This is a genomic window from Paenibacillus sp. FSL H8-0537 (genome assembly GCF_038051995.1).
GTDB lineage: Bacteria > Bacillota > Bacilli > Paenibacillales > Paenibacillaceae > Pristimantibacillus.
The window spans coordinates 989,555-1,047,225 of record NZ_CP150290.1 but is presented as its reverse complement, the minus strand read 5'-3'; the positions used below and the strand labels follow the sequence as shown (position 1 = coordinate 1,047,225).

Genomic DNA, 57,671 nt, shown 5'->3' with positions numbered 1-57,671 from the left:
AGCGCATTCAGCACATCCATGCCAAGCCATGCATGCAGCAAAATCAAATACCCTGCCGTTATGCCCGCCAAAGCCAGCCCTAGCTGGCGCAGCCAAATTAAAGCCTGCAGCGCGGGCACGAGCAGCGCAAAGCCGGTAAACAGCAGCAGCGCCTGCAGCTCTGTTGACATGCCCCATGCTGCTCCCATCCCGAAAAGTCCACCCACTTCCTCAGCAAAGCGGCTGGCAAAACCGGATGCCCACTCCAGCGGACCCACATCCGGGCCTTTATACAGACGCATCATGCTTGTAATGCCAATGACCGCATAAACGACAAGCATGATATACCAGGGCGCGCGCAGCAAGCCCGCTATAGCAATACAGCCTACAAATAGAATTAGAGGCTGAGCCACATCAATATAATAACGGCTGCCAGCCTCCGACCATGGAAGCATCCACTCGGCAAGCAGGCCAAACAGCAGCAAGCTCGTCCAAATGCGGTAGCCGAATGCCGGCTCCCCCTGCGCATTAAATATCGCCATAACGAATCCTTCCCTTCGTTAACTGCGGCTGTTCGTTCATCCGCTCCGGATATGTCAGCCAATAGGTGCGGACACCGAAGCTCTCCAGCCATTTCTGCTGCTCACGCATTGCAAAGGTAGGCGTGCTTTGCTTGATCAGCATATACAGCAGCACTTGGCAGCCCTGCTCCGCTGCTCGGGAGGCCAGCTGCCCCCAGCTTGCGCTATTGCGCCAATCGGCGGTGAAGCAGCGCAATATGCCGCCTCTAGGCATTTGGTCCAGCTCGCCGCTTACCCTTGCAACAAACCGGCCATTTTGCACCAGCTTCAGCCGTGCAAGCTGCTCCAGCACCGCTTGCATACTTTCAGTTGTGCTGCTGTTCCCATGTGCATCCGTTTCCAGCCATGCATTTAGCTCCGCGTTCGCTGAGCTTCCGGCCTCCCTCTCCTGCTGCTTATCCACTTCCGCTCCCGAAAGCATTCCAGCACCGCTATCTGGCTGTGCCGATGCTGATGGCTGTATCGATGCCACTTTCATGCCCGCCCCTGCTCCCGCTGCGCCATCGTCTATGACCGCCTGACCAGCAATGAGCTGCACCCGGTTTCCCGCCCTATGATCCTGCTCCAGCACACCGGCAGCCCAACCGGCGCAGGCATCAAAAAACCTTTCGTCGCTGTCATAAGCGCTTTCCGTGTTGTCGATCGCCATGAGCACCGATGGGCGATGAAGCGCTGTGCCATGCTCCTTCGTATGCAGCCCGCGTCCACGCGCAGCTACCCTCCAATTGACATGGCGCAGCGAATCCCCTTCCCGGTATGGCCGCATCTCTGGGCCAATTCCTGCCTGTTTGCCCGCATGCTGATGTTCAGACGGCTCACGCCCTGAGCCCGCCTCCTGAGCATCCATTTTGCCCGGGTCCAGCCTAATAACAGCCGCCAAACGGCTGCCCCGAAGCGCCGCCGCACCCGGAGCCGCTACAGCCTCTGGCAGCGCAGGAACCGCAAGCAGCCCGCTGCGGCAAGCAAACGTTCGGCTCACAGCCGTTAATCCTAAATAATCGCTCACCGTAACGGTAACCGCCTCAAAGCTGTGCTCCCCGCGCCGAATAAGCTGCGCCCTATAACTAAGCGCCAGTCCCGTTTCAAAATGAAGCTGAGCCGCATAGCGGTAGGAGACTCGTTCCTGCTTTGCCGTACTCCTATTGACCATCGTATCTTCAAGCGCCAGCCAAACGAAGGGAATAGGATAAGCTCGGTCCAGCATGAGCTGCACCCCTGCCTCTCCCCCATCGCGAATCTTGTCTTCGTCAAGCTGGCGGCTCACCTTTAGGCCCTGTACAGCAAGCCAAGGCAATCCGGCGCTAAGCAGCATGAGGCAGCCAAGCACGGCGAGCATAAACCACTCCACTGCCAATCCCCGCTGAAAAACAGCCGCAAGGGCCGCACACCATCCCGCTAGCAGGACCACCCATACTCCCCACCGCGTCCGGCCCAGCCTCTGCGATCCGAGCTCATTCTCCTCTTCTGCCGCTTGCTCATAACTCGCCGCTTTCGCTTGCCCTTCCCCAGCATCTCCTTGCCCGATCTGCACTGCCTCGTGATCCGCACTGGAAACCGCCATTAGCGCCGCCCTCCAGCAGCCTGCGGCAGCACGGCAGCTGGAAGCGGTGTAGTGTGCAGCAGTTGCCGTGCAAGCTTCGCTGCTGTCATCCGCCCCGGTGCTCCTGGATAAACCTCCAGCCGATGCGTCAGCACCGCTTCGCCTGTCGCCAGCAAATCATCTGGAAGCACATAACCTCTGCCTTCCAAATAAGCTGAGGCCTGCGCCGCTCTCAGCCAGTCCCTGCCGGCACGCGGGCTCATCGCAAGCGACAGCTCAGGCATTTTCCGCGAAGCGTCTGCCACTTGCACCATATATTCAATCAGGCCAGGATGCACATGGGCCAAGCGCACTTCCCGCTGCATCCGCAGCCATTCCTCCGGCATAAGCACGGGCCTGATTTTATGAGGCTCCTGCCGCTGCCCATCAGCATATTGCTCCAGCAATTGCTTCTCAAACTGCGGCTCGGGATACCCAATAGACAGCCGCATCATAAAACGGTCCAGCTGTGCCTCCGGCAGCCTGCTCGTCCCTTCAAAACGCAGCGGATTTTGCGTAGCAATCAGCATAAACGGCGACGGTAGCGGCCTTGTCTCTCCATCCACCGTAATCCGCCGCTCCTCCATCGCTTCAAGCAATGCAGACTGGGTACGGGGAGAAGCACGGTTGATTTCATCCGCCAGCACGACATTGCCCATGATCGGGCCTGTTACATACTTCAGCTCGCCTCGAGCCGCATCCCATACCGCTCCGCCGAGCACATCCGACGGCAGCATGTCCGATGTGAATTGAATGCGCTTGAACTCCCCGCCGATCACACGGGCACAGGCTTCTGCAAGCACGGTTTTGCCGACTCCCGGCTTATCCTCGAGCAGCACATGCCCACCCGCCAGCAGCGCGGTGAACATTTGCCTGACCAATTTTCTCTTGCCTAGCAGAACGCCTTCCACACGCTGAAGCATGCGATGAATAAGCACCTGCGGCAGCTCCTGACATACATCCGTCTCCTCTTGCCGAGCGGTAGATTGATATTTTGAATGAATCATCATTAGACAACCTGCCTTCCTCTCAAGCGTAAACGGCTGAAGCCGTCCTCTGGCGGCTAAGCTACCGTTTCGCGGGTGAAATATAAGCCATTATAAGCGTGTAACTTATAAATGCTTTTATTTTTAAAAATAAAGTCTTCTCTAGCATTTATTCTCGCCATGCTTCTCTCCATTTAGACCTGTTTCAAAGGGGAAAGATTGAATTTTTCGCTTCCTATCCCTTGCGCGGCAGCGATTCTAGCTTTTTCAGCTGCCATTTAGATGACACTAAACCTCTTGAATTTTCCCATAAATGCAAAAGGAAATCCCTCGCTTATAGAGAAATAATAGAATAGTCTCTAAACGGCTGAACAGGATAACAAGACGGCAGTAGACGTGCAGCGGTTTAGGAAAGTGTAAGCGTTTCACGTACCATTTTTGCTAGAAATATAGGAAAGATATGATTTGTTCATACCTTCTCTGTATTTCTACGCGAAACGGAACCTTTGCCGCCATAGGATGGCGACAGACGTTTACGCTCGAATGGCAAATAGTCCAGCACAGGAGGGATTAGAATGAACGTTTTGAAGGAGGTAGTTCTTACAGAGCGCGAAGCTTTTCACGTCGTAGGACTACAATGGGAAGGTACCTTTGCCGAAGCAGCAGCAGGCAGAATCAAAGACATTCAGAAGCAATTGCAGCAGCGTGTAACGGAAATCAACCATGTGCGGGAGCGCAATAAGCTGCTCGGGCTTTCTTTTCACACGACAAATACAGGCTTTACTCATTATGCGGCCGTTCAGGCAGAGGCAGTAGGCTGTGTGCCCGAAGGCATGTACAGTCTCTCTATTCCTCATCTGACGTATGCCACATACGATCATCACGCGAACGAAAACATAGAAGCTTCCTACAAATACGTGTATAACTGGATCAAACAAAACGGACATAGGCCGCTTTCGGATGGCTTGACGCATTTGGAATTTTATCCGATGGGCCGTGATCCTTATGCTCCTAACCCAAAATTTACCATCCTCATTCCGCTTGCAGAATAAGCTATATTACATCCATATTCCAAAAAAAGAGAAGGAACCGACCTGCGCAGCGCCGCAGTGTCCGGTTCCTTCTTTTGGCATGCTGGAAGAGGCTCCAGCTAGCAAGCTGATAGCCTTCCTAACGCAAGGAGGCTTGTTACTTCTGCTCAGCAAGCTGAACATACTGATAAAGACGGGAGCTATGAAGAAGCAATTGCTGCTCCTCCCCGCCTCCCAGCACCATTTTGCGCCCTTCACTGGCTACTTGCTTGAGCAGCGTAGACAGAAAGTCCATTTGCAAGCGGGCAGCTTCCTCCGCCTCCCGCTCCAGCCATTCGATATCCTTCAAGGCAAGCTGCGCGGTCCCACGAAGCAGCAGCTCCTCAAACCAGCTGCGCAGCCGCTGCAATCCATCGTAAACCTGCTCTAAAGCCATTCCCGCCGCTCCTTTTTCCAATTGCTTATTTGCCCTACATATCCAGCTTTAAGCTGATCAACTTCGTGTTATGCAAGAAACTGATCGGATAAGTCTGACCGCCCTCTATGCGCACAAATGCATAAAACTGTTCCAGCGATGCAGCTCCGTAACCAGCTTCCAAACGTTTGACGGTTTTTTCCCAATCCGCTTGATAAGGAAGAACCAGCTCCAACTGCTCGCCTGCTTCATCCTCTACTTCGAGAAAGAGGCTCTGCGAGCTTTTATCGAACCGATTCCCTGTGATTCGCGCCAGCTTAATTAAGACAAGCTGTTCCTTTACGTCTGAAAATAATGTCGGCTGCCCCACTCCAGCCTGCCGTAAAGCTGGCAAATCTGAGGTGAGCTGCCCCACATTAATTTCGTTAATGGATTGCCTTGCAACAAGCGTAAGGCTCGCTCCCTCGCCTGAGGATATTCTGCGCTCCTCGTTCACTTTAATGTGCTCGAACACCAGCTCTTCTCCCGCAAACTGGCGCATCGTCAAGCTCGCAAGCCAAGGCGAGTAGCCGGCATAATGCTTCGCAAATGAAAAATCACTGCCTTCATAATACACCGCGCGTGCGTCACTATAGGTGTATACCTGCTGATCATCGAGCCCGTACATATAATAGGTGATGCCCCGATAGCCTGAACGCGTCTCCCACGGATCGGCGCCGAGACCATACAGGCGCAGCTTGGGCAGCGCATAATATTTGCTGCGAAAAGCCCCGATAAGCTGCTCCTTCTGAGCAGCAGGAAGCGTCTCCCGTTCAAGCAGCTCCAAAGCAAGGTACAGCTTGGTGACGCGATCCAGCAGCTCTTGCATGGAAAATCGCACATGCCGGTTGAAAAACAGCGCAAGCTCCCCCTGAATGCCGCGCAAGCCGCGCTCCACGTCCGGCAGCTGGCCACTGCGTGCTGTGACAGCGAGCGTTTCCAGCTGTGCCATATACGACTGGGGCAGACGGGCAAGTCCCGTCCGCAGCATCGCAGTAAGCAGCTCTTTGCATTCCTTTACGGTATCTAGCGAAAAAGAGACCTTATACACTTTGCCGCGCAGTGCTTCCTGATCATCCAGCCCTTTTAAAGCGCGGTAACGCAACAAGGCTTCCAGCTTTAACAGCTCGCCTTCCCTCTCCTTTATTTTGCAAAGCGCCTTAGCCGGATTTGCTTCCTCGGTGAATGAAACCTCAGCTCCTTGAAGCTTGAGACAGACCGTAAGAAGCGCATTTTCTTCCACTTCCAGCTCTTCCGGGTAGCGCAGCCGAAACAGCACTTCCTCCACAAGGGAAACATTAAACGGTTTAATGAGTGGAGAAAGCTCGGCCGCCAGCAGCCAATTGAAGCGATCAGCATCTCCATCCGGCTGAGCTTCGCTGCCTTCTCCCTCTTTTTTCTCTTCGGAAGAAGGAGACGGCTGCTGCTGTTCGTAAAACATTATGGCAATCAGCACATGCTTGCATAAGCTTTCTGATGGACATGTACATTTCCAATTTGTCAGCGTATTTTCGAGTGTGCAGATCGTTCCATCATTTAACTCACAGCTGACGGATGCTTCTCCCCAAGCATATTTGACATCAATGCCTTTGCCGATATCCTTTAACGCCCGATTATATAAGCCTTTATTCGAATGCCGAACCAAATAATCCTCAGTACACAGCTTGGCAAACTGCTTAAAGCTCGTTTCAAATGCGGCGGCTGACATGCTAGCGTCCTGATGCCCGCAAAATATCATAGATCGTTTCACTGAATACACGACCTGGAATTTTGCCCAAAGCTAGAGCCGGAATATCACTGTAATAGCTATATTGGCCTTTTCCATTCGCATGGAATTGCAGCTGCTCCAGTGTAATGTCTTCCAATCCTTCGTAATAGGTGATGCTAGTCCCGCTAAAACGCAGCTCCGCAAGCCAATCGCCATAGTCCTTGTACAGCTCAGTATAATAGCCGCCATCCTGAGCATGGCCCTTGTACCAGCCAAATTTCTCAAGCGCCTTAGGGAACGCTGTAGGCGAAAACTCAGATCCTGGCAAATCCTCGTATACCGTGCTTTGCTGACTTTCTTCTGCCACCAAATGGATTTGGCGATTCAACTGTTCAAATGGCTGCTTAATCTCATAATCGTCCAGCTGTGATTTCCAGCCCTCAAGCGTTTCCTGATCCAGTTCAAGCGGATGAATCAAGCCGACTTTCACACCCTCAGCGAGCTCGTATTCGTCTTCATCTACCGTGTTAAAGGTGCCGTCCTCCATATAACGGAACGTATCCGTGAGTTCACCTTGCTCATATACGCCCCAGATGAGGCCAACAGCAAACTTCTGCATGACGATATTGCCCACGAACAGGGCCGTCCATTCTTCGGCGGTCCATAATCGCTGCTTGGACAGCGACTCTTCCAGCCGCTGCGCTTGGATTGCCACCATCGTTTTCAAATCTTTTTTAAGTAAATTGAAGTTGGCCTTCGCTTTCGCAGCCAGCTCCGCATCATCCTTTTGCCCAGGCGCAGGTAGGCTTTTGAGCGGTTTGCCCGTTTCTTCATTGATGACGATAACCTCCAGACTCCGGTTCACCTTCACCTGGAAGGTACGCTCGCCATAGCTGAATGGCTGAGCGCCCTTATCATCAAAGCCAAGCGACGTGACCAAGCGGTCTTCGAGCTGCTCTGGTGTAAGTCCTTGATTTTCCGCTGCCAACTGCAGCGCCTCTTCAGCCGCACCCTTCACCTGGCGGTTTTTGACGGTTCGCTTGATCTTGTCAATGGCCATTAATGCGGCAGGCTCGCTTAAATAAGATAAAGCCTTGACCGCTTCCGCCGCCATTGCGCCGCGGCTATTTTCCGTCCATTCCTTAATTTGCGGAACTAAAATTTGTATAAGCCTCCGGTCACCGAACAATGCGCCTACATACAGCACCCATTTTTCCTTCGCAGGCGCTTCGCTTTGAATCCACAGCTGAATGAGCTCCGCTGCGAAATTTGAAAGTGAATCGCTGTTTACATAAGAACGCAGCTCGTTCAAGCGCTCATTCGGAGCCGTCGTATGATCTATCGATTGAAGCAGCAAATACGACTTGATTCGGTCATCTACCTGCTGCCCCTCCAAATCCATTAATGCAGGCAAATCGTTCACAGACAGCCAGCTGAGGCGGGCTGTTTTTTTGGCATCCGCTTGCTCTGCAAGCGCTGCGTGCGCATGAGCAGGGCTTAAATCGGCCGTATCCAGCAAAATTTGAATGAGCGTGCGCCAGTCTTCTCCTTTTTCCGTTGACAGCAATTGCTCGTAAGCGTCCTTGCACCCCTGAACGCTGCGCAGGGCGTCCAGCACCAGCTCTTTAATCGCTGCTTTTTTCTCGGTGCGGTAAAGGGTTAAATACAACGTTTTATCTGGCACTCGGCTGAATTCAGCCAGCGCAGCTCCGCTTGCCTTCTTCGATGAATCCAGCAGCCCCGCACGGATCGCTTCCGTCAGCTGTTCAAGGGTCAAAGCATCGCGATCCTCAAAAGCAATTTCGAGCACTGTCAATCGGGAATCTGTAGGTAAATTTTTATACTGCTTCAATGAGTCCGTCAAATTATTCCTAATAATGGACCGATATTCGGATTGCGGCATCGAACGGTAGTAATAATCTCTCATGCCATTAAGCATCAGCAAGCCCGAAAGCAGGCGCTCACGGCTCACCTCAGCATCTTCCCCATAAAGCTCCAGCAGCTTTTGTCCGCTAAACGAATTGGAATGGTACATTTCCGACACGAGAGTCAGCGCATCGCATTCCGGTCGAGAAATCAAAATGGCCAGCCGCCTTATATAAGGCGAATCGGGAGGCAAGAAGCTAACGGCTACAAGCAGGCTTTGGCGTTTGCTGTCCCGGTTCCTTGGGTCAAACAACGAACGATTCGTTTCATCCTTCCAGTAATCCTCGAAGGAGGTTTCCCCTTCCAAATAACGGGCGAGAAACAGGCCATGACGTCCTCCCTCCGATTGTCCCCTTAATACGGCGAATACGGCCTGCGTAAGTGTGCCAGCTTCATCCGGCAATGCGATCCCGCCATCTGTGAGAACCTTATGCAAATAAGCTTTGTAATACGCCGAACGTAAAATTTCATAAGCACGCAAAGCTTGATTCGGCACACTAAGCACATAGCTTTGCAACGCGCTCCACGGCACCGTATAGCTATTCAGCTCTCCGCTTAGCCGTTCAATTAACTCATAAGGCTCCTGGAAAGGAACGATGCCCTCCAGCAGCTCGTCCGGCTTTTTGGCACGTCTGTCAAGGGCAAGCAAATGCTGGCGGACTTCAAGGGGATATACTTCATGCAGCGTTCTGACTGCATCAAGCAGCGCTAAGCCTACATCCCCCGGCTCGTCCAGAAACAGCTGCTTGCCGCCTTTAACGTTAATGACATATAACAAAGCGCTATGAATCTGGGTCAATGTCCGATTAAATTGGAGGCGGGAAACTTCTCCGTTCTCCTGTGCTTGGAGATCAGGATAGTGAGCCGCAAGCGCTTTTTCGCGTTGGCCTGTTATAAAATCTACACTCAGCTCCCGAACGGAATGGTTTTCCTTTGCTTTGAACGAATACGCAATGATCGGCTTCACTGCAGCATTCAGCAGCTCGCGAAGCTGCTCCGTATTTTCAGCCAATACCGCTTGCAATATTTCCGGAAACTCGCTCGCGAGTCTTTGGCTGTTAAATTGATGGGTAGATGTATCATCAAGCAGGGAATACAGCTTCAGCAACAGCAGCGTATTAATAATAACGCCTGTATCTCCAGCATCCTTTTTGCCAAAATTGCATTTGCCAACCCTGCTTTTCAGCTCATCCATAATCGCCTTATCCCCGGCAAATTTATGTATTTTCTCCATTCGTGGCAGCAACGACTGCAAGCGCTGGCTTCCCGCTTTGCTTTTTCCCGCCAGCCCTATAGCATAATGCCCGTCGCCCAAGCAGATCGCGAGGCTGTATCCCTGCCAATAATAGCTTCGGCTAGCATTGAGTCCCATTCGCAGCATGAGTGCACCTGCACGAAAAAACACATCGCTGTCATCCTTCTTCGCAAGCTTCTCAAACAGATCCATCGAACGGTAGGCATATTGCATGGAATCAGGCAGCAAATCCGGGAATTGCTCTGCTTTGCCCATCACATAATCGATAATGATTGCGCTGCGGTCCGTGTTCTTCGAATACTCCTGCGAGAGTGCTTCTCCAAACTTTTCAACTAAGGCTTCAACTTCACGGTTTTCCGTTATCATTTTCCGAATCCTCCCAAAAATTAAGTTATAATATCGCCGATCCAGTCGGCCAGCTCATTTGGTGTAATCGCCGCGACTTGCGCCCCCATATTGGTGAGCGTCTGCGCCGCATGTTTGTTATAAACAGAATCCCCGTTAAAATCGAGTGCGGTCAGCACCAGCAGCTTGCAGCCTGCGTCCAAAATATCTTTGCAAGCCTTATACATATGTTGAATCGGATAACCTTCCTCCAGATCGCTGACCAAAATGTAAATCGTTTTGCCAGGGTTTTCAATCAATGTCTCGCCATAGCGCAGCGCTTTGGCAATATGCGTGCCGCCGCCCAACTGAACATTCATCAGCAGATCAACGGGGTCCTCCAGCCTGCTCGTTAGATCAACGACCTGGGTATCAAAAATAAATAAGTGCGTACGTAGTGCATTCAGCTTGTAAAAAATACTCGCCATAACCGAGCTGTAAATGACCGAGTCCAGCATGCTCCCGCTCTCATCCACGCCAATAATAATGTTCCATTTGTTATGCGGCTGCACATTGCCGTCAAAATATAGGCGGTCGATCACAAACCTGCCATTTTTGCGGTCATAATTTTTCAAATTTCTAGAAATGGTTTTCTTAAAATTCAAATTGCGCAGTGACTTCACAGAGCTGCTCGCGTAACGGCTGCGTTTGCCAAGTATGCTCGCTTTCGCCTGTGATTCGAGCTTCTGACGCAGATCCTCCACTACCGCACGAACGATTTCCTTAGCGCTTCTTAACACATCGCCCTTCATCCGACCTTTGAATTGCAAGATGTTCTTGAGCAGATTCATGTTAGGCTCAAGCGATTGAAGCAGCTTCTTATCCGTCAGCAGCTCGGTCAGCCCATAACGGTCGAGCGCCTGCTTCTCCAATATTTCGACCGTCTGCTTCGGAAACAGCTCCCGCACCTTATGCAGCCACTTGGGAACAGTAAGCTCTGAGGCACCCCGCCCGCCTGTTTTCCTGTAGCCCTGCTCCTCGCCATATTCGCGATCATACAAATAGGCAAGCAGTTCATCCATTTCCGTATATGAAAAATGTTCAGGCGAGTAGCCTTCGGCTTCGCATAAGCCTTCCTCAGCAGCCTCTCCGAGGATGAGCCGCCACCGATTCAAAGCCTCAGCCGACGTGCGGCCGCTTGAAGCGGCGGGAGCATTCGTGACTTGCGCCATATCCTCATGCTCATGCTCATGCTCATGCTCATGCTCATGCTCATGCTCATGCTCATGCTCATGCTTGTGTTCACTTTGTTCATCCTGCCGGTTCATATCAGCTTCCATGCGGCAAACTCCTTCCGAATGGCTTCATCCAGCGCCTTGGCCTGCACTAGCGTCTGCTCATCGATAGGCGGACGCTCCAGCTCTCCCGGCTCTGCTTGATGCAGTGCAGCGACTCGCTCTGCGATCAAGGATGTCTCCATTGGCGTAAAATAGGTGAACGCGAGCCGCAGCTCCGGCACCATCGCAATAAAATCATCAGGAGGAAGCTCTTCGATTAAATAATTTAATTCGCCGAGCAGTTGATCATCATATAAAAAAGCATCGCGCGCGATTGCAAACATCCCTTGCAAATATTTCGCCGTCTGCTTGGCCTGATCAGGCGTTCCGCGAACGTAGCTTCTAGCACGCTCGACCATCTCTTCACGCGTTCTGTCTCCAAGCCCTGCTAATATAGCGATCACCACGCCCTCCAGTTGCGGGGAGAGCTTCCGGTCCGACAGCAGCTCGCTCAAATGTCCTCTGAATGTAGCATTCTGAAAATGCGGTTCAGACGACTCCGCCAGCAGCTTAAGCCCTTGTATAATCGCTGGATGCTCATCCGAATGGATGGCTGCAAGCCCCAGCAGCTTATCTACCGCGTTGTTATAAGCCTCTGCTACGAGCAGCGGCAGCTGTTCATCTGCTGCAAGTCCCAGCAGTCTGCCATGCTGGCGCAAACGATTTAATACCGTAAGCGTTTGGCACAACGACAGAAAATTACCGTCTTTGCGCAAAGCAGCCTGCACCTGCTCATATAATCGCCTCGCTGTATCCTGCAAGCCCATAAGTAGAGCCTGCAGCAGCGCATTTGCGATTTCGCCGCTATGATGATCGGGAAGCTCCTGTATCCGTTCCCCGATTTTGCGTGCTGCCGCCTCCTTGATCGTTCCTCCATACAGCGAGTTTTCGATTAATCTCGCCTCAATGCGGGACGAATACGCGTAGACCCAAGTTTCACGAACGAGATTCATATGCCGATAGGCGACCCAATCCGGCCCAGACTCCCGGACTGCAAAATCAGGAACGAGGAAGCTCGCGCATTGCAGCAATTGGCTAAGCAGACGATGCTCTGCCTTGGCGTACAAATCAAGCACCTTCTTGTGCTTGCCGGTCGTCTTAATGTGAAGCCCTGACGCGGAGCAGCGATTTTTAAAATCCTCCACAATCGGCACCGTAAACGAATTGGGAGCTACAATGCCGATTTTGTCCCCAGTCAGAAGCAAGCCCAGCTCTTCAAGCGGCTTGTCCGTTGCCAGCGTCCGCTCCCCTTTCACGAAGGAGGAGAGCGCGGCATCTAGAAGCTCGTATACTCCGCCTTCTCTTTTGCCACGTAGCACGGCGAGCCCTTGAATCATGCTGTACGCCTCAATAGCGTCACTCGTCGATACCTCTTCATGACCTTTGCGAAGCTTGCCCATCAGCTCCGATAACAAGGCAAGCGCTGTTTGGTTATAGGGCTCTGCTTTATTGTGCAGGAGCTTATTCCATATAAGCTCATAATAGTTCACATAAGGCATCCCGCTCGCATATCCATTCAAGCGATCCGCTTCTTCGAACGTGTAGACCATCGGATACAGCTGCTGATGAATAGCTTCGCCGCTTTTCCGCTGCTGATCCTGCTGCTGCACCTTGAGCGCTGACCCGTCTGATTGAGCAGCTTCAAGCAGCCCATACGTGTGAAATCCGCCTGTAATGACAAGGACACGATCATGCTCAGACGCAGCCTGCTTAATACGTTCCTTCATATAGGCCTCTCTCGCCAAATCGCCAGAAACGCGAAGCTGTTCCTTCGAATAGCACATGCGGGATAATGCACAATAAGTAAAAACATTTTGCACAAAAGCTTCTGTCGTTGCTGCTTGTCCTTCGATTTCGAACAGCTTTTCCCACAGCTCATCAAAGCTGCGGCAGTTCATTTTACGGCATAAACGATTAATAAAATCGGAGCCGGCTAGCAGCGTTTCATCCTGTATGGACTTCTCCTGCTTCTCGGCTTCCGCTCTAGCTTCGTGACTGTAGTCCAGATCGATAAACGCCGCCGGTATGCCGAGACGTGCCGCTTCTTTCATGCCCACATACTCCGGGGAGTAGCTCAGAAGCGGATAATAGCAAGCCGATCTTCCGCCTTGCTCGTCCTCATAAGTACAATACAGACTGACGGGCGTCTCCGTCGCCTCATCTGCAAGCACCGGAATGAGCGGAGTTCCGCTCGCTGGCCCTTCGATCAAAATAATACTAGGCTTATATTGCTTAATCACCTTAAGCAGATGAAAGGAGCAAGCTGGACTATGATGGCGAATGGGAAAATAAACGGTGCCGCTGTTCAGATTAAACACCTGCTGATCAAATAGGGACGGCAGATTCTTGTCAGCCTCGCCCGTTAACCAATCCATTTTCTTTCCTCATAGTAGTCCTTCCATATCACATCTTCCTTGGAGCGTTCTTTGACGACCTTGGAGAAGTAGGTTTTCAGGATGGACAAATCCTTCTCATTTTCCTTGGCAATCGTTCCGAGCATATTTTGCACGAGCCGATCAAGCGAAATCGATTTATTTTCATAATAATAGGAGGTCATCGCGCTTTGAACATAGACAGAAACCGCTTCTGCCGTGCTCATGGAGGCTGCGGGAATGTCGATTTTGTAGCCTTCGCGCGTAATGCCGGAGCGCAGCTCCATAAATGTCGTCGCCAGCAGCTCGACCACATTCAGGTCAATTTCGGCGTCAACGCCGCTATGCATAAGCAGGCTGCGGGCCCCATTTTCAATAATTTTCGCTTCCATCTTCATGCTGCTGACAGGCTTGATCGTCTCGAAGTTGAACCGGCGCTTCAAGGCGCCGCTCATTTCGTTGACGCCTTTGTCGCGAATATTCGCCGTTGCAATGACGTTGAAGCCGGGCTTTGCAAACAATACGCCGCCGTCCAGTTCAGGGATATTCATCACCTTGTCGCTCAAAATGCTAATCAGGCTGTCCTGCGCTTCCGCTGGGCAGCGGGTAATCTCTTCAAAGCGGGTCATAATGCCCTGCTTCATTCCGTTATATAAAGGTGCTGGCACAAGCGCAGCCTCGGATGGACCTTTGTCCAGCAGCATGGCGTAATTCCAAGAGTATTTGATCATATCCTCCGTCGTCCCAGCTGTTCCCTGAATCGTATTCAGGCTCGTCCCCGATATGGCCGCTGACAACAGCTCGCTGAGCATCGTCTTCGCTGTACCTGGATCTCCAACAAGCATTAAGCCCCGATTCCCTGCCAAAGTGACAACGGCCCGTTCAATCAGCACATCGTTTCCGTAAAATTTGCGGGTAATTGCGACTTCTTTGCCATCTAATATAGCTGGCTTATCCCGGCCAATTATAAAGTCGCGCACATAGGCCGGAGACAGCAGCCACTCGGGTGGACGTTTTCCAGTATCCTCTTCACGCAGCGCCCGCAGCTCTGCTTCAAATAACATCTCAGCTGGCGGCTTAATCATATCCATCATTGTGGTCTCCCTTTCGCAAAAACAGATCATATGTTCTTATTTTCTTATATAATACCATAGCACACGCCGTTCATTCAAAATATTGGACAAAAATGGTTGTTTTGAACCATTCAATTAGCACCATCGGGCTAGGTTTTTCGCTATGAAATAGGTAACATCATTGAGAGTTAGTTTGGGATTATATGTATTCATACTCGAGGGAATAAGCCTATCTTTTCATTTTATGCCTAGGGGAAATTAGCGCGGTATCAAAATTTTCATGACTCAATGAGATTGGATGGCCGTCCTCGCTAAGCAGACAATGCTTCAGCAAGCAGCGACCATCCAAATATTCAAATTATTGTTCAGAAGCCAGCTTATGCACCTGCTGCAGCAGCTTTGTCATATCCATGCCCGCATGATTGCCGAGCAAAATAACCGTCATTCCGCTATCCAAATTACGCAGCATGCCCGTTGCATAGCCGCTGCCGCTGCCATTATGGAAGACAACCTTCTCACCGTTCAGGCTCAGCGCAATCCAGCCGTAGCCGTAATTTTTATCCGAATGCGGCGTATACATCGCTTCAAGCGACTGCTCGCTTACAACCTTGCCTGCCCGAAGCCCCGCATCCCATTTGAGCAAATCATCGACGGTCGAATAAAGCGTTCCCGTACCCGACTGCGACACATAATAAGGAGCTGCGGCCCACTCCTTATTTTTTTGCAAAATATAGCCCTGAATGGTCGGGGCTCCTGGCGCAGCCGTCCCTGAATTTTTCATGCCCAGCGGAGTGAGAAGATGCTTGCTTACATAGTCGGCATAGCTTTCGCCAGACAATTGCTCCAGTACATAAGCCAGCAGCACATAGCCGTTATTGCTATATAAATAAGTCGTGCCCGGCTCATATTTCAACTGCTTCGTTCGAAGCTCCGCAATCGTCTGCTCAATGGCGACGTCGCCGCTTCGCGTAAACTCGGATGGAAGCCCTGACGTATGCGAAAGCAGCATATGAATGGTTATGTCATCACCGCGCGGGATACCCGTCACGAATTTGGACACTGGATCGTTTAGGCTCAGCTTCCCTTGCTCGACCAATTGCATGATAGATGCCGCTGTAAATGATTTTGTAATGGAAGCGATACGCGACTTCGCGTCTGGACGATTCAATTTATTAGTTCCAGAAAAACCATAGCCTTTGCGAAGCAGCACCTCGCCGTCTTTCGCTACAAGCGCCATGCCCGAGAAGGCCTCGCCCTTCAAATAGGCGTCAATAGCAGCATCCGCTTTGCCATACTTCGTTACTGCATCCGTCTGAATCCGGATCGTCAGCAGCTCCTTCGTCTGTGACAGCTGCAGCGATGCTTTGAGCGCATCGGTTACGGACCGCAGCGGAAGCATGAGCGTTCCTTTTATATTCAGGGAAGGAGCGGACATGTTCATAACCAGCCCGTCCACCGTTACTACCGACGTTCCCGCCTTATGCACAATTACGTCTCCGTTCACTTTTATCGTTGCCGTTTGCGTCTTCCCATCCCATTCGATATTGCCCGCAGCTGCCTTGCCTGCTTCACGAAGCGGCACGAATGTGGTGCCGTCCTTAATAAGCGGCTGCACGTTCCATGCCACCGCCTTGCCATTCACCTCGACTGCAATCGCCTTGCTGCTTGCTGGCTGTACTGCCTCCACCTTGCTGCCTGTTTGAGCCGCCGCCGCTGCACCGCCAGCACCAGCAAACGCTGTTACGGCAGCGATTCCGATCAGTGCACTACGCGCCACTGTATGCCGATTCAACCAACCTGCTATCTTCTTTCCTTTTATGCCTGTCATGCCATGCCAACTCCTTTTTCTCATTCGCCTACGCTTACACCTAAATCTGCACGTTAGCCAAGCCTGCAATCCGTTCAGCAAACCTTCCTCTATTATAGACGCAGCAAATGGGAAAATGTAGCGGCGCCATGAACGAACAATGGCGCGCAAACAGGACAAAGCTCCTGCTGCGCGCCACTTACTCTAGCACTGCTATATGATTGTTATTCATAATAATAAGCCGAATTTGTTAAATTTCTTTAAGAGCCTCTATCACCTGCTCCACATGCCCTTTCACCTTCACCTTGCGCCATTCGCGCGCAAGCTTGCCTTCGGCATCAATAAGGAAGGTCGAGCGTACAACGCCCATATATTCCCTGCCATACAGCTTCTTAAGCTGCCACACACCGAACAGCTCGCACACCTTATGCTCCTCATCCGCGAGCAGCAGAAACGGCAGCTCCTTCTTCGCAATAAACTTCTCATGCGACTTCACGCTGTCAGGACTAATCCCAATGACAACCGCATCACGGTCTACCATCCCTGGATAAGCATCGCGAAAATCACAAGCCTGATCGGTACAGGTCGGCGTATTATCCTTCGGGTAAAAATAAAGCACAAGCTTTTTGCCTAAATAATCGCTCAGACTCATCTGCGTACCATCCGATGCTGGAAGCTTAAAATCCGGCACCGCTTGTCCCACTTCTATCGTAGACATGTATTGAACCTCCGATTCCCATTTTTATATGTATGTAAAACTTTAAACATTACCTCTTGTATTGGACGCTCCCCGCTTACATTGAAACGGCGAGGAATAGTTCCTCGCCGCATGGAAACAACTATTCGTTACGAGCCTGCACCGCGATAACGCTTCACACCATGGTTCCACAGCAGCAGACCGAGCGTGAAGAACACAAGGCCTACGATTGGGGTCAGCAATGCGAGCTGCGACAGGTCATCCGCTTTCTTTTCGAGAAAATATGAAGCGGGAATGACGCCGACAAAAGCAAAGGGCAGCAGCCAGGTAAGCACGAAACGAATCATTTTATTGTAAATGTTAACTGGGTAACGTCCGTAGTTTTGAATATTGTACATGAGCGGCACAATGCCGGTCGGAGCATCCGAGTAGAAGGATATCGCCGACAAGGCCGTGTAAATTCCCGCATACACCAGTACGGCTCCAATAACGAATACCGCCAGCAGCACAATATCCATGATGTGGAAAGGCAATCCCAACTCTCCCCAGCATACGAACATAATAATCGCTCCGACGACGGAGCCGATCAGGGAAGGCGGATCGACATTTTCGAGCAGCACCTGAAACAAATTATGTGCCGGACGCGTCAAAATCCGGTCCATTTCTCCTTTGACAATATACCGCTCGCTGAAATTCCAGATGCTGAAAAAGGTGCTGAAGATGCCATATGGAATCATAAAGAAGCCATATACGAACACGACCTCTGCCTCGGACCAGCCACCAAGCGATGGGGTGTGGCGAAAAACTATTAATATGAAGATCAGATTCATGAACTGGAACATCATATCGGACAAAATCTCGATCCAAAAATCCATTCGGTAGGTCAGCCGCGTCTTCGCGTAGTTTTTAATATATTCCCAAAATAATTGTGCGTACAGCATGCCTGCCTTAACCTCCTTGCACGAACAGACGCTTGCGCGCCGCCCGCCATGTGAACCAGATTGGCACAAGCAGCACGACGAACCATACTACTTGCAGGCCAAACACGCCAGCAATTTCGCTGCCCGGCGTCCTGCCTGTGAAAACAGAGCTCGGCAAATACGTGATGGCCTGAAACGGCAGCCATTTCATAATGGCTGCGAGCCAGCCCGGGAAAAAAGCAATCGGCACGACGACGCCGGAAAATAAATCGACCATTACGCGTTTCATCCGCATCATGCCCTCGTTATTTTCAACGAAGAAGGCAAACAGCCCTGTTAAAATGTTGATTTGTGAATTAATGAGAAAGCTGAACAGCAGCATGACTAAATAAATCATCCAAGTCATGGGATCGGTCGGCAGCTTCACCGGAAAAATCAGGCAGACGATAATCATGCCCGGAATCATGAACAGCAGCAGGCGGAATAAGCCTTCGCCAAAGCCCTGCATCATTTTCACGAGCAAATAGGAATACGGTCTGGTCATTTGGGTAGCGACGCTGCCGTCCCGAATGTCATTCGCAATTTCGCGGTCTAGATTGTTAAAATAAAACGCCCTCGCCATCCACGATACTGCGACATACGTCGTCATCTGGGCGACGGTAAAGCCCGCCAGCTCCTGCTGCTCCCCGAAAATCGCTTTCCACAAAAAATAATACGCCCCGATGTTAATCGCATAAATAACGATACCACTGTAATAATTAACGCGGTATGCCAGCATCGTAATAAAACGGATGCGAATAAAATCCAGATAAGCGCCCATCATGAGACCGTCGTCTCCTTAAGCGCTGCCTGCTGCTCTGATTCTGTGCTAGCCGAGCCGGAGCGGTAAATTTCACGAACGATTTCATCCGTGTTCGTCTCCACGATTTTAATATCTTGAATGGCCGCACCGCCTACAACCTTGGACAGGGCGTCAGATACATTGATCGCATGCGGCAGCCACATCGTTGCCGTCAAATCATTGTCCATTTTCCAAGTTACATCTAACTCGCCAGTCAAGGCTTGAAGCGTCGACAGCTTCGTCTGCGTACTGAACTCAAAGTGAATTTCGCGCCCCTTGCTCCAGCGATTTTTCAAGTCTTCCAGCCCGCCGTCATAGATAATGCGACCATCATCAAGCATAATGACACGTGAGCATAGCGCCTCGATATCCTGCAAATCATGGGTCGTGAGCAAAATCGTCGTTCCTTCCTCACGGTTCAAATCCTTCAGAAATTCGCGAATTTCGGTTTTGACGATAATATCAAGACCAATCGTCGGCTCATCCAAAAATAAAATCGACGGATTATGCAGCAGCGAAGCGACAAGCTCACAGCGCATTCGCTGGCCAAGGCTCAGCTTGCGGACAGGACGGTTGAGCAAATCGCCAAGCTCAAGACGCTCGATCAAATTGTTCAGCCGCTTGCGGAAATCGACCTCCGATACACGATACACTTTACGCAGCAATTGAAACGACTCAATAACCCCAATATCCCACCATAGCTGCGAACGCTGTCCGAAGACGACTCCGATTTCAGCGACAAACTTTTCGCGGTCCTTGTAGGGAACGTAACCGTTGACACGCAAATCGCCCGACGTTGGTACTAAAATGCCGGTCAGCATTTTAATAGTTGTCGATTTGCCTGCGCCATTTTCACCGATATAGCCACAGATTTCGCCTTGCGGGATTTGAAAAGAAATATCCTTTACGGCTGTAACCTCCGTATATTCGCGTTTGAACAGGTCTTTCAGCGCCCCGGACAGCCCTTCCCGGTTTTTTTGCACATTAAACTGCTTGCGCAGATCCTTAACATCTATTGCCAGCATTGGTTCGTCTAGCTCCTCTCCGTTAATACGGTCGACATTCCCCGGGAAATTATGCTAATCCCCCGTTTGCAAAAAGAGCGATGATTCACGGTCATCACACTTCATTATCCTATATTTTGATAAAACTTGCTTCCGTATGTCCTTCCGAATTATAATTTTACAATATGTAATCATACAGCAGATGGCAGGGCACGTAAATGCTATTAGAGAAACGTTTTACAATGGCAGTCAAGGGGAATGAATGGAAGACGGGGTACTGTGACATTTTGAAAGGGGCATTACTAGCATAATGGAAAATCGGCCGAAGAAAGCTAAGCTATCAAAAACGTGGAAATGGATTCTGACAATTGTCCTTATTCTGCTGGGAATCGGTATTGCTTATGCAGGTTACTGGATTTATGGCGTTTATAATGCTACGTCGGATTTCAATAAACCTAAAGAGGAATCAAGATTCTCCCATTTTGAGGACACGGGGCTCGAAGCACCTAAATGGGAAGGAACAGAGCGTGTCAACATTTTGCTGCTGGGCGGCGATGCCCGTGGCATGGATGAAGGTCAAATTCCGCGTTCGGACTCTATGCTCGTTCTTTCTATAGACCCAACTACGAAGAGAGCGCATCTGTTATCTATACTCCGTGATACCTATGTCAGTATCGAAGGGCATGGACGGGGACGTATTAATACAGCCATCACACTAGGCAAGCCTGAGCTGGCAATGAAGACGGTCAGCGACTTGCTGGGACTCAACATTCAGTATTATGTCTATACGGATTTTGAAGGCTTTAAATCTTTAATTGATACAATGGGCGGCATCACGATCGATGTCGAGAAGGATATGCGTTATACCGACAATGCCGACGGCAACCGTTACGATATCGATTTGAAAAAGGGCGTTCAGCTGCTGGATGGCGACAAAGCGCTGCAATATGTACGCTTCCGCCATGATGCAATGAGCGACTTCACACGTACCGAGCGTCAACGCAAATTTCTGCAGGCTCTTGCCAAGGAACTGCAATCGGGCTGGAACATTCTTAAAATGAAAGAAATATTGGAGAGCGTCTCTCCGTATATTGAAACGAATTTAACGACCACAGACATGCTCAAGCTCGGACAGCTTGGAGTTGACAGCCATGTCGCTGGAACCGCACAGGTTCCGCCGATGGATATGATTGCTGATGAAGAGGTTGGCGGCGCTTCGGTGCTTGGCGTACGCAATCAGGATGAGCTTAAGGCCTATGTGGACACGCTGCTGGAAAGCGACGATACGCTCGCTTCGCCTGAGGCATCACCAGGTGCTGACGGCGCAGATGCCAGCAGCAGTCCTGGAGCATCGGCCACTCCATCCCCATAAGATAATCTAGTAATGAGCTGTTTAGACAGCAGATTGAGATTGATGTTTGTCGTCCTCATTCCAAGTGGAATGAGGACGTTTTGATGTTACATATTTAGGCTGGCAATCTCGCCTTCCAGGCGGGATGCTGCACTATTTTTCAAGGGGGAATTATCGTTATGACGATTCAAAGACCACGTTCCGAGGCGCTGTATGCCGAAGCGCTTGAGCATATTGTAGGCGGCGTCAACAGCCCTTCCCGTTCGTTCAAAGGTGTTGGCGGCGGTGCACCCGTATTTATGAAACGTGCCGAGGGCGCTTATTTCTGGGATGTCGACGACAATCGCTATATCGATTATTTGGCGGCGTACGGTCCCATTATTACGGGACATGCCCATCCGCATATTACCGAAGCGATTGTTCGCGCCGCGCAAAATGGCGTTTTGTATGGTACGCCGACCGAGCTTGAGGTTCAATTGGCACGCATGCTGAAGGAAGCGATTCCCTCTATGGATAAAGTGCGCTTCGTCAACTCTGGCACCGAGGCGGTGATGACGACCATTCGCGTCGCACGGGCGTTTACGAAACGCAGCAAAATTATTAAATTCGCCGGCTGCTACCATGGACATTCAGATCTAGTGCTCGTAGCAGCAGGCTCAGGTCCCTCAACACTTGGCATACCGGACAGCGCTGGCGTACCGATTAGCATTGCCCAAGAGGTCATTACGGTGCCTTTCAACGACATTCCGGCCTTGAAGCAGGCGCTTGAACGCTTCGGCCACGAGACGGCAGCCGTTATGGTAGAACCTATTGTTGGCAATTTCGGCATGGTAATGCCGCATGAAGGATATTTGGAGCAGCTTTGCGCTTTGACGCGTGAGGCAGGAGCGCTTGTCATTTATGACGAGGTCATTAGCGCATTCCGCTTCCATTACGGCTCCTCGCAAACGTTCGCTGCCTTCCCTAATCAAGCTGCTATTGAGCCGGATCTTACGGCGCTTGGCAAAATCATCGGCGGCGGGCTGCCGATCGGCGCTTATGGCGGACGCCGCAGCATTATGGAGCAGGTCGCACCGCTCGGCCCTGCTTATCAGGCCGGAACGATGGCCGGCAACCCCGCCTCCATTTCTGCGGGCATCGCCTGTCTGGAGGTATTGAAGTCGCCTGGCATTTATGAGCGTATGGATCGGCTTGCTGGGCAGCTGGCAGGAGGATTGAAAGCGGCAGCAGATAAAAAAGGCTTTGCGCTAACGATTAATCAAATTCGCGGATCATTTTCGGCCCATTTTTGCAATCATCCCGTTACGAATTACGATGAAGCGCAGGATACGGACGGCGAGCTGTTCGGTCGCTTCTTTAAGCTAATGCTCGATCAGGGCATTAATTTGGCACCTTCCAAATATGAAGCGTGGTTTCTGACCATCGCCCATACCGATGAAGATATTCATGCGACCATTGAAGCGGCGGAGCACGCTTTCAGCAAGCTTTAGGAGAGGTCAGCCCAATGCCTTCTGTAATAGAAAGGGACATGTTGATGAACCCATATATGGAATTTGACCGCGCCGCTTGGTCGGCACTCCGTGATCATACCCCTCTGCCGCTCACGGAGGATGAACTGGGTGAACTGAAAGGCCTCAATGACCAAGTATCGCTTGAGGAGGTTGAGGCGATTTATTTGCCGCTTACCCATCTGCTGAACCTGCATATCGAAGCTGCTGAGCGGCTAAGGCAGGCTTCAGCTGCTTTTCTGCATATGGAGGCACCTAAAGTACCGTTTGTACTAGGCATAGCCGGCAGCGTAGCCGTAGGCAAAAGCACGACAGCGCGGCTGCTGCAGCGGCTGCTTTCCATGCATGGGAGTGGCCGCAAGGTCGATCTCGTTACGACAGACGGCTTCCTCTACCCCAAAAGGGTACTGGAGGAACGCGGGCTGATGAAGCGTAAAGGGTTTCCTGAAAGCTATGCCGTCAAGACGCTGATGGATTTTATGGGACAAATTAAATCGGGCAATCCCCATGTGGAGGCGCCGCTCTATTCTCATCTGACCTATGACATTATTCCCGGGCAATATCAGCTTGTCGAACAGCCGGATGTGTTGATTGTCGAAGGGATTAACGTTTTGCAGGTCAGTAAAGAAGCGCACTCTTTTGTAAGCGATTTTTTCGACTTCTCGATTTTTGTCGATGCGCCAGAAACGTTCATCGAGCGCTGGTATGTCGAACGATTTTTGATGCTGCGGCATACCGCTTTTAAGAACAAGGACTCCTACTTCCACCGCTATGCCAGCCTGACAGATGAAGAAGCTGTCGAGACAGCCGCAACGATCTGGAAGGAAATCAATGCCGTCAATTTGTACGATAATATTTTGCCGACGAAACGGCGGGCTATGCTGATACTGCAAAAGGATGCCCAGCATCGTATTCAGCAAATTCAATTGCGGAAATAGCATAACGCAGCAGCCAGTCCTTTTTGGGATGAATGGCTGGCATCATAAAGCCGCCTCTCTGAACAGAGGGTGGCTTTATTTTCTACTTTTGAATCAAAAGGAGGTAAGTTATGGGTTGGGAATATGGTATAAAGACTAAGCAGCCTGCGATCCTTCCTGAGCTTGTGAAGCGTCTGGCTGGGGCCATTCATGTTTCGGATCCATACAGGATCGAGCGATATGATAATGGCTTCACCCTGCTTCAGGATGACACCTCCTGGCCATTAGCCTTGCAGGTGTCAATAGAAACAGCAATTGGAATCGAAGATATCACCGATGGTGAGACTTATGTTTATTGTCTGTTTCATATCCGTAACGAGCTTGCTGCAGGCTGGTTGAAACAGATGGAGCTGGAAACAGAAGCTCACCGATATGACGGCATGCTGGAGTGGTTCGAGCTCTAGTTGAACAAATTAATAGGCAATCTTTTGAGTAAGCTCATGGCAAGTCAGTGCAATCAAATATAAGCTTAATAGATCCTTCGAGCTTTTCATTGCAGCTATTTGCTCATTCTTCCCTGTATGTTTAAGCATCCGGCAACGTGATATACTTATTATAAATGGAGTTGAATGCTAATGGCTGAGCTTCTTGATCCACGTAATGATTTTTTGTTTAAACGAATATTCGGCAGTGAAGAAAACCACGATGTTTTGCTGGCTTTCTTGAACCGGACATTTGCAGAGGCTGGAAAGCCGCCGCTTACCGAAATTATTCTGCTTAATCCTTATACGGACAAGGACTCTCCACGAGATAAGCAATCCATTTTAGATATACGTGCGAGGACAGCAGAAGGCGAACTGATTAATGTGGAAATGCAACTGTTTAATAAATATGATACAGAGAAGCGAACCATGTTTTATTGGAGTAAGCTGTATAGTGGGCAATTGCAGGAAGGGCAATCCTACAAGTTGCTGAAAAAATGCGTAACCATTAATATATTGAATTATTCATTTCTGCCCAATGATCAATATCATAGTGTATTCCATCTGCGAGAAGAGCGTAGCGGCATCCCCCTCATTGACGATATCGAACTGCATTTCTTAGAGCTGCCAAAGCTGGATGATCGTGCAGTGCCCGTTGAACATGGCGGTCTAGTCAATTGGCTGCTTTTTCTTAAGGGTACGCATAAATTCAATTGGGAGGTGCTTACAATGAACGAACCGGTATTAAAGAAGGCCATGACTACATTAGAGTTTCTTAGCCAGGATGCTGAGGCTCGCAGATTATATGAAGACAGGCAGAAATTCCTTCATGATGAGGCATCTATGATTGAGGGAGCCCTTGCTGAAGGAGAAGCACGTGGAGAGGCACGCGGAGAAGCACGCGGAGTCCTTCAAGGCGAGCAAAAAAAAGCGCTAGAAGTTGCCAAGAAGCTTTTAGCACTCGGCGTTGAAATTTCCATTATTGCTGCGGCTTCCGGTTTATCAGAAGCTGAAATTATTGCGCTTAAGAAACAAGGGTAATACGATCGATCGTACACTCGTTCCACTTTGCCTACGATCACGTACCCCGCTTAAACCATTGGTACTGCATTAGAGTACCATTATCATAGCAGCAAAGAAGCAGCCTACAGTAGGCTGCTTCTTTGCTGCTGCTCATTAATTTAACTGAAGACTAATCAAGCACGACCACTCTATCCCGGCTACTTTACTGCCTCGGCATCCGCCAATGCCTTCAAAAACGGCTCATGCATCAGCCCATTCGAAGCCGCTACATTTCGGACGCCGAGATGGTAGCCTTTGCCCTGCGTATCTGTGACGATGCCGCCCGACTCCTGTACAAGCAGCGAGCCTGCTGCCAAATCCCAGCTGTTCAGCCCGATTTCCCAGAAGCCTGTAAGGCGGCCTGCTGCCACATAAGCCATATGAAGCGCAGCCGAGCCTGACGAGCGAAGATTGCGTACCTGCGGCGCAAGCGCCTGAATGCCTTTCAAATTCAGCGGCAGCGCATAAAGATGATCTGCCGGGAAGCCCGTCGCGATCAAGCTGCTGCTGAGCGTTTCTTCCTTCGACACCTGCATCCGCTTGCCGGATACATAGGCGCCTTTCCCCTTTTCGGCAAGGAACAGCTCGTCCCTCATCGGGTCATATACAACCCCAACGATGACTTCACCTTTATAAGCAAGCGCAATCGATACGACGAAAAAAGGAAAACCATGAACGAAGTTCGTTGTTCCATCAATCGGATCGACAATCCATAAATATTCCGCCTCGCTCTTGTCGGCGAGTGCCTGAACTGAAGCCTCAGGTCCAGGCTCGACCCCTTCTTCCCCCAAAAACGAATGATGGGGAAAATGAGTCAGAACCAGCTTTTTAATAAGCTGCTCCGAGCCCATATCTACTTCTGTTACTAAATCATGAGAAGAGAATTTTGTATCCAGTCTATTATAATTCCCCAGTTTCGTCTTGATCCATTCGCCCGCTTTGGCCGCGCAATTGATCGCAACCGCAGTGAAGCTTTTGCCGCTTACAACTGAAGGTTCACGCTGATCACTCACGGTGCATCACCCAACTCTCTTTAATAAGTTTAACTATTAACATTATCTATTATTACGCTCATAAATCAATATACGTTCCTGTCTTTTTGCTAGAGTTCAAAAAAAGCTACAGCTGCCTAATGCCTTCATAGACCAGTTGGCAGGCCAGAACGAGCAGGGTAACCCGCAGCAGCCATAGCAGCCCATTGCCGCTCATGCGGCCCGCAATATAAGCCCCCAGCTTCCCGCCAACCCATGCGCCCGGAATAAGGGCAAGTAAAATCCACCAGTTGATCTCCCCCAGCCATACATGCGTGGCACTGCCTAATATCGACGATAAAAAAATGACAAACATCGACGTAGCGGTTGCCGCATGCGGCGGAAAACGGAACAGCAGCACCATTAGCGGAACGAACAATGAGCCCCCGCCAATGCCAAACAATCCGGAAATGATGCCAACACAAAACCCAATAACAAGCATCGGCCAAATCGCATAGCCATACGTATGCTGCTCGCCAGCTGCATCCACCATCGTCCTCTGCACCGGCCACTCCCGCGCAACCGGTTTCAAATAATTTCGTACGATCAATAAAGCAGATATAAGCAGCATAAAAATGCCGAAGGACAAATTAAATGCGGCGCCTTTCAAAAGCCCTGTCATAGCCGCTCCAAGCATGGCAGCCGGACCGCTTGTCGTAAACAGTAGCCAGGCGCTGCGATAATCGACGATTTTGCGCTTCGCGTAGGATAGCGTCGAGGCAAGCGCGGTTACAATGAGCATCGTAAGCGAGGTGCCAACCGCTGTGCCATGGTCGATTGGAGCGCCTATAAGTGAAGGCCCCAAATACATAAGGGCTGGCACTATAATAATACCACCGCCCAGACCGACAATGCTTCCGAACATCGCTGCTGCCATCCCTAATAATACGAGTGCAATCCATTCAAACACGCTGTCACCGCCTTCTGTTCAATCATGATGCGTTACATGTTCCCCTACACCGTCACTTTTCATTCCTAGTAGAAGAGCACCGTCAACGATAGCTGACGGTGCTGCATGCTTGTGTAGAGCCTATAACTCGGTTACTTCAATACTGCCGTCGTCCACGATCCGAACGCCTTCGCCCCTATCCGCCAACATGCGGAAGTCATCCATGAGCGCCAGCAGCGCCTTATCCTTGAGCTTCGCTTCGAGCATGCAGTCAAGCTGCGGCGTCGCCGCCGCCACCTTCCGCAAAAACAGCAGCAAATCGTCCGCATTCAAATAATCAGCATGACTGCGTGGATTCGGCCCTTCCTTCGGACTGGAAAAATGGATTTTCGGCGGCAGGCTAATTTCGTACGTATCGTCCTTGCCAGCTGCCGCATTTGCCGCATCAGCCGCTTCGCTATTCAGCCGCTGCTCTTCAAGCCGCCACGTCTCGGCGATTTGCGGCCACAGGCTGCTGCACAGCTTGTCCAAGGAAACGCCGCCATCATTCACCAGATGGTGATGCACGTCAAGCACCATCGGCACTTGCACAGCCTGAGCCGCCTCCAGCGTCTCGACTGCATTGAACGTCTTATCGTCGTTCTCCAGCGTGACGCGGTGTCGATAGCGCTCCGGGAGTGCCTGAAACTGCCGAATAAAGCGTGCTCCTGCGACCATCTTATCGCCATATGCACCGCCAATATGTATGTTGCACTTGACTGACTCCGGCAGTCCCATTTCCTCCAGCATGCGGACATGATATTCCATGTCCCGTATAGAGCTTTCCAGCACCTCGGGCCGAGGCGTACTGAATACGCAAAAATGGTCAGGGTGAAACGAAACCCTCATCCGATTTTTTTGCACAAAATCACCAATTTCACGAAAAGCTTCACGCAGGGCCGGATAAGCATCCCAATCGGCTACACCCTGATGGGTTGCCAGCGGGATCAGCTTAGAGGAGAAACGATACATCTGAATATCGCTCGCCTTGGCATGCTTCAGCATCCGCAGTGTGCTGCGCAAATTGTCCTCAGCAATCCGCTCAAGCTTGCTCAGAGCCGCTTCGCGGTCGGCAAGCTTCGTAAAATTTGCAAACGTCATCGTTCGCGAAGGCGAAGCGTTTTCCAGCAGCATGCTCATGGCTACGAACCCGAACCTAACCAGCATCTGCTATTCACGCTCGCCAAAAAACATTTCGTAAGCCAATGCAGTCTGCACTTTAGCCTCTTCCTCTGTCAGCTTTCTCACAAGCTCCATCTCCACTTCAGTCACTTCTTCACCTTGAAAATTAATTTCAGCGATCGAAGCGAGGATGCGGACTATGGCAATAGCCTCATTGTTCGTCGTATACGCAATGACCTTCTGGCCTGTAGGGTATACGCGAAATCCGCTCTTTACCATCTTGCCCTTGCCGTATTCAAGCAATTCATGAAGCTCTTGCTCCGACTTGAATTTGCATACAGAATTAAACTCGGTTGAAAATCCCATGATCTCCCTCCTTTCTCTAGAGTGATTCCCCTGAAGCTTTATTACGCTTCGCTTGCTCCGAAATTGATTTTTTGCTTCTCGACATGCCTTCTTAGGGCCAGCTCAATCAACTTATCTAGCAGCTCGCGGTAAGTCATGCCTGTTTCTTTCCACATAAGCGGGTACATGCTGAAAGGCGTAAAGCCCGGCAGCGTATTAACCTCGTTAATAAACAGCTGGCCGTCCGACCTGCGCATGAAGAAATCTACGCGGGAAAGGCCTGATCCATCAATGGACAGAAAGGCGCGAATTGCCATATCCCGAACCGTCTCTGAAATTTCCTCCGAAAGCTCCGCTGGAATTTGCATGACCGATTTGCCATCTACATATTTTGCCTTGTAGTCGTAAAATTCATTAGAAGCAATAACCTCGCCCGGCACAGAAGCTTTAGGCTCGTCATTTCCAAGCACCGCAACTTCGATTTCTCTCGCATCGACAAATTCCTCAACGATCACTTTACGGTCATACTTGAAGGCATAATTGACTGCCGCCATCAGCTCCTCGCGGTTGCGCGCCTTGGAAATGCCGACACTGGAGCCCAGATTAGCTGGCTTAACAAAGCATGGGTAACCGAGGGCTACTTCACATTCCATTACAAAAAAGGCAGCATCCTTCTCCCACTGCGTACGGTTGAAGTAACGGAACACGCATTGCGGCAGCCCTTCCTGCGCAAATACTTTTTTCATCGTCACCTTGTCCATGCCTACTGCTGATGCCAGTACGCCTGCGCCAACATACGGAATGTTTGCCATTTCGAACAAGCCTTGAATCGTGCCATCCTCGCCAAATGTGCCATGCAGCAGCGGAAATACGACATCAATAGCCGTTGCTCCAGCTGCTGCTGCACCTGATGTATCTAAACCGGCAAACAGCGGAGCAAGCGGGAAGCCCGCTCCGGAAGCGCCTGCTGCAAGGCGCAGCTCGCTGGCGGTTTGCGGCTTGCTTCCAAGCTTGCCGCCAACTCTCCACTCGCCCTGCTTAGTAATATAGAAGGGGGTAATTGCGTATTTATCGTAATCAAATTCTCCCATTACTGCGAACGCGGTCTGCAGTGAAACTTCATGCTCGCCTGATTTTCCTCCATATACAAGTGCTACGTTTACTTTCGTCCCCATCGCATATCCTCCGGTAAAATAATGAATAATAACTTATAATTGATCCTCAATATGAAAAAAACGGTACCTGGTCTGTTCCGTCCAGGCATAAGAATCGCGGTAGTCCCAGTAGCGATGACGGCTAGGCACAGTATTCGCATTAACAAGCGGCATACCCGCTGCATCGAAAGCTGTTACGATCGTGCTGTGCTGAAAACGGTTGTCGCCGTTCCAGTCATAAGTGATGACATCGCCAAGCTGGAGCTCTTCAGCCGAGTCAACGACTCTGGCCCGAAGACCTGACTGCCGGGGAGTGGATAAATAGTTTGTCAGCGCATTTGACACCGACCAACTGTAGCTCCACCATTCCCTGCCTCCGTTACGGCCTTTATACCACCAGCCGCTGCCCCTGTTACCAGTATAATTCATCGGAGCATTGCCTGCAAAGACCGACTGGGAGATGTAGTTCGTACAGTTGACCTCGAACTCCTCATATGCAGGGTTGGGTTCATTCCACCAACGGTCGGCGTAAGCGGCGGCCAAATCGCGCCGATACAGCGCCCGGACAGTATGGGGCTGGAAGGCCGCAAACAGGTCATAATTCAAGTAGGGCACGGAGCGAAGCCGGAATTGCTCCTCTTCTAGCTGCTGCTCTTCCTCTCCAGCCAGTTGTTGATCCTGAAAAGAAAGCTCGAAGCGCGGCCGCCGTTCCGCAATGATCGGCTCAATGCGAACGATATGCCAGCGTTCGCCAGCAGCGGCCAGCCATAGCCGCTCCACTTCTTTCCGTTCTTCAATATAACGCATTCCTCTATGCTCAATCTGCCGCTTAATATGCAGTCGAATGAGCACGGATGCTTCGGCCCCAGACTCCTGCACCCTGACAAGCTCCGCCTTCGTCTCGCTGCGCGAGGGCAGGACGCCGCGCAGCAAATCCCGCTCGCGCAGCCGATTCAGTCGTCCGCGAAGCCTGCCGCAATGTTCCTTGTCTGCGACGAAGCCGTCTACCGCTGCCGCATGCTGCTCGGTTTCCGCCTGATTATACAGGCTTACATACTGATGCACGGCAGGCTTCCAGCCCCGGGCTTCCTCTCCGGAAAGCGGCGGAGAATCGCCTGAACGCATGAGCGAGGTCATGGAAGCCGCAGCCATTCGCGGTTGCTCAGCAGCAGCTGGCTCCGGCTTTTGCCGCTTGTGCTGCTTCGCTCCGCCATTCGTCGTTCCCGCTTGAGCATGCTGCTGCGCGAGCCGCTTCTGAGAGGCGGACAGGTTCAGCAGCGGCTGCCGCTCCTGCTTGCCTGCACGGCGGCTTGCCATTTGTTTGTCTGATCGCAAGGACATCGGCTTTCCCTCCTAAAAGCAAGCTTTTAATCCGCACGTGCTGCGACGGGCGCCAGGCAAGGGTGCGGTGCGCCTAATCCTTTTATTTATATGTTCACATCTCGCCAAACATGAAGCTCTGTCAAAAGCTCGCATAATAATCCATTATTAGGATAAAACAAGCGATGCCGATAGATGTTACATTCGTCCATCAGCCTAAATGCCTAAAATGGGCGCCAATATTCGCGAAAGCGGGTACAATTGGACTTTACGAGAGCCCCTATTTAGCGATATACTAGGAGCATAGCAAATTTGAAATCGTGTTTCACAGAGCGAAACACATCCCGAGCGTAAACGGTTGAAGCCATCCTTTGGTGGCAATGCTACCGTTTCGCGTAGAAATATAGAGAATGTATGGAAACATCATATACCTTCCTATATTTTAAAGAATGTTACCTTTTCTTTTTCAAAAGTAAAGCCATCTAAGGAGGAACTTGAACCATGTCTCATCAAAATCATTACTCCGTTCGCACCTCGCTTGACGTAAACGGCAAATCCTTTGCGTATTACCGTTTGTCCGGCCTGGAAGAACAAGGCCTTGGAAAAATTTCCAAGCTTCCTTACTCCATCAAAGTATTGCTCGAGGCTGCTGTACGTCAATTCGACGGCCGCGCTATTACGCCTGAGCATGTTAAACAACTGACAACATGGGCAGATGGACGCGAGGACAAAGAAATTCCGTTTATTCCTGCTCGTATCGTTTTGCAGGATTTCACTGGCGTTCCCGTCGTAGTCGATCTGGCAGCTATGCGTGATACGGTTAAACGTGCAGGCGGCGACCCTAAAAAAATCAATCCGCTCGTTCCGGTTGACCTCGTAATCGACCACTCGATCATGGTTGATGCATTTGGCAACGCGGACGCACTTGAATACAACACTAAAGTGGAATTTGAGCGCAATGAAGAGCGTTACCGCTTCCTGCGCTGGGCACAAACGGCGTTCGATAACTTCCGTGCTGTACCGCCGGGAACAGGTATCGTTCACCAAGTTAACCTGGAGTACCTTGCATCTGTTGCTGCTACAAAAGTCATCGATGGCGAAACGGTTGTTTTCCCGGATTCCCTCGTTGGTACGGATTCCCATACAACCATGATCAACGGTCTTGGTGTAGTCGGCTGGGGCGTTGGCGGTATCGAGGCTGAAGCAGGCATGCTGGGCCAACCGCTTTATTTTGTAACACCTGAAGTTATCGGCTTCAAATTGACAGGCAGCTTGGCAGAAGGCGCTACGGCGACTGACCTTGCCCTGACCGTTACGCAAATTCTTCGTAAAAAAGGCGTTGTCGGCAAATTCGTCGAGTATTTCGGTCCAGGCCTGTCCAACATCAGCCTTGCTGACCGTGCAACAGTTGCCAACATGGCTCCAGAGTACGGCGCAACTGTGGGCTTCTTCCCAGTCGACAGCGAGACGCTTAACTTCATGCGTGCAACTGGCCGTACAGAAGAGCAGATCGCTCTGGTTGAAGCTTACTACAAAGCACAAGACATGTTCCGCACAGATGAGACGCCAGATCCTGTCTTCTCCGATGTGATTGAGCTTGATATGTCGACTGTTGTTCCTTCCCTTGCTGGTCCTAAGCGTCCTCAAGACCGCGTTGAGCTGACAGCAATGAAAGAAGATTTCAACAACATCATCCGCACGCCGATCGATAAAGGCGGATATGGCATGACGGATGAGAAGATCGAAGAGTTCGTTGACGTGAAGCACCCGAACGGCCAAGCAAGCAAAATGGGCACTGGTGCGGTTGTTATCGCAGCTATCACAAGCTGTACGAACACCTCCAACCCAAGCGTTATGCTGGGTGCGGGCCTAGTAGCGAAGAAAGCGGTAGCTCTCGGACTAACCAAGCCTGCTTATGTAAAAAGCTCCCTGACGCCGGGCTCGCTCGTCGTTACGGAATATTTGAAGAAAGCAAACCTGCTGGAATCGTTGGAAGCACTTGGTTTCCACGTGGCTGGTTACGGCTGCGCAACTTGTATCGGCAACTCCGGTCCGCTTCCTGATGAAGTAGGCCAAGCCATTACTGACAACGACATGACGGTAGCGGCTGTATTGTCCGGTAACCGTAACTTTGAAGGCCGTGTTCATGCTCAGGTGAAAGCGAACTACTTGGCTTCTCCTCCGCTTGTTGTTGCCTATGCGCTTGCAGGAACAGTTAACATTGACCTTTCCAAAGATGCAATCGGCTATGACAAAGACAACAACCCGGTTTACCTGAAAGACATTTGGCCAACTTCGAAAGAAATTCAGGAAGCAACTGCGGCTGCGCTTAATCCGCAAATGTTCCGTGATAAATATGAAAATGTATTTACGCAAAATGATCGTTGGAATGCAATCGACGTACCAGAAGGCGAAAGCTACGAGTGGGATCCAAAATCCACTTACATTCAAAATCCGCCGTTCTTTGAAAACCTTGGTACGGAGCTTAACGACATTGCCGACATCCATTCTGCAAATGTGCTTGCGCTTATGGGCGACTCGGTTACAACTGACCATATCTCCCCTGCCGGCAACATCAAAGCGGATAGCCCAGGCGGCGAATATTTGATCGAAAATGGCGTAAAAAGAGAAGATTTCAACTCGTACGGCTCGCGTCGTGGTAACCACGAAGTCATGATGCGCGGTACATTCGCCAACATCCGTATCCGCAACCAAGTGGCTCCGGGCACTGAGGGCGGCGTAACGACTTACCTGCCTACTGACGAAGTAATGTCGATCTACGATGCTTCCATGAAGTATCAAAAATCCGGCAAAAACCTTGTCGTTATCGCTGGTAAAGAATACGGCACAGGCAGCTCCCGTGACTGGGCGGCAAAAGGTACTTTCCTGCTCGGCGTAAAAGCCGTTATTGCTGAAAGCTTCGAGCGTATTCACCGTTCCAACTTGGTCGGCATGGGCGTACTGCCACTGCAATTCCAAGAAGGCCACGGCTGGAAAACGCTTGGTATTACTGGCCGCGAAACGTTCGATATTACTGGACTGTCCAATAATGTGACAGCGGGCGAGTCCGTTACTGTAACGGCAACCCGTGAAGACGGCACTGCATTTGACTTCCAGGCTATCGTTCGTCTGGACTCCATGGTTGATGTAGACTACTACCGTAATGGCGGTATTCTGCAAACCGTGCTTCGTCAAATGATTGCTAACATGTAATAAGCTAACTTACAGCTTGATTCGCAGAAATTAAAAAAAGCAGCAATTCTCCCGTTATTGGAGAATCGCTGCTTTTTATTTTAGGGCTAGGGGAAATTATCCAATCTCATGCTTCACCCTTCCCCAGCCAAATGGTCAAAGCTTGCTCCTCATTCGCTGTCTGCTCCCGAGTCTCTTAGCTACTCCTGATCCAGCGGCTGCTCAATACCATCCTCATAGAAATCGAAGACCAACTGCTGCTGCGTGCCTCTTACCGCATAGAACACATCGGCCAGCGTGTTCCCCTTATGCTTCTGCCTCAGCGCAATCTCTAGCCACTCACGGGTCAGCCCGTGCAGCTTCAGATTATCCTCCATCACCGCGCCGTCCATAATAAGCTCTACGGGAAAAGCCTGCGCTAGCTGCGGCAGCCCCATATCCTGCTTCGTGACAAGCCGGTACGCATCCTTTTTCAGAATAGAAATTCTTCCATTATCTTCGAGCAAGGCATACTCCACTTCTTCGATATTGAAAACGCCCCTTTCCCTCAGCGCTTGGTTCAGCGAATCCAGCGTATAGCGAATTTTCTGCATGTTGGCTTCCATGACTTTACCGTTTTCTATCAGCACGGTGGGAGAGCCTGAGATCCAGCTGCGCATTTTTCGGCTTTTGAGAGCGAGCAGAGAAAGCAGGAAAGACATAGCTGTAATCACAACCAGGGAAAGCACGATGTAGGAGGGCTTCAGGGTGGCATTAAACGCCAAATTGGCCGCCAAGGAGCCCAGTGTAATGCTCGTTACAAAATCGTTAAACGTCATATTCGAAAGAGTCTGCTTGCCTAGAATGCGGGGAATGAGCAGCAGCAGTCCCACTGCAAGAATGGTCCGGATTAAAATTTCCACATACGTCATTTACAAACCTCCTCCCCCTATTATTCCCGATGTCAGCAGAAAATAATAGGTTAGACTAACCCTACAAATCAAAACAGCGACAGCCAAGGACGAGAAAACAAAGTCCTAGACTGTCGCTGTTTTTGAATTAACGTTACGCGTTAGTACATGTTTTTAGACTGAGGAATCATGCTCTCTTATCATAATTGATTTTATCAAGATATGATTCAACAAGTTGATTGCCACTTCCAGTGCTGTCGCTGATTGTTAAAATTACATAGTTTCTTGTTCTGTGGATGTAATAACCTCGCAGGTGTTCATATTCTTCTGCATTTTCCGATTGATATTTGTTCATCAGCTCATTGTAATAGGAGCTTATCGCACTTTGAATAATGTCGGCACTTTGTGGGCTATTCGCTTCAATAATTGCAAATTCTCTGGCGGTGCCATCTGTGCTAACGAACACTTTCGCGCTGGAAACATCTGAGACGGTTACGCCGCTGTAATGTTCCTTGATATTGGAAATATCCAGTTCTTTCATGTCTTTGTAATAAACCGAGGACGTCAGCATAAACTCGGAAAACTTATTGATATTAATTTTGGTTATGGGTTGCATCAGGACGTAAATACTTGTTAGGACAACCACTGCAGCTACTAGGGCAAAAACGAGTTTTTTCTTTGATATAGTTTTTATGAACTTCTCCTCCTTGTTGAAATTAAGCTAACCTATGACATATAAGAACAATTCTTCGGTCTTACTCTGATGATTTTACACCTGTTGACGCTATGATCCTCGATACCTTTTATTCGCTGTTTATTGGTTACAATCCTTCCAAGAGCATTAAACTAGACTACCCGTCAGCTTAATGGGACGTTATCAGTCCAACACTTTATTTTCTTTCGACATCCGAACGGCATAAAAAAAGCAGCGCCCGCTTCACTTATCCTCAAGTGAAGCGGGCGCTGCTTTTCTATTCATGTGTTCAACATACAAGCATGCAGCTGCCTTGCTGACCGCTATTTCATCATCGTGCTCATCCGCTTGGACGCTTCCAGCAAAATAGGAGCGGCATCGCGCATTTTATCCATCGTCATGCGGCTTGCCGGACCGGATACAGATAAGGCAGCGACAAGCTTGCCTCCTCGTCCAAATATCGGAGCGGAAAATGCAGCTGCACCCGGCTCCCGCTCCTCAAAGCTCGTCGCATAGCCCTGCTCCGTAATGTCTGCAAGCTGCATCTTATATTGATCCAGGTCAATCGTAAACAGCCATGATGGATCGCCGAAAATCTCTTCCCGCACGAGCGGGTCGGCATAAGCGATCAGCACCTTGCTTGATGCCCCTGCGTAAAGCGGCAGCCTCGCTCCGATTGGCGCTACCCGGCGCACGGGCTGATTGCTCTGCACCGCCTGAATGCGAATCCGCTCCGAGCCATCGCGCACGTATATGCTGACGGTCTCGCCCAGCTTATCGCGCAGACGCTCCATCTCCGGCTGCCAAATGACCGCTGGATCATCCGTCCGGGATAAATGTGCGGACAGCTCCCACACCCGCATGCCCAGCCGGTAGCGCTCCGTCACCAGGTCACGCTCTATAAAGCCTTTATCTTCAAGGGTGGCCAGCATCCGATGGACCGTGCTCTTATGGAGCCCTGTCCGCTCGGCGATTTCCGTCATAACCAGATCCTTTCCCGCTGTAAAACATAACAAAATATCCAGCGCTCGTTCGACTGCGCGTACGGTTGATTTCCCTTCCTCCGCCATGATGTGCCACACCTCCCTCGTTTCATTAAGTGAAACTCATTCTCACACAGTATAACTCATGAAAGGCTTAATCGTAAAGAAAAGTTCGCTTGATTACAGAAGCATTACAACACCTTAACAATACGTCGACATCAATTGACAGGCACTCCCGCTCCGCATACGATTAAAGTACTAGAAATGAGAAGCGTTTACATGGTTCGAGAGGAGGAGAAGGGTATTAGCACAACTATGATGACATCTGTTTCAATGGAAGGAACCTTCCCTCAAGGACTGCATCCCTTTCCTTCTCTGGATAAGCTCCAACTGCCACGCCCGAGCGCAAAAACCAGGAGGTTGCACGCATTGGTTGCTCTTATTGCCTCACTGCTAGCTCTTTGCATGATCGTTGTTGTTATCTTCCATGCCTACGTGGCTTGGATGCTCGCCTATCCCTACGTCGCACCGCTTACTTCCAATCCGAAGGCTGCAATCGGACTTGATTACGAGGATGTGCTCATTCCGAGCATTAGCGGCAAAACCAACGTCAGCGGCTGGTACGTGCCTGCGTACAGCGATGATTCAAACAGTGAGCCTGCTACTCGCACGATCGTGTTCAGCCACGGCTACGGCGCGAACCGCGAAGAGACATGGGTACCGATGTATGATTTAACGAAGCTGCTTAATGGCCTTCATTATAATGTTATGCTTTTTGATTATGGCTACGCCTCTGCTGCTGACAAAACGGCAGCAACCGGCGGCTTGGAAGAATCCCAGCAATTGCTAGCCGCCGTTCAATATGTGAAGGAGCAGGGCTCCAAGGAAGTGATCGTATGGGGCTTCTCCATGGGGGCAGGAACCGCACTGCAAGCTGCGCTGCAATCCAAGGATATTAACGGCATGATCCTTGACAGTCTGTTCGTGCCAAGCGCTGATTCGCTGTTCAACAATGTCAGCCAGGTAGTCAGCTTGCCACGTTTCCCATCTGAAACCTTGATCGGGGCGCTGCTTCCGCTCTGGACAGGAGTAGGCATCGATTCCGTACCTGCCGAGCAAATGATGAATACGAGCTACGATATTCCGATTTATATTATTCATGGCACGCAGGATGTGAAGTCGCCCTATACGACGGCGGAGCATATTGCAGACAAACAAACGAATCCATTGTCCCGCTCGTGGATTGTGCAGCAGGGACAGCATGAAATGCTATTCCGCGAGCATCCGAGCGAATACATTCAGCGCGCTGCGCTGTTCCTTAGCCAGGTTAATCAGCAGGTGCTCGCTGCTAAAGGCTGATCCGGCAAGCAGCCAGCGCTTAAACAAATCGGCATGCCGCATAGCAAATGCCCCGCATACTGGAGCTTTTCCAGCAGCGGGGCATTTTTCCTCACAACCTCTACTATGAACCGTTACCGCGGCTTAAATCCCCGCTTCACCCTTGTAGCGTTTGCGAAACTCAATCGGCGAATACCCTTCCTGCTTTTTAAACAGCCGTGAAAAATAGGAAAAGTTGCTATAGCCCGTAATTTCGGCCACATCGCTCACCTTAAGATCCGATTCGCTGAGCAGCTTTTTCGCGTATTCCATACGCTGGCTTACGATATAATCCGTTAGAGACGAGCCTGTCTCCTTTTTGAACAATCGGGATAAATACGCAGGGTTAAAATGCAGCAGCGAGGCGATTTCCTCCCGGCTGACCTCCTCTGACATTCGCGACTTTACATATTGCTCGATTTGCTCTACGACAGTCGGCTCGCTTTCCTTCTGACTCGCCGCATGCTCAAGCGCCATCTCAATGACCTGCCTCGTCCACAAGCGCAAATGGGCAAGCGACTTTGTGCAAGGCGCACTCCCCTCCCGTTTAACGCTGATCGCATCAATAACATATCCGATTGAAATACCACTTTGATTAAAAGATTGATAGAGCGAAGATAGCAACTGATAATAGAGCGCTTTCAAATCTTCTTTGGAAAGTGGATATTCCCTATCGTAGGAAGCGAACCATTCATCGACCGACTGATATAGCTCCGCATGGCGGCCCTTCTGCAGCAGCAAGGCAAATTCCGCCGGCCACTCCTTGCGCCCAAGCAGCTGCTCCGGCATCTGATGCGCTTGCTCGCCCTCAACCCATACGTCCTTCATATCGCCCGCGCACTGCCGCTCCAGTTTAAGCAAGGAGGCGCTGCGGCTCCCGAGCGTACAGAGAGCTCCCGGCAAGCTGATATAGCATTTCACACGGCTGTAAAAATAAACCCCGCAATCTTCGACCAGCCCCAAGCATCGTCTGCGCAGCTCGGCAATGCTTCTCCCCTGCTCCTGCGCATGGTAGACGACGATAAACAGCTCGCCATTGCGGCTCTTGAGAACGGCGCCCGGCCAATTTTCCAAAACGGTTTCCTCCGCACGGTTCATAACCGCGTACTCTAAAATTTCTTCATCCTTTATGCCAAAGCGCGCCTTCCAGCCAGAGATGCTGACGAGCACGAGCATAAACTCGCCGCTATCTGCTGCATCCGGCTCCATCAATGAAAGCTGGCTAAGCAGCGCTTCATTATTAGGCATTTTCCCAGCAGGATAAAGTACATCGTTCCAGAAGCGCTCGACAAGCTCCTGCTTGTGATGGCGCAGCACCTTTTCAAACTTGCCTATCCGCCGTTTCAGCAAATTATGCTCTCGATCCTGTTCCAGCTTGCGCAGCGAACGAGCTACCGTTTCCAGCAGCAGCTCATGTCTGACAGGCTTAAGCATATAATCGAAGCAGCCTGCACGCAGCGCCGCCTGAACATATTCGAAGCGGTTATGCCCCGTAACAAAAATGACGTTGGCCGAAAATTGCTCCTGGTTTAGCCATTCAAGCAGCTCCAGCCCATTTTCACCCGGCATTTCAATATCGCAGATGACCACATCAATCCGCTGGGTGCAAAAAATAAGTCGCGCCTCCTCTGCATCCATCGCTCCGTACACATCACTTATTCCTAACGAATTCCAATTTATCGTCTCCATGATACTTTTCAAAGCATAAGCTTCATCATCTACCACGAGAAGGCGATACATAATTAACACCCTCCTTTGCGCTTTGAAATGTTTATTTCAGCGGCCTGGTTCGCACAAGCCGTCTATCGTTTTAATGCATCGCTTCCTTCCAGATGTTTTCCAATTTAATCTTATCAAATTATGGATATTAAAACAATATTTTCTCTCTTCCTGATGAGGCTTCCCATAAAGAAAAAGAGGGCCGCGCAAGGCATATTCACCCAGCACGACTCCTCTTCCCCTGATACGAACTGCTAGCTTGCTTAGACGCTGCTGTATTTTCTAAGGCTCAATGCCCCATACAAGCGTGCCGTTTTGGTAAAGCGTCACTTTATTCCAATCGACGAGCGAGGTTTTAGTCGCATCGAAGGAATAGTCATTGGCCTCATTCAAGTTGGACCAATCATTTTTGGAGACGCGCGTCTGAATTTGGCCGCTGGTGCCGCCCCCTGCAATGGAGCCTGCTGCAGCTGTGAAGCTGATTTCCACATACGTATCAGCTGTTGCAGTCGGCGAGCTCATTGTCACGAAGGAGCCCTGCACATTGCTGCTGCCCACTTGTGCATAGTCACTCCAGTAGCTGTGCTGCTGCGTGCCATCCGCCGTGAAGTAGTAGCGGATTTTCAGCGTGCTCAAGTCTACCGCTGTCGTGCCATCGTTCAAAATATTAAAGTGCGCCATCATCGCATTGTTCGTTGCATTCGTATCTGCCGCTCTATACTGGACCTTGAGATTGCCGCCAACTGGTGGCGCAACAGGCGTTACGGCTACCGTATTGGAAAGCGTTGTGCCAGCAGCATTTTCAGCGACAATTCGGTACGTATAAATGGTTCCATTCACAGCAGTAGCATCCGTGTACGCCATTGTTGTCAGGCCAGTTGCTACAGGGGCAAATACGCCGCCTCCCGAGGAACGCTCAACATTATAGAAGTCCGCTCCACTTGCTGCTGTCCAGGAAAGTGCCGCTGACGCATTGCCTGCGGTTCCCGTCAAGGTGAATGCTCCAGGCACGACCGAGCCCGGTGCCTGAGGCGTTACCATCACCTGTGCCGAATTAACGGATTCGCCTACTGCATTGACTGCACTCACCACATAATAGTAGGTTGTGCCATTCGTGACACTCGTATCGCTGTAGCTTGTGCCGCTAACTGCAGTCGCTACCGTCGTGTATGGTCCGCCAGTTGTCGCAGCACGCTTCACATTATAGCTTGTTGCGCCAGGCGTCGTGCTCCAGCTCAGGCTGGCCTGTGCGTTTCCAGCTGTTCCTGTCAGTGTCGCCGGAGCGCCAGGAACGGTTGGAGCTGCCGGTGTGCCCAGCAAACGGTCATACTCAGCATAAGCTGTTGCAATATCTACCTGCGACCAGAAACGGTGGTACTTAAACGTCGGTACGCCATTATCCCATGTTTGCGTCGTATTGTTCCACGACGTGTTGTACAGATTGGACAAGTACGACCATTGCGGATCCTGCTGGATCAGCGGACGCAAATCAGCATAGCCGATATAGACGCCATTGCCGCCTTTCGCCGGATCGGAGGCTACTGCACCGCTGCCTGGAAGCGCGTTGCCTTGGCCAAACGTACCCGTCCAGCCGCTTGGGAAGTAAATTTCCTTCGTGAAGAAGCGGTTGTAATCCGCGCGTTGCTCTTCTGTGACGATACCAACGCCATCGTTGTAGGTCCAAGCCGTGTCAAGAAGCTTGGCAGCCATTTCCTTCGCTTCCGATCCAAGCGGAGTCAGGCTTCCCGTCTCAGCCTGCGTACCCGCTGCGAAGAACGAGAGTGCTTTAACGTAAGTGCCGAGCGCGCCAACGTCCTGGCTCGGATTGATCGTAGTCGCATGGTAGGTCGGGTTGCCTGTATAGGAGCCGAAGCCATTCCATGTGTCCGGCTGGCCATTCCACTCTTGGCCTCCAGGAATCCAGAACTCGCCTGGTGCAGCTACAGTCGCTACGTTCACATTGCTGCCGCCCAGTATACGCTGGCCTTGCGCATTCAAATAGTAGCCGTCAGCATCCGTTACTGGACGCTCATCGACGAATACATAATCCAGCGTCCAATCGACCCACTTCTCGATGACGGTTTTAGCCATTTGGAAGTTTTCCGAGCTAAGGTCGCCATTTTCAGCCAAAATGTAATACAGCTCAGCTACACGCTCAAGCGGCCATACTTGGAAGCCAAACCAAGTGTTCGAATCCGGATCATGATAAACCGGAGCCTCATCATAGGCCATGCCGTAGAATTTGCTCACGCCTGCCGGATAAGCGGAATATTGGCCATTCCAGCTGTTCGTAGCGCCGCCGCCCATTGCGCCTTCAGACGATTGCAGCCATGTATAAAACTCGAGCTGGCGTTTAAGCGATGCGTTCCAGTCCGTCTGCGCCGTCGCAGACGTTGGGATAAGTCCGCCATCCTGGGACGATAGTGCATATGCGGCAACCGGGTTTTGGTAAGCCTGATGCGCGTGGCTTGCGCCGATACGCCAAGCCCAATTTCCAGAGCCTTGCTCCAAGCCGCCACCCCACGACGTATACCATGCCATCAAATATGAGCTGGAATCTTTGCCCGTTCCCGGAGTTGGCGCACCGCCGCTTGCGCTTCCAATTTTTTGGAAGTATTTATCGTACATGCCGTAACGGAGATAATCGCCCATCTTTTTCGCTTTATTCAAGTAAGCGGTATTGTTGTAGCCAAGCTCCTTCGCCCAATACATTACTTGTACGGCGCGGCCGTCCGCATCCGTCGCATTCGTGTAGCGCCACTGCTTCGCAGGCGCCTGATTTTCCTTCGTGAAGAGGGTCATAAAGCCCTCACCTGTTTTACCAAAGGCGTGATTGTCCTGAGAAGGATGCGGGATCGCCTCCCACACCGACTCCTGCTCGCCGCGCTGGAACGTATTAACGTAAGTAGACGTATGTGTTGGGTTAAGAAGATTTCCATAATTGTACCAATTGTCAACATCAATCAGCCAATGCATCAAATAAGTCTGGTTGTTGCCGTATGTCGCTTTCAGTTCGGCATCAAGCGGGTCTTTTCCCGCTGCATATTTGCCGGAAAGCTGCACCGGATATTGATCCGGGAAAGGCTTTTCATCCGCATACGTCGCTGGGCTATTCGGATTGTAGTAGCTCATTGTCGGCTGTTCTTCCTTGCCGTCTCCTTCATTAACCGGAATGATGTACTTCTCCATATTGTCCCAGGCCGCTTCCAAATGACTCCAGTCCTGCGTATAGTGACCATACAGTGTCTCCAGCCACAGCCAGTAGCTGTAAGCCTCGGAAGTACCCATATGACCGTAATCCGGCGCTTCGCTAACCAGCGTTTCAATGGAGTGATAAGGGATGCCTTCTGGTGAAAAATAACCGTTCGACGGATTTTTGATCTGGTCGTACATTTGCAGGAAGCGCGACTCCTCCATGCTGACTGCTGCCGCAGCAGCTACGGATACTTTTGGAGTAGAGCCCCAAAGTCCGGTGGACAGCGTGACGAGCAGCGTTGTAGACAAGACGAGTCCCGTCACTTTTTTCGAAGCTTTCAATGTGAAAATCGGTTTCATTTCATTTTACCTCCCCAATTTGGAATAACGGCTAGCGACTAACACTAAGGTTCGATTCCCCATACGAGCGTTCCATTCTGGTAAAGCGTCACCTTGCTCCAATCGACAAATGCTGTGTTTGTTGCATCGAACGAATAATCATTTGCCTCGTTCAGATTCGACCAGTCTGTTTTGGAAATACGGCCTTGAATTTGACCGCTGCTGCCACCTGCGCTAATCGAGCCTGCAGCTGTCGTAAAGCTGAGCTCCAAATACGTATCTGCCGTTGTAGTCGGCGAGCTCATTGTCACGAAAGCTGCCTGTACATTGCTGCTGCCGATCTGGGCATAATCGCTCCAGAACTGATGCGACTGCGTGCCATCAGCTGTGAAGTAATAGCGAAGCTTAATCGTATTCATAGCTACAGCGCTTGAACCGTTGTTGAAAATTTCTAAATGCGGCATCATCGCATTGTTCGTTGCATTCGTATCTGCTGCTCGGTATTGCACCTTCAGGCCGCCTGCCGGAGTTGGCGTCGGACTTGGCGTCGTCGTTGGTGTTGGCGTCGGAGTCGTCGACGGTGTCGGTGTAGGACTCGGCGTTGTTGTTGGTGTTGGTGTCGGCGTTGGTGTAGCAGAAGGCGTTGGCGTCGGTGTTACACCGCCTCCATCCGGCGTCTGACCGAACACGAGCGCTCCAGCATCGTAGACCGGAATTTTAGCTGTCTTTACTGTCTGGCTTGATGAAAGCCCTGCATACGAATAATCATTAGCCGGGTTCCATGCTCCTTGAGGACCGGAAATACGGATCTGAATTTCCTTACGGAAATGCGGTTGTCCGCCTGGGTAGATTTTCGTACCTGTAAAGTCTGCCAGTACATAATAAATATGGTTTGCCTCGTCAAATGGCTTCAAGCTAACCGCTGCGCCTTGATTATAGTTGGCAGCAACGCTTACGTTAGCTGCGGTGTAGCCGGCCGCATATACCTCACTTAAATCAAGGAAGTAGCGGAAGGATAATTTGTCTCCCATACGGGCAGGCCATGCCGATTTATTATTTATGAATGCTTTAATTTCAGTAAAATTGGAGCTGGACTGGCTCACTTGCGCTTCCACAAACATTTCATCTGCCTTCGTTTCGGCTGGTGGGAAGTTCGCAAGCGGCTGCTGGCCTGCACCGTACAGCAAATTCATTTTTGCAAGCGAAGCCGTAAAGCCTGCATTGTAGTCCGTCGCTACTTCGTTGCTCACATAGTCATCAATGGAATCCGTATATTGATCCGATGCATTCGGTCCCCCTACCAATGCGCCATAAAGCGTATGACGATGTGAGGTTGGATTCCCCGAACTATCTGACCATGAGCTGTGTGACGTACGATGATGCGGGTGCTCTGGTGCGTTGACGCCATATCCGACCACATAGCTGCTGTTACGCGGATTGTCGCCGAGCATATATTTAATCTGGCTAACGGCAAAATCGTTATAGCGCGCTTTTTTGACCGGGTCTGCTACAAAATCGGAATATACAAATGCAAGGAAAGAAGCATTCGCCGCATAACGCAGGGAGCCCCATGAATCCAGCCATGCCAGGCCGCCCGGCGAATACGTAATTCGCGATCCGTTTGTTCCAACGGTCCAATAGTTCAAATTGCGCTCAGTCGAGGCGATAAAATCACTGGCCTCCGGTCTCCCAAGCTCTGATGTAATCCGGGCGAGGAGCAATTGGGCGCCATAACGTTTGTCATCCCAGCCGATTGTCCATTTGTAAGCCCAAGTGTTGCTTGAGCTGTCCGTGTCCCAGTTATAAGCTGATTGAATAGCTTTATTCAAATAAGTGTTATCCTCTGTTGCCATATACAGCCAAGTTGCTGCCCAGGTTAGTTCATCTGTATAACCGCTCCACGAATTGTAGAAGGAAGCAACATCGGTAATACAATCCGAATATTTGCCCCGGTATGTGTCCGCAAAGTTGTAAAGCTCTTTCGCATGCTGGAGCAACAGTGCGGAATAGGCCGGATCTGATGCTTTAAACACGATAGATGAGGAAGCGAGCGCCGCCGCCGTCTCTCCTGCCAGGTCCGAGCCACGGCATGTTTCCGTGATTTTGAAAGAAGGACGAGCCATTTGCATCACTTCCGCAGGTCCCCACCAAGCATGATCTGCGTTGCCGCCTCCAACCTGCCCCCAAAGCTCATTAGGCGCAGTATGCGCTCTAACAAAATAATCGGTGGCCCATTTCAAATTGTCCAAAATCTCGTTCAATTGGCCAGCCTGCTCATAGCCCTCCTTATATTCATAAACCGACCAAGCCAGCATAGTTGCTGAAAAAGCCATCGGAAGCCCAAATTTCACATGGTCCCCAGCATCATACCAGCCGCCTGTCAAATCGACGCCATTGTCAGCTCCGTCGAGCATACCGGAATCGCCACGCCATTCGACACGGTTCGTGTCAGGCAGCGCCCCTGAACGCTGAGTTTCATAAAAATAAATCGCTTTCTGCAATGCCTCTGCGTAATTATAATTGCCTGCCGCCTGAACGCTCGAGACTGGCTGCAATGGCAAACTTCCTAATAGCAGTGCGATTGCAAGTGTCTGAACGAGCACCCATTTGATCCGCATTTTGCGGTTTTTACTCAAAACCAACAACTCCTCTCATCATTTTCACTACCATGTGCTTCGTATTGGCCTTGTCTTTGTTCTATCCTCCCTTCTGCTTCTATTCCGTCGCCCTCCCCACTGTATAAACTAATACGAGGGTCTATTACCATTTTATAGGATCGATTTCAGATGGCACTAGTCCTTTAAATGACTTCTTTACTGTCACTTTAATGACTTTTTTGGCGTTTTTTTCGTACAACCCCTACCTAAGTCCTTCCTTTTTTGAGAAAAATAGTTCAAATGGTTTCAGCATTTGGACGATTTCTGCTCACCGCTTGTCATACTTAGCACACAAGCGTAAACGGCTGAAGCCGTCCTTTGGCGGCAAGGCTTCCGTTTCGCAGGTGGAATATAAGTCTATTTATAAGGGTGAAACTTATAAAGTCTTATATTTAAAAAAAGACCGCTCCACAAGCTGGTGCGTGATGCACACTAGCTTGTGGAGCGGTCTCCCTTACACAATAAACGACTACGAAAAAATTAGGACTTGAGCAAAGCTAAAAATTCGGAACGCAAAGCCGGATTGGAACGGAACTCGCCGCGCACAGCCGACGTCACCGTCATGCTGCCAGGCTTCTTCACCCCGCGGGAGCACATGCACAAATGCTCGCCTTCAACGACGACCATAACGCCATGCGGCTGCAATTCCTTGTCTAAAATATCTGCGATTTGGCTCGTTATCCGCTCCTGCACTTGCAAGCGCCTTGTAACAGCTTCTACTAGGCGTGCGAGCTTGCTGAGGCCGGCAATTTTGCCGCTTGGAATATAACCAATATGTGCTTTGCCGAAAAATGGCGCCATATGATGCTCGCACTGGCTGTAATAGATAATATCTTTTACAATAACCAGCTCTTCATGCTGTTCATCGAACGTAACGCCTAGCACCTCGCTCGGATCAACCTCATAGCCTGCGAAAATTTCTTCATACATGCGGGTAACGCGTGCAGGCGTCTCCAGCAGCCCTTCCCTTTCCACATTCTCGCCCACGAGCTTCAAAATTTCTTTCACATGAAATTCGATCTGCTCCCGGTTCTGAATGACTTTAGAGTTGACGTAATCTTTCTTTCCCGCCATGCGGACCACCCTCTTTCGGCTAATCAGAAGCATATGCCGTTATCTGCGCGGCATCTTCTGATTTTTGTTCATATTCTGGTTCTGGTTTTTCATCATGTTTTGGGCACGCGTCATCTGCTGCTTGTTCAGATTATAGCCCATTTGTTTTGCCATTTTTTGAATCATTTCTGGATCGCTCTGCATTTTCTCTAGCTGTTTGCGCAAGTAGAATACGCCGATGAAAAATCCACCGACTGCCCCCACGATTAATGTCACAATCGGAATAATGTAACTCCACATAAAAAGCAAATCACCTGACCCTTTCCTGACTTAAACTTGTCTACAATGACCCCTATAATAGCATGTAAACTTGACATTCGCAAACGTTGGAAGCGCAAACGGTTTTCCCTATTCCAGCAGCCGCTAAGCGCAGGCAGATGCTGGATCAACGAGGTGCCTTATCGGCACCTTCTGCTAGTGAGAGCAACGCCTGCTCCATATAGCGCCGCGCGTCATCATCCGCTTCTTGCAGCAATGCCTGCTGGATCGCTTCCTCTGCTTCTGCGCCGCCAATACGGCCCAGCGACCATGCCGCGGTTCCCCGCATAACCGGGCGCACATCCTGCCGCAGCACTTGAATGAGATCCGGCACTGCGCTCCGATCCTTAAAATTGCCCAGCGCAATAACCGCATTGCGCTGAATCGGCTTTTTGCCCCGCCAAGCAGAAGAACTGCTCGCATATAGGCGTTGAAATTCTTTATTGCCAATCGTCAGCAATGGTGTAAGCAGCGGCTTAACCAGCTCATGATCGGGCTGCAGCTCCGGCTGATGTGTCCAGTTTTTGCCCCGATTTACTGGACATACGGTCTGGCAAGTATCGCAGCCATACAGACGATTGCCGATTTTTCGCATATAGCCGTCTTCTACAAAACCTTTCGTCTGCGTAATAAATGAAATGCAGCGGCTCGAATTAAGCTGGCCAGGGCCAACGAGCGCATCCGTCGGACAAGCGTCAATGCATTTCGTGCATTCGCCGCAGCCATCGGTCACTGACTCATCCGGCTCCAGCGGCAAATTTGTAATCATTTCCCCGAGGTAGATCCACGAGCCAAGATCCTCGGACAATATCGAACAGTTTTTGGCGCTCCAGCCTAGTCCCGCCCGCTCGGCAACGGCCCGATCCGATAAAGCCCCAGTATCGACCATGCTTTCAGCGCGAAAGCCCGGTACGCGTTCCGAAAGCCAAGCTTCAAGCCGCCCTAGCCTATTGCGCAGCACCTTATGATAGTCCTCTCCCCAAGCTGAGCGGGACAAAATGCCCCTTCTGGCTCCCGGCTCCGATTTAGGAGGCTGATCGAGCTTGGATGGATAAGCGATCGCAATGGCGATAATCGATTGGGGCTGGTCAAACAACAGCGCCGGATTGGTACGCTTGTCAAGGTCCGGCTCTTCGAATCCAGACTCATAGCCAAGCTCGCGGTGCGAAATAAGCCGCTGCTTCAAGGTGATGAACGGATCAGCAGAGGCGATGCCTATTTTGTCGATGCCGAGGCTGCGCGCGGCGGCTTTCATTTCTTTTTTCAATGCAGCGTAATACGCCCGTTCCTCCATCCCTTCACCTCCCAAAAGCTTCAGCCTGATGTTTGACGCGCCGTTTTCCCATCCCTATGACTAGCCTTGCTGTATCTAGGGCGTGTCTGAGAACTCTGAGGACAGCAAATTTTGCCGAATTTTCGTTCCATGCAAGGCGCGAAAAGGCGGTGAAAGGGGCCACTGAACGGGTTTTCAGACACGCCCTAAATCTATAACGGCTTTATTTGTTTGTAAGGCCATACGATAAACTGCGCCTTGCCCTCAATCGCTGCAATAGGAACCGCTCCAAACATTCGGCTGTCCTTGCTCGCCCGCGCATGACGGTTGTCGCCCATCACATAATAACTGCCTGCCTCGACAGTTAGCGGCATGATGTCCAGATCCTCAATATCCGTATCAATATACGGTTCGTCCACAAGCTCGCCATTGCGATACAAATGCCTGTCCGAAATTTCAATTCGGTCTCCAGGCAAGCCGACGATGCGTTTTACGAGCAGCTCCTTCTCTTTTCCAAACGCTGAGGGGTCCTGCAAAATAACGACATCGCCGATTTTTGGCGCACCGATCAAATATACGAATTTATTTACAAACAGCCATTCCTTCTCCTGCAAGGTTGGTTCCATGGAATGTCCTTCTACGGTAGAAAGATTAAACACAAACAGATGCAGCGCTGCTACGATAATGAACGATATGCCAACGGTTTTCACCCATTCCCAAAGCTCCTTCGACCAACCCGGGCGTTTAACTGCCCCAAGCTGCTCCCGTCCTTCAGCTTCGCTGCTGCCGCCGCCGTCAAATGAAAATCTGTCCATTCCCTAACCGCCTCCGCCCTATAAGCTTGTGCGCCATGCTTCATAATAAGCAATAATCACTTCGTCATTAAAAGGAATTGCATTCTCGTCCATCTTCAAAAGAAGCTCGCCTAGTCCAAGCTGCACTTGCTCCTGCACATCTCCTGGATAGTCGTACTTCGCTTTATGCAGCTCGAATTCATCCTCGTCCACCACTTGGCGACTGCCATCCGGCAGACGAATGACATCCAAATCGTAATCGATATAGGTGAGCAGCGCGCCGTGCCGAGCAAATGGAGAAGCGAGATTGCAGTAATAGCGAATACCGCCTTCTTCAAGCAGCGCAACCACATTATACCACTGTCCGGGCAGAAAAAAAGAAACCGCAGGCACCTCGCTCATCCAAACCTTGCCGCTGGCTTCCACAATAGGTGTCTCAAAGTTGATCGTCACCATAAACCCAAGTGCAGCATGCTGCGGAAGGAGCAGCTGTGCCGGAATAAGCCAATTATGCTCCCAGCAGCGATGAATGCTTCCATCGTGCTTGAAGCTCTTGATGACGCAATGCTGATAGGGTTCCATGTTGTTCTCCTTCTTGCAGGCGCTAAGCGCAGCGCTTAAACAGCCCTCTTAATAAGGTGAAACGGCTGCCCTCCGTTCTCTGGCGGCGCGCCACGTTTCAGTCCGAGAAATATAAGCGTATTTATAGGTGAGAAACATATAAATTCTTATATTTTAAATAGAAAAGCATACCCCACCGCCAAAAGCAATGGCGATGCAGATATGCCCTGCAAACGGTTATTGGACAGCCAGAGGCTTGTCCTAACCTGCTATAATACTTAGCTGTTGAAAAGAGCGGAAAAAATCTTTGGACACATAGCCCAGCGATTCATAAAGCGGCAAAACGGCTTCATTGTGCTCATCAGCTGTAATTAAAATTTTCTTTACTTGGCGCTGTTGGAATCTTAGGCGCAATGACTCAATAAGTGCTTTGCCAATTCCTTGACGCTGATGGTCCGCATGGACCGCAACACGATAATAGTAGCCTGTGTTATTATCAATCGTACCGATAATGACACCTACAACTTCCGACTCATAGAGAGCGACGAGAACAAGCTCGCTATCCCATGACAATTGACGCGCAAAAGCTTCCATTGTTTGCTCGTAACATTCTTCAGTTAATACATCCGCAAGAAGAGCTGTTAGCAACCTGTAATCTGATAATTGGAAGGAACGAACATTCATTATCGATACACACCTCTATACCATGTCATTGTGCTGCAATTTAATCATTATACTACATCTTCTGTCGTTTTCCTTCACAAAATTTTAAAATTTGTTTAAAAAAATCTAAGAATTTAGCGAATTATGCCTGAAAACGCTTTAAATTAAGCGCTTACATAAAGTTTTGGCCCTTTTTCGTTCATTTGATTGGATTTTCTCCCGCTTATGCATAATTACTTTATCTAAATGTCATGCTATTGGGGTCTACCTTATCTATCAAAATCCGACTTTTGAAACATCAATGTTGATTTATGTGATCGGATAAGGGATAATAAGAAGAGTAATTTACATATTCTAATTTTAGGAGGCTGTTTATATTATGGCACATCAATTACCAGCACTTCCGTATGCTAATAACGCTCTTGAGCCCCACATCGACGCTCTGACGATGGAAATCCATCACGACCGTCACCACAATGCTTATGTAACGAACCTGAACGCTGCTTTGGAATCTGCTCCTGAGCTGCAAGGCAAATCTATTGAAGATTTGATTGCTGATCTGGCAAGCGTACCTGAAGCGATCCGTACAGCGGTTCGCAACAATGGCGGTGGACATGCTAACCACAGCCTGTTCTGGGAAACAATCGGTCCTGACGCTGGCGGCGCTCCAACTGGCGCACTAGCTGCTGCGATTGAAAGCGAGCTGGGCGGCTTCGATACATTCAAAGCTGACTTTGCAAAAGCTGGCGCTACTCGTTTCGGCAGCGGCTGGGCATGGCTTTCCCTGACAAAAGACGGCAAGCTGAAGGTTTCCAGCCTGCCAAACCAAGACAGCCCGATCATGGAAGGCGAAACGCCGCTTCTTGGTCTGGACGTTTGGGAGCATGCTTACTACCTGAACTACCAAAACAAACGCCCTGACTACATTGCAGCGTTCTGGAACGTTGTAAACTGGGCTGAAGTTGGCAAACGTTACGAAGCAGCTGTTAAATAATACGGCTTGCCGTTTAAAGCGGAGTCTCCACGCGGAGGCTCCGCTTTTTTTGTTTTTCAGCTTTCGTGTAAAACCATGCACAAGAATAGGCATTCGCCGCATAACATGAAGTAGGATAGTTAAATGCCTAACTCGACGTGCAAAGGAGTCTGACCTATCGCATGAACGATACTTACGGTTTTACCAATGGGCAAGTGCAGATTCATATCCCGCCATCTCCGTCTTCCCGCGCAGGGCAAGACTGCGGCTGCGGCGGCCCGCGCATGCTGATGCCTGGAGGCCCGGGATTATTCCCTCCAGGACCGGGACCAGGACCATTCCCGCCAGGGCCAGGACCGTTCCCGCCGGGGCCAGGGCCATTCCCGCCGGGGCCAGGACCGTTCCCTCCGGGACCAGGACCGTTCCCTCCGGGACCAGGACCGTTCCCTCCGGGACCAGGACCGTTCCCTCCGGGGCCAGGACCATTCCCGCCGGGACCAGGGCCGTTCCCGCCGGGGCCAGGACCATTCCCGCCGGGGCCAGGACCATTCCCTCCGGGGCCAGGGCCATTCCCTCCGGGGCCAGGACCGTTCCCTCCGGGACCAGGGCCGTTCCCTCCGGGACCGTTTCCGCCGTTCCCGCCAGGACCAGGGCCGTTCCCTCCGGGACCGTTTCCGCCGTTCCCATTCCCGATTCCACTGCCGATTCCTATTCCTTTCCCGCCGGGGCCGCAAGGGACAGTAACGGTTGTTATTAACGGAGGACGAACGTTCCCTAATGTCACGCAGGCTTACCGAGTGATCCATCGCATCGGCATGACGATTTATCAGGCACTGCTGGCGACCGGAGTTGTCCGCTTTGGCTTCAACGGACAAATTACCTCAATCAGCGGCATTCCAATTGGCGGCAACATCAGCTATCTGCTCCGCCTGAATGGCAGAGTTATACCTTCCACGCTGCTGAACTTCCCGCTTCAGCGCAATGACGCCGTAGCTCTGGAACTGATCTACTCCCCTTCCGGCCGCCAGAGCGATGAGGATTTAGCTGATATTTCCGACGTAACGCAGCAGTCCTAATATAGTTGAATTAAAAAGAGCGGGCCTACCGAATTTCGTAGGCTCGCTCTTTTCATCTTTCCGTTTCCGTTCACCTTCAGCTTCCGCTGCGGCAAATGGACAAGCCTTCCTTTATTCCTTAACACCGCCGAGCGTCAGCCCGGTAACGAAGTATTTTTGCAAAAAAGGATATACGATAATAATCGGAACGGTGGCTACGACTGTAATGGCTGCACGGATGGAGGCTGGCGTTACGATATTTGCCTGTATATTTTTGCTGCTGGCAAATGCCGATTCCGCCGTGCCTCCAACGCTCATATTGGCGGATTGCAGCTTTTTCATCAATTCATATTGCAGCGTGCTAAGGTTAATGTTCGAGGAGTTATATAAAAAAGTATCAAACCAGCTATTCCATTGTCCCACCGCGACGAACAGGGCAATCGTAGCAATGACGGGCAGGCTGAGCGGTAATATAATCCGTAAAAATATGGAGAAATGCGTCGCTCCATCTATTTGCGCTGATTCAACCAGACTCTCGGGCAGGCCCTCCATAAAGGATCGCATCACAATAAGGTTGAACGCGCCTATAAGCCCCGGAATGACGTAAACCCAAAACGTCCCGTACAATTGCAGATTTTTAATGAGCATGTAGGTTGGAATCAAGCCGCCGCTGAAATACATCGTAAAGATGAAGATGAAGGATATCGGCCCCCGCAGCATATACTCCTTGCGGCTGAGCGTATAGGCCAGCATCGCTGTGCAAAACACGCTGCTTCCTGTACCGAGCAGCGTCCGGGCCACGGAAATGAAGAAGGCATGATAAATGAGCCCATCCTGAAACAGCGTGCTGTAATTTAGTGTCGTGAACTCGCGCGGCCACAGAAAGGTGCTGTCCCGAACCGTATCCTGTGCCTGGTTAAACGAAACCGCGAGCGTGTTCATTACCGGATAAAGCGTAAGTACAAGCAGCGCTAGCAGAAACAAGGTATTGCATATGTCAAAAAGCAAGTCTGCTACAGACCTCTTCGACCTGCCAAGTGTCGTCGTTGTCATCGTTTCCTCCTGTTCCCTGTCATCTTGCATGAGCGTAAAACAGGCTTTTGCCGTCCAATGCCAGGCGGCAAATGCTCCTTTCATCTTCAACTAAAACAGCCTCTCCTGACCCATCCGCTTCGCCATTCGGTTTGCGGCCAGCAGCAGCACGACGCTGATGACTGTTTTGAAAATGCCAGCAGCGGTTGCAAACGAGAACCGCGACAGATTAATGCCATATTTCAATACGAAAATGTCTATCGTCTCGGAAAAGTCCACCACCATTGGGGTTTGCAGCAAATATTGCTGTTCAAAGCCGGCATCTAAAATATGTCCAATATTCATGATTAGCAGGATAACGATAATTCCGCGAATGCCGGGCAGCGTAATATGCCTTATTTTTCGAAACCGTCCCGCCCCGTCGATGCTGGCCGCCTCGTAGAGCGAAGGATCAATCGTCGTCATCGCGGCCAAATAAATAATCGCGCTCCAGCCGATTTCCTTCCACACGTTGGAGGCGCCAATAATCCACCAAAAATAATGCTGCTCGGAGAGCCACATAATAGGCTCCTTAATAATATGAAGACTCACGAGCAGCTTGTTGACGGCCCCATCAATAGAGAGCACGTTCATAATCAGGTTCGCGGCCACAACCCAAGATAGAAAATGCGGCAAGTAGCTAACCGTCTGGACGACACGCTTAAACATCACCTTGCGCACTTCATTGAGCATAAGCGCAAGGCCAATCGAGCTGACAAACCCAAACACAAGATTGATGAGGCTCATCGCGAGTGTATTGCGAATGACACGGATGAAATTCTCATCCTGAAACAACTCTCTGAAGTTGGCGAGGCCCACCCATTCGTTTTCAACCATCACAGAACCAAGCTTATAATTCTGAAAAGCCATCATCCACCCGTACAACGGCACGTAGGCGAAAATAATGACATACACCAGAAAAGGAATGGACATGATCATTAGCGCCTTTTGACTGCGCAGCTTGCTCCATTTGCGCGGCCTTTTCTGGATTTGGGTATGCTCTTTCACACGCTCGACCGTTACAGACATGGCATGCTCCCTCTCCCTCCTTGCTGCGTGTTTCCTACCAGTTCTCTTGGCGGTCCTTCACCTTCGTCGTCAGCTCATCGAGCCAGCCTTGAATGTCCAGTTTCTCGACCAAAGCGACATATTCATTCCAATATTTTTCGAAGTCGTCGGCATTTTTGGCAACGACCATTTGCGGCGGATATTTTTTATTAATATCGTTAAGCTTCTGGTTGAACACCTTGTTTTTCTCAGTTAGCTCGATGCTCCAGAGCGGGAAATATTTGCGGGCTAGATTCGGACCATCGAACAGCTCCTCGTAGGTTGTTACGCCATAAGCCTTCAGCAGCTCCGAATCCATCTCATCGTATCCGGCTGCAATTTCTTCCGGCTGCTGATACTGCTGATAGCTGTTGCCGTCAGCCATCGTCCCCGACGAGCCTGGCCAGTACCAGAGGATGTTTCCGGTTGTTTTCAAGCCATTTTTCGGGTCGGCAAAAAAGTCCCGCTGCTCCTGATTGCGATAAAACCGTCCGGTTTCGCTGACCGTATAATCTTCGCCTGCCACGCCCCAGTTGCGCAGCAATTGTCCTTCTTCACTTGCCATGTAATCGGCATATTTGATAGCCGCTACAGGGTCCTTCGCATTAATCGTAATGGAGAAGCCCATATTGTAGTTCATCGAAGGCACGTCCAAATAATCCGGCTGAATGCTGTCATCAAAGGTGAGCTGGAGCGGTACAAACATCCGGTTTGCTTTGCCCTGCTGCTTCAAGGAATCAAGCGCCGTCTGGAACTGCCACTTCTGGTCAAACATCCCCAGCACCCGGCCGCTGGACAGCTTAGCCAAATACTGCTCATAGTTCATCACAAAGGCTTCCTTGTCAATCATGCCTTCCCGGTACATTTCATGCAGCTTCGCATAATAACGCTTCGTAACGTTTTCGTCCGTCTGGTAGAAGGCCAGCTTGTTCGCCACCGGGTCAACAATAGCCCGTGAATCGTTAGGCCCTCCGGCTAAAAACTGCATCGCGGTCGTTAATGTGAAATTACGGTTGTCATAGGTCAAAATTTCAAAAGGAATCGTATCCGCACCATCGATTTGCGGGTATTTTTTATAATAAGCGCGCAATACATCGACGTATTGATCGAACGTCGTTATTTTTGGATAGCCTGCGTCCTTAAGCACTTCCTTCTGAATCCAAAAGGCAGCACTGATGCCCTTGATCGGTGTACCCGTAGGTGCGACCTGCGGCAATGCATAGATATGTCCATCCGCTGCTTTCAGCCGTTCCCAGTATGGCCCATAAATGCGTTTAATGTTCGGGGCATGCTGCTCAATTAAATCCTCCAGCGGAATGAGCGCGTTCGCGTCCTCGAATTTAACCGTCTCACTCGTATTGATGAGGTCAGGGTAATCGCCTCCGGCGATCATTACCCCTACCTTCTGCTCCTTCTCGCCGACAAGACGCTCATATTTAATCTTTACTCCTGTTTTCTGCTCAATCATATCGCCGATTTTTGTATGCTCAGGTACATTATCGCCAGGATCAAATACGAAATAGCTGAATGTGGTCAGTTCTCCGGAGCTGTTATTTTTGCTTGTGCCCGCAGCCGTATTCGTGCTCTCCGTGCTGCATCCTCCCACTATCATCGATAAGGCCAAAGTCGCCCCGGCGATCCATGTAAGCGCTGTTTTTTTACTCAAGAATGTTGCCACCCTCCCTTTAATATAAATTAACTGTATCAAACAGGGAGCTGCCCAGGTACCCGCAAAACCATAACAACATACCCCGCAAATCTAATGAGATTTGCAGCGGTTGCTCCTGTCACGAGCTAGATTGTTACCATAATTTCTATATTTAGGGTAGCTATTTCAGCAATTAAGTGTTAATTTTACTAATGAAAACGCTTTATTATATCTTGATTGACACTATTATACTAACAAAATGATTCTGTTAGCCTTTGGTCAAAGGAGCAGCAAGCGATGAAAATGATGCAAAACCTCCGTCCCTTCCGCTGGAATGATTTCCGGCTGCGAAACAAGCTGATGCTTTTATATTTTGCCGCTGTTTTTATCCCGGTCATGCTGACGAATACGTTTTTTTATACGATAACCGCAGGCAATGTCCGAACAGAAAAGGTCCAGGATCTTCGGCAATCGCTTGAGCGGAACAAGGATAACTTTCGTAAAATGCTGGAGGGCGTCATTAGCTTCTCCTCGGTCATCTATAATGACGGCATCCTCTACAGCGCGCTGGATCGCACTTATACGAGTGAAAGTGAAGTCATTTCGGCCTATGGCGAGGTGCTGAGCAACTCGATTAACCGCTTCGTTCCGCTGAATAAGCAATTTTATAATGCGTATTTGTTTACCGACAACGACAGCCTGATTCACGCAGGCCTCCTGCAATACATTGACTTGCAGACGAAGCAGGAGGGCTGGTTTCAAGCGACTACCGACCAGGAGCGAAGCCGAAAATGGCTGCTTTACACGAACACGCCGAGCGCGCTCTGCAGGCAGTCTGGGGCAGCATCGGCAACGCTCACAGCCAGCGAGGAAACAACCGTACGAACAGAATCGGCAGAATGCGGCGCTCCGTATTTGAGCGTGATCCGCGAGCTTGATTTTTACAAAGCCTATTCCAACTATCATAAAATTCTCAGAGTGGATATTTTGCCGCATTATTTGGAAAATACATTATTTGATCATTCGTTTCCCGGTGAAATTTATTTATTAAGTCCGCAGGGCCATGTCATTTACT

The 57,671-nt window shown here is 50.4% G+C and carries 46 protein-coding genes (2 of these 46 running past the window's edge); 11 read left to right on the top strand and 35 right to left on the bottom strand.

Going from position 1 to position 57,671, the window contains the following annotated elements; translation table 11 throughout:
* The 3 genes in view from MHB80_RS04340 to MHB80_RS04330 are tightly spaced (each overlapping or abutting the next) and all read right to left on the bottom strand, a layout consistent with a single transcriptional unit that may run on beyond the window.
* Nucleotides 1–521 carry the start of a transglutaminase-like domain-containing protein gene (locus MHB80_RS04340; protein WP_341281020.1) on the bottom strand. The gene continues 2,083 nt to the left of window position 1, outside the view, so only the first 521 of its 2,604 coding nucleotides appear in the window; it begins with the start codon at nucleotides 519–521; its stop codon lies beyond the left edge, outside the window.
* Nucleotides 508–2,121, bottom strand: coding sequence for a DUF58 domain-containing protein (locus tag MHB80_RS04335; RefSeq protein WP_341281019.1), 1,614 nt, complete (start codon nucleotides 2,119–2,121; stop codon nucleotides 508–510). Before MHB80_RS04335 ends, MHB80_RS04340 begins: the two co-directional genes overlap by 14 nt.
* Complete coding sequence (locus MHB80_RS04330) at nucleotides 2,121–3,149, bottom strand: MoxR family ATPase (RefSeq protein WP_341281018.1); 1,029 nt, start codon at nucleotides 3,147–3,149, stop codon at nucleotides 2,121–2,123. The genes MHB80_RS04335 and MHB80_RS04330 overlap by 1 nt, the downstream gene beginning before the upstream one ends.
* 551 nt (nucleotides 3,150–3,700) lie before the next feature.
* On the opposite strand from MHB80_RS04330, the gene MHB80_RS04325 reads away from it, so the two are divergent.
* Nucleotides 3,701–4,177, top strand: coding sequence for a GyrI-like domain-containing protein (locus tag MHB80_RS04325; protein ID WP_341281017.1), 477 nt, complete (start codon nucleotides 3,701–3,703; stop codon nucleotides 4,175–4,177).
* 136 nt (nucleotides 4,178–4,313) lie between these two features.
* On the opposite strand, the gene MHB80_RS04320 is transcribed toward MHB80_RS04325, so the two are convergent.
* The 11 genes from MHB80_RS04320 to MHB80_RS04270 all read right to left on the bottom strand — a co-directional run bounded on the left by MHB80_RS04320 (nucleotide 4,314) and on the right by MHB80_RS04270 (nucleotide 19,895).
* Nucleotides 4,314–4,592 carry a hypothetical protein gene (locus MHB80_RS04320; protein WP_341281016.1) on the bottom strand — a complete coding sequence of 93 codons (279 nt, stop codon included), beginning with the start codon at nucleotides 4,590–4,592 and terminating at the stop codon, nucleotides 4,314–4,316.
* A 34-nt stretch (nucleotides 4,593–4,626) separates the two neighbouring features.
* A complete protein-coding gene (locus MHB80_RS04315; RefSeq protein WP_341281015.1) occupies nucleotides 4,627–6,318 on the bottom strand; it encodes a hypothetical protein in 1,692 nt (563 codons plus the stop codon).
* Nucleotide 6,319: 1 nt separating this feature from the next.
* Entirely contained in the window at nucleotides 6,320–9,865 is a 3,546-nt protein-coding gene (locus MHB80_RS04310; protein ID WP_341281014.1) for a DUF4132 domain-containing protein, read from the bottom strand.
* A 20-nt stretch (nucleotides 9,866–9,885) separates the two neighbouring features.
* Nucleotides 9,886–11,055: a VWA domain-containing protein gene (locus tag MHB80_RS04305; protein ID WP_341282860.1), complete on the bottom strand. Its 1,170-nt coding sequence runs from the start codon at nucleotides 11,053–11,055 to the stop codon at nucleotides 9,886–9,888.
* 92 nt (nucleotides 11,056–11,147) lie between these two features.
* The gene (locus MHB80_RS04300) at nucleotides 11,148–13,535 is read right to left on the bottom strand and encodes a DUF5682 family protein (RefSeq protein ID WP_341281013.1); all 2,388 of its coding nucleotides are present in this window, start codon (nucleotides 13,533–13,535) and stop codon (nucleotides 11,148–11,150) included.
* Nucleotides 13,523–14,623 carry an AAA family ATPase gene (locus MHB80_RS04295; RefSeq protein WP_341282859.1) on the bottom strand — a complete coding sequence of 367 codons (1,101 nt, stop codon included), beginning with the start codon at nucleotides 14,621–14,623 and terminating at the stop codon, nucleotides 13,523–13,525. The genes MHB80_RS04300 and MHB80_RS04295 overlap by 13 nt, the downstream gene beginning before the upstream one ends.
* 340 nt (nucleotides 14,624–14,963) lie before the next feature.
* Entirely contained in the window at nucleotides 14,964–16,433 is a 1,470-nt protein-coding gene (locus MHB80_RS04290) for a serine hydrolase (protein WP_341281012.1), read from the bottom strand.
* Nucleotides 16,434–16,662: 229 nt separating this feature from the next.
* The gene (gene bcp, locus MHB80_RS04285; protein ID WP_341281011.1) at nucleotides 16,663–17,130 is read right to left on the bottom strand and encodes a thioredoxin-dependent thiol peroxidase; all 468 of its coding nucleotides are present in this window, start codon (nucleotides 17,128–17,130) and stop codon (nucleotides 16,663–16,665) included.
* A gap of 128 nt (nucleotides 17,131–17,258) precedes the next feature.
* The gene (locus MHB80_RS04280) at nucleotides 17,259–18,050 is read right to left on the bottom strand and encodes an ABC-2 family transporter protein (RefSeq protein WP_341281010.1); all 792 of its coding nucleotides are present in this window, start codon (nucleotides 18,048–18,050) and stop codon (nucleotides 17,259–17,261) included.
* Nucleotides 18,051–18,057: 7 nt separating this feature from the next.
* Nucleotides 18,058–18,852 carry an ABC-2 family transporter protein gene (locus MHB80_RS04275; RefSeq protein WP_341281009.1) on the bottom strand — a complete coding sequence of 265 codons (795 nt, stop codon included), beginning with the start codon at nucleotides 18,850–18,852 and terminating at the stop codon, nucleotides 18,058–18,060.
* A complete protein-coding gene (locus tag MHB80_RS04270) occupies nucleotides 18,849–19,895 on the bottom strand; it encodes an ABC transporter ATP-binding protein (protein ID WP_341281008.1) in 1,047 nt (348 codons plus the stop codon). The genes MHB80_RS04275 and MHB80_RS04270 overlap by 4 nt, the downstream gene beginning before the upstream one ends.
* Nucleotides 19,896–20,184: 289 nt before the next feature.
* On the opposite strand from MHB80_RS04270, the gene MHB80_RS04265 reads away from it, so the two are divergent.
* The 5 genes from MHB80_RS04265 (at nucleotide 20,185) to MHB80_RS04245 (ending at nucleotide 25,173) form a co-directional block, all read left to right on the top strand.
* Nucleotides 20,185–21,246 (top strand): LCP family protein, encoded by a 1,062-nt coding sequence (locus tag MHB80_RS04265; RefSeq protein WP_341281007.1) that lies wholly within the window; start codon nucleotides 20,185–20,187, stop codon nucleotides 21,244–21,246.
* 158 nt (nucleotides 21,247–21,404) lie between these two features.
* On the top strand, nucleotides 21,405–22,715 hold the full coding sequence (locus tag MHB80_RS04260) for a glutamate-1-semialdehyde 2,1-aminomutase (RefSeq protein WP_341281006.1): 1,311 nt from the start codon (nucleotides 21,405–21,407) through the stop codon (nucleotides 22,713–22,715).
* 14 nt (nucleotides 22,716–22,729) lie between these two features.
* On the top strand, nucleotides 22,730–23,671 hold the full coding sequence (coaA, locus tag MHB80_RS04255) for a type I pantothenate kinase (protein ID WP_341281005.1): 942 nt from the start codon (nucleotides 22,730–22,732) through the stop codon (nucleotides 23,669–23,671).
* Between the two features lie 110 nt (nucleotides 23,672–23,781).
* Complete coding sequence (locus tag MHB80_RS04250) at nucleotides 23,782–24,114, top strand: hypothetical protein (protein WP_341281004.1); 333 nt, start codon at nucleotides 23,782–23,784, stop codon at nucleotides 24,112–24,114.
* A gap of 171 nt (nucleotides 24,115–24,285) precedes the next feature.
* Complete coding sequence (locus tag MHB80_RS04245) at nucleotides 24,286–25,173, top strand: Rpn family recombination-promoting nuclease/putative transposase (protein WP_341281003.1); 888 nt, start codon at nucleotides 24,286–24,288, stop codon at nucleotides 25,171–25,173.
* 179 nt (nucleotides 25,174–25,352) lie between these two features.
* Here MHB80_RS04245 and MHB80_RS04240 read toward each other — a convergent pair whose 3' ends face one another.
* The 6 genes from MHB80_RS04240 to MHB80_RS04215 all read right to left on the bottom strand — a co-directional run bounded on the left by MHB80_RS04240 (nucleotide 25,353) and on the right by MHB80_RS04215 (nucleotide 31,115).
* On the bottom strand, nucleotides 25,353–26,207 hold the full coding sequence (locus MHB80_RS04240; RefSeq protein WP_341281002.1) for an inositol monophosphatase family protein: 855 nt from the start codon (nucleotides 26,205–26,207) through the stop codon (nucleotides 25,353–25,355).
* Nucleotides 26,208–26,313: 106 nt separating this feature from the next.
* On the bottom strand, nucleotides 26,314–27,135 hold the full coding sequence (locus MHB80_RS04235) for a sulfite exporter TauE/SafE family protein (RefSeq protein ID WP_341281001.1): 822 nt from the start codon (nucleotides 27,133–27,135) through the stop codon (nucleotides 26,314–26,316).
* 120 nt (nucleotides 27,136–27,255) lie between these two features.
* Complete coding sequence (gene uvsE / locus MHB80_RS04230; protein WP_341281000.1) at nucleotides 27,256–28,320, bottom strand: UV DNA damage repair endonuclease UvsE; 1,065 nt, start codon at nucleotides 28,318–28,320, stop codon at nucleotides 27,256–27,258.
* Between the two features lie 3 nt (nucleotides 28,321–28,323).
* Nucleotides 28,324–28,641, bottom strand: coding sequence for a hypothetical protein (locus tag MHB80_RS04225; protein WP_046232147.1), 318 nt, complete (start codon nucleotides 28,639–28,641; stop codon nucleotides 28,324–28,326).
* A gap of 41 nt (nucleotides 28,642–28,682) precedes the next feature.
* Nucleotides 28,683–29,795 (bottom strand): D-alanine--D-alanine ligase, encoded by a 1,113-nt coding sequence (locus MHB80_RS04220; RefSeq protein WP_341280999.1) that lies wholly within the window; start codon nucleotides 29,793–29,795, stop codon nucleotides 28,683–28,685.
* Nucleotides 29,796–29,828: 33 nt separating this feature from the next.
* Nucleotides 29,829–31,115: an amidase domain-containing protein gene (locus MHB80_RS04215; RefSeq protein ID WP_341280998.1), complete on the bottom strand. Its 1,287-nt coding sequence runs from the start codon at nucleotides 31,113–31,115 to the stop codon at nucleotides 29,829–29,831.
* Nucleotides 31,116–31,595: 480 nt separating this feature from the next.
* Here MHB80_RS04215 and acnA point away from each other — a divergent pair, with 480 nt between their 5' ends.
* Nucleotides 31,596–34,307 (top strand): aconitate hydratase AcnA, encoded by a 2,712-nt coding sequence (acnA, locus tag MHB80_RS04210; RefSeq protein WP_341280997.1) that lies wholly within the window; start codon nucleotides 31,596–31,598, stop codon nucleotides 34,305–34,307.
* Between the two features lie 179 nt (nucleotides 34,308–34,486).
* Here the strand turns inward: acnA and MHB80_RS04205 are convergent, their stop codons facing one another.
* From MHB80_RS04205 to MHB80_RS04195, 3 genes are all read right to left on the bottom strand, one after another.
* The gene (locus MHB80_RS04205; RefSeq protein ID WP_341280996.1) at nucleotides 34,487–35,197 is read right to left on the bottom strand and encodes a DUF421 domain-containing protein; all 711 of its coding nucleotides are present in this window, start codon (nucleotides 35,195–35,197) and stop codon (nucleotides 34,487–34,489) included.
* A gap of 166 nt (nucleotides 35,198–35,363) precedes the next feature.
* Entirely contained in the window at nucleotides 35,364–35,717 is a 354-nt protein-coding gene (locus tag MHB80_RS04200; RefSeq protein ID WP_341280995.1) for a DUF4358 domain-containing protein, read from the bottom strand.
* Nucleotides 35,718–36,193: 476 nt separating this feature from the next.
* On the bottom strand, nucleotides 36,194–36,940 hold the full coding sequence (locus MHB80_RS04195) for an IclR family transcriptional regulator (protein WP_341280994.1): 747 nt from the start codon (nucleotides 36,938–36,940) through the stop codon (nucleotides 36,194–36,196).
* Between the two features lie 342 nt (nucleotides 36,941–37,282).
* Between MHB80_RS04195 and MHB80_RS04190 the strand changes: the two genes are divergently transcribed.
* Entirely contained in the window at nucleotides 37,283–38,212 is a 930-nt protein-coding gene (locus MHB80_RS04190) for an alpha/beta fold hydrolase (protein ID WP_341280993.1), read from the top strand.
* Nucleotides 38,213–38,335: 123 nt separating this feature from the next.
* Here the strand turns inward: MHB80_RS04190 and MHB80_RS04185 are convergent, their stop codons facing one another.
* From MHB80_RS04185 to MHB80_RS04145, 9 genes are all read right to left on the bottom strand, one after another.
* Entirely contained in the window at nucleotides 38,336–39,970 is a 1,635-nt protein-coding gene (locus MHB80_RS04185; RefSeq protein WP_341280992.1) for a response regulator, read from the bottom strand.
* Nucleotides 39,971–40,231: 261 nt separating this feature from the next.
* On the bottom strand, nucleotides 40,232–43,504 hold the full coding sequence (locus tag MHB80_RS04180) for a glycoside hydrolase family 48 protein (RefSeq protein WP_341280991.1): 3,273 nt from the start codon (nucleotides 43,502–43,504) through the stop codon (nucleotides 40,232–40,234).
* 44 nt (nucleotides 43,505–43,548) lie between these two features.
* Entirely contained in the window at nucleotides 43,549–46,101 is a 2,553-nt protein-coding gene (locus MHB80_RS04175; RefSeq protein ID WP_341282858.1) for a glycoside hydrolase family 9 protein, read from the bottom strand.
* 519 nt (nucleotides 46,102–46,620) lie between these two features.
* The gene (folE, locus tag MHB80_RS04170; RefSeq protein ID WP_056030885.1) at nucleotides 46,621–47,214 is read right to left on the bottom strand and encodes a GTP cyclohydrolase I FolE; all 594 of its coding nucleotides are present in this window, start codon (nucleotides 47,212–47,214) and stop codon (nucleotides 46,621–46,623) included.
* A 39-nt stretch (nucleotides 47,215–47,253) separates the two neighbouring features.
* The gene (locus MHB80_RS04165) at nucleotides 47,254–47,493 is read right to left on the bottom strand and encodes a YneF family protein (protein ID WP_046232156.1); all 240 of its coding nucleotides are present in this window, start codon (nucleotides 47,491–47,493) and stop codon (nucleotides 47,254–47,256) included.
* A gap of 145 nt (nucleotides 47,494–47,638) precedes the next feature.
* The gene (gene queG, locus MHB80_RS04160) at nucleotides 47,639–48,805 is read right to left on the bottom strand and encodes a tRNA epoxyqueuosine(34) reductase QueG (RefSeq protein WP_341280990.1); all 1,167 of its coding nucleotides are present in this window, start codon (nucleotides 48,803–48,805) and stop codon (nucleotides 47,639–47,641) included.
* Between the two features lie 191 nt (nucleotides 48,806–48,996).
* Nucleotides 48,997–49,599 (bottom strand): signal peptidase I, encoded by a 603-nt coding sequence (gene lepB, locus MHB80_RS04155; RefSeq protein ID WP_341280989.1) that lies wholly within the window; start codon nucleotides 49,597–49,599, stop codon nucleotides 48,997–48,999.
* 18 nt (nucleotides 49,600–49,617) lie between these two features.
* Nucleotides 49,618–50,160 carry a DUF402 domain-containing protein gene (locus MHB80_RS04150; protein WP_341280988.1) on the bottom strand — a complete coding sequence of 181 codons (543 nt, stop codon included), beginning with the start codon at nucleotides 50,158–50,160 and terminating at the stop codon, nucleotides 49,618–49,620.
* Between the two features lie 240 nt (nucleotides 50,161–50,400).
* Nucleotides 50,401–50,823, bottom strand: coding sequence for a GNAT family N-acetyltransferase (locus tag MHB80_RS04145; protein WP_046232160.1), 423 nt, complete (start codon nucleotides 50,821–50,823; stop codon nucleotides 50,401–50,403).
* Between the two features lie 358 nt (nucleotides 50,824–51,181).
* Between MHB80_RS04145 and MHB80_RS04140 the strand changes: the two genes are divergently transcribed.
* Together MHB80_RS04140 and MHB80_RS04135 are read left to right on the top strand one after the other, a co-directional pair.
* Nucleotides 51,182–51,796, top strand: coding sequence for a superoxide dismutase (locus tag MHB80_RS04140; protein ID WP_341280987.1), 615 nt, complete (start codon nucleotides 51,182–51,184; stop codon nucleotides 51,794–51,796).
* Between the two features lie 161 nt (nucleotides 51,797–51,957).
* Complete coding sequence (locus tag MHB80_RS04135; protein ID WP_341280986.1) at nucleotides 51,958–52,851, top strand: hypothetical protein; 894 nt, start codon at nucleotides 51,958–51,960, stop codon at nucleotides 52,849–52,851.
* A gap of 111 nt (nucleotides 52,852–52,962) precedes the next feature.
* Here the strand turns inward: MHB80_RS04135 and MHB80_RS04130 are convergent, their stop codons facing one another.
* From MHB80_RS04130 to MHB80_RS04120, 3 genes are all read right to left on the bottom strand, one after another.
* Complete coding sequence (locus MHB80_RS04130) at nucleotides 52,963–53,883, bottom strand: carbohydrate ABC transporter permease (protein WP_341282857.1); 921 nt, start codon at nucleotides 53,881–53,883, stop codon at nucleotides 52,963–52,965.
* A gap of 90 nt (nucleotides 53,884–53,973) precedes the next feature.
* Entirely contained in the window at nucleotides 53,974–54,930 is a 957-nt protein-coding gene (locus tag MHB80_RS04125; RefSeq protein WP_341280985.1) for an ABC transporter permease subunit, read from the bottom strand.
* 34 nt (nucleotides 54,931–54,964) lie between these two features.
* Nucleotides 54,965–56,614 (bottom strand): extracellular solute-binding protein, encoded by a 1,650-nt coding sequence (locus tag MHB80_RS04120; RefSeq protein ID WP_341280984.1) that lies wholly within the window; start codon nucleotides 56,612–56,614, stop codon nucleotides 54,965–54,967.
* 279 nt (nucleotides 56,615–56,893) lie between these two features.
* Between MHB80_RS04120 and MHB80_RS04115 the strand changes: the two genes are divergently transcribed.
* Nucleotides 56,894–57,671, top strand: partial view of a sensor histidine kinase gene (locus MHB80_RS04115; RefSeq protein ID WP_341280983.1) — the 5' end (the start) only. The gene runs 1,103 nt beyond the window's last position; 778 of the gene's 1,881 nt are visible here — the first part of the coding sequence; the start codon lies at nucleotides 56,894–56,896; the stop codon falls past the right edge of the window.

Excerpts from the sequence above, each read along its gene's own strand:
- MHB80_RS04335 (WP_341281019.1), bottom strand. The coding sequence starts at position 2,121 with ATGGCGGTTTCCAGTGCGGATCACGAGGCAGTGCAGATCGGGCAAGGA.
- MHB80_RS04330 (WP_341281018.1), bottom strand. The coding sequence starts at position 3,149 with ATGATGATTCATTCAAAATATCAATCTACCGCTCGGCAAGAGGAGACG.
- MHB80_RS04325 (WP_341281017.1), top strand. The coding sequence starts at position 3,701 with ATGAACGTTTTGAAGGAGGTAGTTCTTACAGAGCGCGAAGCTTTTCAC.
- MHB80_RS04320 (WP_341281016.1), bottom strand. The coding sequence starts at position 4,592 with ATGGCTTTAGAGCAGGTTTACGATGGATTGCAGCGGCTGCGCAGCTGG.
- MHB80_RS04315 (WP_341281015.1), bottom strand. The coding sequence starts at position 6,318 with ATGTCAGCCGCCGCATTTGAAACGAGCTTTAAGCAGTTTGCCAAGCTG.
- MHB80_RS04310 (WP_341281014.1), bottom strand. The coding sequence starts at position 9,865 with ATGATAACGGAAAACCGTGAAGTTGAAGCCTTAGTTGAAAAGTTTGGA.
- MHB80_RS04305 (WP_341282860.1), bottom strand. The coding sequence starts at position 11,055 with ATGGCGCAAGTCACGAATGCTCCCGCCGCTTCAAGCGGCCGCACGTCG.
- MHB80_RS04300 (WP_341281013.1), bottom strand. The coding sequence starts at position 13,535 with ATGGATTGGTTAACGGGCGAGGCTGACAAGAATCTGCCGTCCCTATTT.
- MHB80_RS04295 (WP_341282859.1), bottom strand. The coding sequence starts at position 14,623 with ATGGATATGATTAAGCCGCCAGCTGAGATGTTATTTGAAGCAGAGCTG.
- MHB80_RS04290 (WP_341281012.1), bottom strand. The coding sequence starts at position 16,433 with ATGACAGGCATAAAAGGAAAGAAGATAGCAGGTTGGTTGAATCGGCAT.
- bcp (WP_341281011.1), bottom strand. The coding sequence starts at position 17,130 with ATGTCTACGATAGAAGTGGGACAAGCGGTGCCGGATTTTAAGCTTCCA.
- MHB80_RS04280 (WP_341281010.1), bottom strand. The coding sequence starts at position 18,050 with ATGCTGTACGCACAATTATTTTGGGAATATATTAAAAACTACGCGAAG.
- MHB80_RS04275 (WP_341281009.1), bottom strand. The coding sequence starts at position 18,852 with ATGATGGGCGCTTATCTGGATTTTATTCGCATCCGTTTTATTACGATG.
- MHB80_RS04270 (WP_341281008.1), bottom strand. The coding sequence starts at position 19,895 with ATGCTGGCAATAGATGTTAAGGATCTGCGCAAGCAGTTTAATGTGCAA.
- MHB80_RS04265 (WP_341281007.1), top strand. The coding sequence starts at position 20,185 with ATGGAAAATCGGCCGAAGAAAGCTAAGCTATCAAAAACGTGGAAATGG.
- MHB80_RS04260 (WP_341281006.1), top strand. The coding sequence starts at position 21,405 with ATGACGATTCAAAGACCACGTTCCGAGGCGCTGTATGCCGAAGCGCTT.
- coaA (WP_341281005.1), top strand. The coding sequence starts at position 22,730 with ATGCCTTCTGTAATAGAAAGGGACATGTTGATGAACCCATATATGGAA.
- MHB80_RS04250 (WP_341281004.1), top strand. The coding sequence starts at position 23,782 with ATGGGTTGGGAATATGGTATAAAGACTAAGCAGCCTGCGATCCTTCCT.
- MHB80_RS04245 (WP_341281003.1), top strand. The coding sequence starts at position 24,286 with ATGGCTGAGCTTCTTGATCCACGTAATGATTTTTTGTTTAAACGAATA.
- uvsE (WP_341281000.1), bottom strand. The coding sequence starts at position 28,320 with ATGCTGGTTAGGTTCGGGTTCGTAGCCATGAGCATGCTGCTGGAAAAC.
- MHB80_RS04225 (WP_046232147.1), bottom strand. The coding sequence starts at position 28,641 with ATGGGATTTTCAACCGAGTTTAATTCTGTATGCAAATTCAAGTCGGAG.
- MHB80_RS04220 (WP_341280999.1), bottom strand. The coding sequence starts at position 29,795 with ATGGGGACGAAAGTAAACGTAGCACTTGTATATGGAGGAAAATCAGGC.
- MHB80_RS04215 (WP_341280998.1), bottom strand. The coding sequence starts at position 31,115 with ATGTCCTTGCGATCAGACAAACAAATGGCAAGCCGCCGTGCAGGCAAG.
- acnA (WP_341280997.1), top strand. The coding sequence starts at position 31,596 with ATGTCTCATCAAAATCATTACTCCGTTCGCACCTCGCTTGACGTAAAC.
- MHB80_RS04205 (WP_341280996.1), bottom strand. The coding sequence starts at position 35,197 with ATGACGTATGTGGAAATTTTAATCCGGACCATTCTTGCAGTGGGACTG.
- MHB80_RS04200 (WP_341280995.1), bottom strand. The coding sequence starts at position 35,717 with ATGAAAGAACTGGATATTTCCAATATCAAGGAACATTACAGCGGCGTA.
- MHB80_RS04195 (WP_341280994.1), bottom strand. The coding sequence starts at position 36,940 with ATGGCGGAGGAAGGGAAATCAACCGTACGCGCAGTCGAACGAGCGCTG.
- MHB80_RS04185 (WP_341280992.1), bottom strand. The coding sequence starts at position 39,970 with ATGTATCGCCTTCTCGTGGTAGATGATGAAGCTTATGCTTTGAAAAGT.
- MHB80_RS04180 (WP_341280991.1), bottom strand. The coding sequence starts at position 43,504 with ATGAAACCGATTTTCACATTGAAAGCTTCGAAAAAAGTGACGGGACTC.
- MHB80_RS04175 (WP_341282858.1), bottom strand. The coding sequence starts at position 46,101 with ATGCGGATCAAATGGGTGCTCGTTCAGACACTTGCAATCGCACTGCTA.
- folE (WP_056030885.1), bottom strand. The coding sequence starts at position 47,214 with ATGGCGGGAAAGAAAGATTACGTCAACTCTAAAGTCATTCAGAACCGG.
- MHB80_RS04165 (WP_046232156.1), bottom strand. The coding sequence starts at position 47,493 with ATGTGGAGTTACATTATTCCGATTGTGACATTAATCGTGGGGGCAGTC.
- queG (WP_341280990.1), bottom strand. The coding sequence starts at position 48,805 with ATGGAGGAACGGGCGTATTACGCTGCATTGAAAAAAGAAATGAAAGCC.
- lepB (WP_341280989.1), bottom strand. The coding sequence starts at position 49,599 with ATGGACAGATTTTCATTTGACGGCGGCGGCAGCAGCGAAGCTGAAGGA.
- MHB80_RS04150 (WP_341280988.1), bottom strand. The coding sequence starts at position 50,160 with ATGGAACCCTATCAGCATTGCGTCATCAAGAGCTTCAAGCACGATGGA.
- MHB80_RS04145 (WP_046232160.1), bottom strand. The coding sequence starts at position 50,823 with ATGAATGTTCGTTCCTTCCAATTATCAGATTACAGGTTGCTAACAGCT.
- MHB80_RS04140 (WP_341280987.1), top strand. The coding sequence starts at position 51,182 with ATGGCACATCAATTACCAGCACTTCCGTATGCTAATAACGCTCTTGAG.
- MHB80_RS04135 (WP_341280986.1), top strand. The coding sequence starts at position 51,958 with ATGAACGATACTTACGGTTTTACCAATGGGCAAGTGCAGATTCATATC.
- MHB80_RS04130 (WP_341282857.1), bottom strand. The coding sequence starts at position 53,883 with ATGACAACGACGACACTTGGCAGGTCGAAGAGGTCTGTAGCAGACTTG.
- MHB80_RS04125 (WP_341280985.1), bottom strand. The coding sequence starts at position 54,930 with ATGTCTGTAACGGTCGAGCGTGTGAAAGAGCATACCCAAATCCAGAAA.